47 protein-coding genes are annotated in these 57,671 nt (G+C 57.7%); 33 read left to right on the forward strand and 14 right to left on the reverse strand.

Annotated elements, in window-relative coordinates:
• Positions 1-97: 97 nt before the first annotated feature.
• Positions 98-1,165, reverse strand: a complete 1,068-nt coding sequence (gene rlmM / locus H8S59_RS02890) for a 23S rRNA (cytidine(2498)-2'-O)-methyltransferase RlmM (RefSeq protein WP_187520454.1) — start codon at positions 1,163-1,165, stop codon at positions 98-100.
• Between the two features lie 211 nt (positions 1,166-1,376).
• Here rlmM and acnA point away from each other — a divergent pair, with 211 nt between their 5' ends.
• Together acnA and H8S59_RS02900 are read left to right on the forward strand one after the other, a co-directional pair.
• The gene (gene acnA, locus H8S59_RS02895) at positions 1,377-4,121 is read left to right on the forward strand and encodes an aconitate hydratase AcnA (protein ID WP_187520455.1); all 2,745 of its coding nucleotides are present in this window, start codon (positions 1,377-1,379) and stop codon (positions 4,119-4,121) included.
• A gap of 290 nt (positions 4,122-4,411) precedes the next feature.
• Entirely contained in the window at positions 4,412-5,272 is an 861-nt protein-coding gene (locus H8S59_RS02900; protein WP_187520456.1) for a shikimate dehydrogenase, read from the forward strand.
• Positions 5,273-5,510: 238 nt separating this feature from the next.
• Here the strand turns inward: H8S59_RS02900 and H8S59_RS02905 are convergent, their stop codons facing one another.
• A complete protein-coding gene (locus H8S59_RS02905) occupies positions 5,511-6,182 on the reverse strand; it encodes a TetR/AcrR family transcriptional regulator (RefSeq protein ID WP_095100664.1) in 672 nt (223 codons plus the stop codon).
• 93 nt (positions 6,183-6,275) lie between these two features.
• Positions 6,276-8,183, reverse strand: a complete 1,908-nt coding sequence (quiC, locus tag H8S59_RS02910; RefSeq protein WP_187520457.1) for a 3-dehydroshikimate dehydratase QuiC — start codon at positions 8,181-8,183, stop codon at positions 6,276-6,278.
• 593 nt (positions 8,184-8,776) lie between these two features.
• Between quiC and H8S59_RS02915 the strand changes: the two genes are divergently transcribed.
• From H8S59_RS02915 to H8S59_RS02935, 5 genes are all read left to right on the forward strand, one after another.
• The gene (locus tag H8S59_RS02915; RefSeq protein WP_095100668.1) at positions 8,777-10,114 is read left to right on the forward strand and encodes an MFS transporter; all 1,338 of its coding nucleotides are present in this window, start codon (positions 8,777-8,779) and stop codon (positions 10,112-10,114) included.
• Between the two features lie 207 nt (positions 10,115-10,321).
• Positions 10,322-11,113, forward strand: coding sequence for a CPBP family intramembrane glutamic endopeptidase (locus H8S59_RS02920; protein WP_187520458.1), 792 nt, complete (start codon positions 10,322-10,324; stop codon positions 11,111-11,113).
• Positions 11,114-11,217: 104 nt separating this feature from the next.
• Positions 11,218-12,783: a methyl-accepting chemotaxis protein gene (locus H8S59_RS02925; protein ID WP_187520459.1), complete on the forward strand. Its 1,566-nt coding sequence runs from the start codon at positions 11,218-11,220 to the stop codon at positions 12,781-12,783.
• A gap of 318 nt (positions 12,784-13,101) precedes the next feature.
• Positions 13,102-13,758: a hypothetical protein gene (locus H8S59_RS02930; protein ID WP_187520460.1), complete on the forward strand. Its 657-nt coding sequence runs from the start codon at positions 13,102-13,104 to the stop codon at positions 13,756-13,758.
• Positions 13,759-14,035: 277 nt separating this feature from the next.
• Positions 14,036-14,611: a hypothetical protein gene (locus tag H8S59_RS02935; protein ID WP_246475033.1), complete on the forward strand. Its 576-nt coding sequence runs from the start codon at positions 14,036-14,038 to the stop codon at positions 14,609-14,611.
• Between the two features lie 106 nt (positions 14,612-14,717).
• Here H8S59_RS02935 and H8S59_RS02940 read toward each other — a convergent pair whose 3' ends face one another.
• On the reverse strand, positions 14,718-16,529 hold the full coding sequence (locus H8S59_RS02940; protein ID WP_246475035.1) for an autotransporter outer membrane beta-barrel domain-containing protein: 1,812 nt from the start codon (positions 16,527-16,529) through the stop codon (positions 14,718-14,720).
• An 810-nt stretch (positions 16,530-17,339) separates the two neighbouring features.
• Here H8S59_RS02940 and H8S59_RS02945 point away from each other — a divergent pair.
• The 3 genes from H8S59_RS02945 (at position 17,340) to H8S59_RS02955 (ending at position 21,754) form a co-directional block, all read left to right on the forward strand.
• On the forward strand, positions 17,340-19,211 hold the full coding sequence (locus H8S59_RS02945; protein WP_214658176.1) for a hypothetical protein: 1,872 nt from the start codon (positions 17,340-17,342) through the stop codon (positions 19,209-19,211).
• 58 nt (positions 19,212-19,269) lie between these two features.
• Complete coding sequence (locus tag H8S59_RS02950) at positions 19,270-21,171, forward strand: hypothetical protein (protein WP_187520461.1); 1,902 nt, start codon at positions 19,270-19,272, stop codon at positions 21,169-21,171.
• Between the two features lie 118 nt (positions 21,172-21,289).
• Positions 21,290-21,754, forward strand: a complete 465-nt coding sequence (locus tag H8S59_RS02955) for a hypothetical protein (RefSeq protein WP_187520462.1) — start codon at positions 21,290-21,292, stop codon at positions 21,752-21,754.
• Here H8S59_RS02955 and H8S59_RS02960 read toward each other — a convergent pair.
• On the reverse strand, positions 21,751-22,440 hold the full coding sequence (locus H8S59_RS02960) for an alpha/beta family hydrolase (protein ID WP_187520463.1): 690 nt from the start codon (positions 22,438-22,440) through the stop codon (positions 21,751-21,753). The two genes, H8S59_RS02955 and H8S59_RS02960, sit on opposite strands and share 4 nt — an antisense overlap.
• Before the next feature lie 90 nt (positions 22,441-22,530).
• On the opposite strand from H8S59_RS02960, the gene ccoN (H8S59_RS02965) reads away from it, so the two are divergent.
• From ccoN (H8S59_RS02965) to hemN, 14 genes are all read left to right on the forward strand, one after another.
• On the forward strand, positions 22,531-23,955 hold the full coding sequence (ccoN, locus tag H8S59_RS02965) for a cytochrome-c oxidase, cbb3-type subunit I (RefSeq protein WP_187520464.1): 1,425 nt from the start codon (positions 22,531-22,533) through the stop codon (positions 23,953-23,955).
• Positions 23,956-23,965: 10 nt separating this feature from the next.
• Positions 23,966-24,574, forward strand: coding sequence for a cytochrome-c oxidase, cbb3-type subunit II (gene ccoO, locus H8S59_RS02970; protein WP_187520465.1), 609 nt, complete (start codon positions 23,966-23,968; stop codon positions 24,572-24,574).
• A gap of 3 nt (positions 24,575-24,577) precedes the next feature.
• The gene (locus H8S59_RS02975; protein WP_095100682.1) at positions 24,578-24,781 is read left to right on the forward strand and encodes a cbb3-type cytochrome oxidase subunit 3; all 204 of its coding nucleotides are present in this window, start codon (positions 24,578-24,580) and stop codon (positions 24,779-24,781) included.
• Positions 24,778-25,728, forward strand: a complete 951-nt coding sequence (gene ccoP, locus H8S59_RS02980) for a cytochrome-c oxidase, cbb3-type subunit III (protein ID WP_187520466.1) — start codon at positions 24,778-24,780, stop codon at positions 25,726-25,728. The genes H8S59_RS02975 and ccoP (H8S59_RS02980) overlap by 4 nt, the downstream gene beginning before the upstream one ends.
• A 413-nt stretch (positions 25,729-26,141) precedes the next feature.
• Positions 26,142-27,587, forward strand: a complete 1,446-nt coding sequence (ccoN, locus tag H8S59_RS02985; protein ID WP_187520467.1) for a cytochrome-c oxidase, cbb3-type subunit I — start codon at positions 26,142-26,144, stop codon at positions 27,585-27,587.
• Positions 27,584-28,192 (forward strand): cytochrome-c oxidase, cbb3-type subunit II, encoded by a 609-nt coding sequence (gene ccoO, locus H8S59_RS02990; protein WP_095100688.1) that lies wholly within the window; start codon positions 27,584-27,586, stop codon positions 28,190-28,192. The genes ccoN (H8S59_RS02985) and ccoO (H8S59_RS02990) overlap by 4 nt, the downstream gene beginning before the upstream one ends.
• A 5-nt stretch (positions 28,193-28,197) precedes the next feature.
• Positions 28,198-28,386 (forward strand): cbb3-type cytochrome oxidase subunit 3, encoded by a 189-nt coding sequence (locus tag H8S59_RS02995; protein ID WP_095100690.1) that lies wholly within the window; start codon positions 28,198-28,200, stop codon positions 28,384-28,386.
• Complete coding sequence (gene ccoP / locus H8S59_RS03000; protein ID WP_187520468.1) at positions 28,383-29,372, forward strand: cytochrome-c oxidase, cbb3-type subunit III; 990 nt, start codon at positions 28,383-28,385, stop codon at positions 29,370-29,372. The genes H8S59_RS02995 and ccoP (H8S59_RS03000) overlap by 4 nt, the downstream gene beginning before the upstream one ends.
• Before the next feature lie 259 nt (positions 29,373-29,631).
• Positions 29,632-31,044 carry a cytochrome c oxidase accessory protein CcoG gene (ccoG, locus tag H8S59_RS03005; protein WP_187520469.1) on the forward strand — a complete coding sequence of 471 codons (1,413 nt, stop codon included), beginning with the start codon at positions 29,632-29,634 and terminating at the stop codon, positions 31,042-31,044.
• Between the two features lie 27 nt (positions 31,045-31,071).
• A complete protein-coding gene (locus H8S59_RS03010) occupies positions 31,072-31,611 on the forward strand; it encodes a FixH family protein (RefSeq protein ID WP_187520470.1) in 540 nt (179 codons plus the stop codon).
• Positions 31,612-31,897: 286 nt separating this feature from the next.
• Complete coding sequence (locus H8S59_RS03015; protein WP_187520471.1) at positions 31,898-34,360, forward strand: heavy metal translocating P-type ATPase; 2,463 nt, start codon at positions 31,898-31,900, stop codon at positions 34,358-34,360.
• The gene (gene ccoS / locus H8S59_RS03020; protein ID WP_187520472.1) at positions 34,339-34,536 is read left to right on the forward strand and encodes a cbb3-type cytochrome oxidase assembly protein CcoS; all 198 of its coding nucleotides are present in this window, start codon (positions 34,339-34,341) and stop codon (positions 34,534-34,536) included. Before H8S59_RS03015 ends, ccoS begins: the two co-directional genes overlap by 22 nt.
• 162 nt (positions 34,537-34,698) lie before the next feature.
• Entirely contained in the window at positions 34,699-35,382 is a 684-nt protein-coding gene (locus H8S59_RS03025; RefSeq protein WP_187520473.1) for a sulfite exporter TauE/SafE family protein, read from the forward strand.
• 72 nt (positions 35,383-35,454) lie between these two features.
• Positions 35,455-36,837: an oxygen-independent coproporphyrinogen III oxidase gene (gene hemN, locus H8S59_RS03030; protein ID WP_187520474.1), complete on the forward strand. Its 1,383-nt coding sequence runs from the start codon at positions 35,455-35,457 to the stop codon at positions 36,835-36,837.
• 100 nt (positions 36,838-36,937) lie between these two features.
• On the opposite strand, the gene H8S59_RS03035 is transcribed toward hemN, so the two are convergent.
• Positions 36,938-37,414 carry a chemotaxis protein gene (locus H8S59_RS03035; RefSeq protein WP_095100707.1) on the reverse strand — a complete coding sequence of 159 codons (477 nt, stop codon included), beginning with the start codon at positions 37,412-37,414 and terminating at the stop codon, positions 36,938-36,940.
• Between the two features lie 152 nt (positions 37,415-37,566).
• Between H8S59_RS03035 and fnr the strand changes: the two genes are divergently transcribed.
• Both fnr and H8S59_RS03045 read left to right on the forward strand, forming a co-directional pair.
• A complete protein-coding gene (fnr, locus tag H8S59_RS03040; RefSeq protein ID WP_095100709.1) occupies positions 37,567-38,301 on the forward strand; it encodes a fumarate/nitrate reduction transcriptional regulator Fnr in 735 nt (244 codons plus the stop codon).
• Positions 38,302-38,363: 62 nt separating this feature from the next.
• Positions 38,364-38,909, forward strand: coding sequence for an adenine phosphoribosyltransferase (locus H8S59_RS03045; protein WP_027900957.1), 546 nt, complete (start codon positions 38,364-38,366; stop codon positions 38,907-38,909).
• 285 nt (positions 38,910-39,194) lie between these two features.
• On the opposite strand, the gene recR is transcribed toward H8S59_RS03045, so the two are convergent.
• From recR to dnaX, 4 genes are all read right to left on the reverse strand, one after another.
• Positions 39,195-39,797: a recombination mediator RecR gene (gene recR, locus H8S59_RS03050; protein ID WP_027900956.1), complete on the reverse strand. Its 603-nt coding sequence runs from the start codon at positions 39,795-39,797 to the stop codon at positions 39,195-39,197.
• Positions 39,798-39,871: 74 nt separating this feature from the next.
• Positions 39,872-40,906, reverse strand: a complete 1,035-nt coding sequence (locus H8S59_RS03055; RefSeq protein WP_187520475.1) for an NADP-dependent oxidoreductase — start codon at positions 40,904-40,906, stop codon at positions 39,872-39,874.
• A gap of 551 nt (positions 40,907-41,457) precedes the next feature.
• Complete coding sequence (locus H8S59_RS03060) at positions 41,458-41,784, reverse strand: YbaB/EbfC family nucleoid-associated protein (protein ID WP_027900954.1); 327 nt, start codon at positions 41,782-41,784, stop codon at positions 41,458-41,460.
• Positions 41,785-41,848: 64 nt separating this feature from the next.
• Positions 41,849-44,005 carry a DNA polymerase III subunit gamma/tau gene (gene dnaX, locus H8S59_RS03065; protein ID WP_187520476.1) on the reverse strand — a complete coding sequence of 719 codons (2,157 nt, stop codon included), beginning with the start codon at positions 44,003-44,005 and terminating at the stop codon, positions 41,849-41,851.
• Between the two features lie 174 nt (positions 44,006-44,179).
• Between dnaX and H8S59_RS03070 the strand changes: the two genes are divergently transcribed.
• The gene (locus tag H8S59_RS03070; RefSeq protein WP_187520477.1) at positions 44,180-44,932 is read left to right on the forward strand and encodes a substrate-binding periplasmic protein; all 753 of its coding nucleotides are present in this window, start codon (positions 44,180-44,182) and stop codon (positions 44,930-44,932) included.
• Between the two features lie 109 nt (positions 44,933-45,041).
• Positions 45,042-46,724 carry an acid phosphatase gene (locus H8S59_RS03075; RefSeq protein WP_187520478.1) on the forward strand — a complete coding sequence of 561 codons (1,683 nt, stop codon included), beginning with the start codon at positions 45,042-45,044 and terminating at the stop codon, positions 46,722-46,724.
• Positions 46,725-46,867: 143 nt separating this feature from the next.
• On the opposite strand, the gene H8S59_RS03080 is transcribed toward H8S59_RS03075, so the two are convergent.
• The 3 genes from H8S59_RS03080 to H8S59_RS03090 form a co-directional block, all read right to left on the reverse strand.
• Positions 46,868-47,914 carry a diguanylate cyclase gene (locus tag H8S59_RS03080; protein WP_187520479.1) on the reverse strand — a complete coding sequence of 349 codons (1,047 nt, stop codon included), beginning with the start codon at positions 47,912-47,914 and terminating at the stop codon, positions 46,868-46,870.
• Positions 47,915-48,232: 318 nt separating this feature from the next.
• On the reverse strand, positions 48,233-48,850 hold the full coding sequence (locus H8S59_RS03085) for a hypothetical protein (RefSeq protein WP_187520480.1): 618 nt from the start codon (positions 48,848-48,850) through the stop codon (positions 48,233-48,235).
• Between the two features lie 124 nt (positions 48,851-48,974).
• On the reverse strand, positions 48,975-49,511 hold the full coding sequence (locus H8S59_RS03090) for a DinB family protein (RefSeq protein WP_187520481.1): 537 nt from the start codon (positions 49,509-49,511) through the stop codon (positions 48,975-48,977).
• Positions 49,512-49,670: 159 nt separating this feature from the next.
• Between H8S59_RS03090 and H8S59_RS03095 the strand changes: the two genes are divergently transcribed.
• Positions 49,671-50,567 carry an EthD domain-containing protein gene (locus H8S59_RS03095; RefSeq protein ID WP_187520482.1) on the forward strand — a complete coding sequence of 299 codons (897 nt, stop codon included), beginning with the start codon at positions 49,671-49,673 and terminating at the stop codon, positions 50,565-50,567.
• Between the two features lie 283 nt (positions 50,568-50,850).
• Complete coding sequence (locus tag H8S59_RS03100; protein ID WP_343073031.1) at positions 50,851-52,068, forward strand: MFS transporter; 1,218 nt, start codon at positions 50,851-50,853, stop codon at positions 52,066-52,068.
• 40 nt (positions 52,069-52,108) lie between these two features.
• On the opposite strand, the gene H8S59_RS03105 is transcribed toward H8S59_RS03100, so the two are convergent.
• Positions 52,109-52,318 carry a hypervirulence associated TUDOR domain-containing protein gene (locus H8S59_RS03105; RefSeq protein WP_187520483.1) on the reverse strand — a complete coding sequence of 70 codons (210 nt, stop codon included), beginning with the start codon at positions 52,316-52,318 and terminating at the stop codon, positions 52,109-52,111.
• Between the two features lie 220 nt (positions 52,319-52,538).
• On the opposite strand from H8S59_RS03105, the gene H8S59_RS03110 reads away from it, so the two are divergent.
• The 3 genes from H8S59_RS03110 to H8S59_RS03120 all read left to right on the forward strand — a co-directional run bounded on the left by H8S59_RS03110 (position 52,539) and on the right by H8S59_RS03120 (position 57,547).
• Positions 52,539-53,708, forward strand: coding sequence for a GGDEF domain-containing protein (locus H8S59_RS03110; RefSeq protein WP_187520484.1), 1,170 nt, complete (start codon positions 52,539-52,541; stop codon positions 53,706-53,708).
• A 164-nt stretch (positions 53,709-53,872) separates the two neighbouring features.
• The gene (locus H8S59_RS03115; protein ID WP_027899264.1) at positions 53,873-54,208 is read left to right on the forward strand and encodes a hypothetical protein; all 336 of its coding nucleotides are present in this window, start codon (positions 53,873-53,875) and stop codon (positions 54,206-54,208) included.
• Between the two features lie 342 nt (positions 54,209-54,550).
• Positions 54,551-57,547, forward strand: coding sequence for a PAS domain-containing hybrid sensor histidine kinase/response regulator (locus H8S59_RS03120; protein WP_187520485.1), 2,997 nt, complete (start codon positions 54,551-54,553; stop codon positions 57,545-57,547).
• The last annotated feature ends 124 nt before the right edge of the window (positions 57,548-57,671 follow it).

Consider the following 57,671-nt stretch of genomic DNA (forward strand, 5'->3'; position numbering starts at 1 on the left):
GGCTAAAGCCGGTCCCACTTCAGTTTGCGGGTAAATATAGAATCTCCCGCAGGATCACATTTCAATTCATGCTCAGGTGAGAGTAGTCAAACGACTCTCAGCCCTTGCGCTTCCCATCCAGCCGACGCAAATGGCAGGTCACTTCTTCGCGGTCGTGATACAGCTGCTTGCAGCCGATCTCGACCCGAATACCTCGCGCTTCGAAGCCCTCCTCAATGCGCTGCAACAGGCGACTGACTTCGGCATAACGCTGCTTCATCGGCAGCTTGAGGTTAACCACGGCTTCGCGACACAAGCCTTCGCCCAGCCAGGTTTCCAGCAAAGCAGCGTTACGCGCAGGCTTTTCCACGATGTCACAGACCATCCAGTCCACCGGCTGACGCGGTTTGTATGTAAAACCGTCAGCCATCAAATGTTGAACCAGCCCGGTGTCCATCAGGCTTTCGGCCATGGGGCCATTGTCGATAGCCGTCACCAGCATGCCTCGACGTACCAGTTGGTAAGTCCAGCCACCCGGCGCAGCGCCGAGATCGACACCGGTCATGTCACCCGAAAGACGCTCATCCCACTGATCACGCGGGATAAAGTGATGCCAGGCTTCTTCCAGCTTCAGCGTTGAACGGCTCGGCGCTTCACGGGGAAATTTCAAACGAGGGATGCCCATGGGCCACATCGCCGAATTGTCGGCATCCGCCAGACCGAGAAACACTTCGCGACCACTCTTGAACGTCAGCAACAGGCGAGGTTTACGCGGGTCGTCTACAAGTTTGCCAGCCTGAGTCAGCGCCCTGCGCAGCGGGGCTTCGAACTTGCGGCAGAACGTCGAAAGCTCCTTGCCGTCGTTGGTGTCCACTACCTCGAGCCACAGGCTGCCGCAGGTAGCGAAGTTGGCCATGTGCGCCAGGATCACACTGATGCGGTCGGTTTCCGGCAGTTCCAGAAACACACCCCGCGCCCATTGGCGAGGGAAGATCAGTTTCGAGAAGCGCTGGCCATTCATAAGCCGCTCGGCACCGTCGTCCTCAGTGCAGACAAACTCGGCGCAGGCCGTATTCGGCTTGGCTTTGGCATATCCAGAAACATTAAGGCGCGCCGCATGTTCGGCGATTTCAGAACACACTTCGCCTTCAAAGCCCGGGCGGCAGTGCATAAACAGGGTGTTCATGGGGGTGCTCCTGAACACGTCGACCTATACGAGAAAGATTAATCTCTGCGACGCAAAAGGCGAGCATGATAGCTGAATCAGGAACCACTGGAGTGACCAACGGGTCAAGTACTGCATAAGTCATAAATCACAAGCGGCGCTATCGCGTCAGCTTTCCAAGGATTTCAATCGTCCAGTCCGTGCCGTGCGGACGCATCAAAGGAGTTATTTCATGCCCTCCCTCGATAGCCTGAACAGCCTGAAAACCCTCGAAGTCGATAACAAGACCTACCACTACTTCAGCCTGCCGGAAGCCGCCAAGACATTGGGCGACCTGAGCAAGCTGCCCATGTCCCTCAAGGTCCTGCTGGAAAACCTGCTGCGCTGGGAAGACAACAAAACCGTCACCGGGACCGATCTCAAATCGCTGGCTGCCTGGCTGGGGGAGCGGCGCTCGGACCGGGAAATTCAATACCGCCCCGCCCGTGTGCTGATGCAAGACTTTACCGGCGTGCCCGCCGTGGTCGATCTGGCTGCCATGCGCGCCGCCGTTGCCAAGGCTGGCGGCGATCCGCAGCGGATCAACCCGTTGTCCCCCGTGGATCTGGTCATCGACCACTCGGTGATGGTCGACAAGTTTGGCGATGCAGACTCCTTTGCGCAAAACGTCGACATCGAAATGGAGCGTAACGGCGAGCGTTACGCCTTCCTGCGCTGGGGTCAGAGCGCTTTCGACAACTTCAGCGTGGTGCCGCCAGGGACCGGGATCTGTCACCAGGTCAATCTGGAGTACCTGGGCCGCACGGTCTGGACCAAAGACGAGGATGGCCGTACCTACGCATTCCCTGACACGCTGGTCGGCACCGATTCTCACACCACCATGATCAACGGCCTCGGTGTACTGGGTTGGGGTGTTGGCGGTATCGAAGCGGAAGCAGCGATGCTGGGTCAGCCGGTGTCGATGCTGATCCCGGAAGTGATCGGTTTCAAACTCAATGGCAAGCTCAGGGAAGGCATCACAGCTACCGACCTGGTGCTGACCGTCACGCAAATGCTGCGCAAAAAAGGCGTGGTCGGCAAATTTGTCGAATTCTACGGTGACGGTCTGGCGGAACTGCCATTGGCTGACCGTGCCACCATCGCCAACATGGCCCCTGAATATGGTGCGACGTGCGGTTTCTTCCCGGTCGACGAGGTGACCCTGGACTATCTACGCCTGTCCGGTCGTCCTGATGAAACCGTGAAACTGGTTGAGGCCTACTGCAAGGCCCAAGGCCTGTGGCGCCTGCCCGGCCAGGATCCGGTGTTTACCGACAGCCTTGAACTGGATATGAACACGGTCGTAGCCAGCCTGGCCGGTCCAAAGCGCCCTCAGGATCGTGTCGCCCTGCCTGATGTTTCCCAGGCATTTACTGACTTCCTGGGCCTGCAATTCAAACCCGCCCAGAAAGACGAAGGCCGTCTGGAAAGTGAGGGCGGCGGCGGTGTCGCGGTGGGCAATGCGGATCAAGTGACCGGCGAGGCCGAATACGAATATGAAGGTCGCACCTATCGCCTGAAAAACGGCGCGGTGGTGATCGCGGCAATTACCTCATGCACCAATACCTCCAATCCCAGCGTGATGATGGCCGCCGGCCTGGTCGCGAAAAAAGCTGTAGAAAAAGGCCTGAAAACCAAGCCTTGGGTGAAGACCTCTCTGGCTCCGGGCTCCAAGGTGGTGACTGATTATTACAAAGCCTCCGGGCTGACGCAGTACCTCGACGCGCTGGGCTTCGATCTGGTGGGCTACGGCTGCACCACGTGCATCGGCAACTCCGGGCCGCTGCCTGAGCCTATCGAGAAAGCCATTCAGCAGTCGGATCTGACGGTGGCTTCAGTGCTGTCCGGCAACCGCAATTTCGAAGGCCGCGTGCATCCGTTGGTCAAAACCAACTGGCTGGCCTCCCCGCCGCTGGTTGTCGCCTATGCGCTGGCCGGTAGCGTGCGCATCGATATCAGCAGTGAATCGCTGGGGGAAGGCGCGGATGGTAAGCCGGTTTATCTGCGCGATATCTGGCCAAGCCAGAAGGAGATCGCAGAAGCGGTTGAGCAAGTCAATACCGGTATGTTCCACAAGGAATACGCCGAAGTATTTGCCGGTGACGAACAGTGGCAAGCCATCGAAGTGCCGCAAGCCGCAACTTACGTGTGGCAGGACGATTCAACCTATATCCAGCACCCGCCCTTCTTCGACGACATCGCAGGTCCGCTGCCGGTTATCGAAGACATCCACGGCGCCCGCGTGCTGGCCTTGCTGGGCGACTCGGTAACCACCGACCACATTTCCCCGGCCGGTAACATCAAGGCAGACAGCCCGGCAGGCCGCTATCTGCGCCAACAAGGCGTCGAGCCGCGAGACTTCAACTCTTACGGTTCTCGCCGCGGTAACCACGAAGTGATGATGCGCGGGACGTTCGCCAATATCCGTATTCGCAACGAGATGCTCGGCGGCGAAGAAGGTGGCTTTACCCTGCACGCCCCCACTGACGAGAAGATGCCGATTTACGATGCGGCCATGCGTTATCAGGCCGAAAACACGCCACTGGTGATCATTGCAGGTCAGGAATACGGCACCGGTTCAAGCCGTGACTGGGCCGCAAAAGGCACGAACCTGTTGGGCGTCAAGGCGGTGATTGCCGAAAGCTTCGAACGTATTCACCGTTCTAACCTGGTGGGCATGGGCGTACTGCCGCTGCAATTCAAGAACGGCCAGAGTCGCAAGACACTGAACCTTACCGGCAAGGAGACGCTGGATATCAGCGGTCTGACCCATGCCGACCTTCGTCCCGGCATGAGCCTCAAGCTGACAATCACCCGCGAAGACGGCACGCAGGAAATCGTCGATGTGCTGTGCCGCATCGATACGCTGAATGAGGTGGAGTACTTCAAGGCGGGCGGGATTCTGCATTATGTGTTGCGACAGTTGATTGCATCTTGAGTAGCTCAGGGACCTGGTGACAGGACCCAACCTATGTGGGAGCGGTGCTTGCCCGCCATAAACGGTAACGCGGTATGTCTTCTAGCTGCGTCTCATGCATCGCGGGCAAGCACCGCTCCCACAGGATCTCATTCCAATTCCACTGCAGGCTCAGCAATAAGGGCGATAAACGAACAGATTTATCGCCTTGTCTTCATCCTGGCTCTTCCGCAGAATTAACCATCTGGTACATTTTGCTGAAACCGCATTCTTCGATCCCTGGATGCGGCATCTAATAAGAGCCGATCGCCATGACTGTCATTCGTAAACCGTCCGTTCTCGCCGGCCTTATCGGTTCGGGTATCCAGGCTTCGCGCACCCCGGCGCTGCATGAGCACGAAGGCGATGCCCAAGGCATCCGCTATTTGTACAGATTGCTCGACCTTGATGCGCTCAAACTCGACATCACCGCCCTGCCCGACTTGCTCACCAGCGCCCAGCGCATGGGCTATACCGGTCTGAACATTACCTTTCCCTGCAAGCAAGCGGTTATTCCGCTACTGGATGATTTGTCGCCTGAGGCCAGAGGAATTGGCGCGGTGAACACGGTGCTGTTCAAGGACGGGCAGCGGATCGGCCACAACACCGATTGCCTGGGTTTCGCCGAAGGGTTCCGTCGCGGCCTCAATGACGTGCCACGCCAGCGCGTTGTGCAGATGGGTGCCGGTGGCGCGGGCGCTGCGGTGGCCCATGCGTTGCTGGCCGAAGGCGTTCAGCAGCTGAGCATCTTTGAAGTGGACCCGGCCCGGGCGCAGGGTCTGGTGGACAACCTCAACACCCACTTCGGAGAAAATCGGGCGGTGGTGGGTCGTGATTTGCGTGAAGCCATGGCCGCTGCCGATGGCCTCGTAAACACCACCCCGGTCGGCATGACCAAACTGCCCGGCACACCACTGCCTCCGGAGCTTTTGCATAAAGCCCTGTGGGTCGCGGAAATCATCTATTTTCCGCTGGAAACCGAACTGCTCAAACACGCCCGCGCCCTGGGCTGCCGCACGCTGGATGGCGGCACCATGGCGGTGTTTCAGGCGGTCAAGGCCTTCGAACTGTTCAGCGGCCAGACTGCGGATGCCGGGCGCATGCAGGATCACTTTGCGAGCATGGGTGATTGACTACTGGGTTGACCCTAAGACTTTCACAGGCCCGACTCACCAAGGAGCAGAGCTTGGTTTGCTCCTTGTGTGATCTCAAGATTGGCGACGTGGGACCGGCTTTAGCCGGGAAAGCTGCAGATCTGACGACAAAGATTCAGCGGCTGTAATGGCCTCTTCCCGGCTAAAGCCGGTCCCACGTCGGCTGCCGACAGACTTAGAATCTCCTACTTTTTGAATCCCTTTTTCAATTTTGGATTCAAGGCCGCAGGTATCGACTCACCGAATCACACAGCATCGCCTTGTGCCGCTGTTTGATCTCGTCGTTGACCAATTCAATCTGGAAGATCTCGGAAAAGGTGTGGCGGTTCGAGATCCGGTAGAAGCAGAACGAGCTGATCATCAGATGCAGGTCGATGGCGTTCACGCCCTGGCGAAACACTCCCAGCGCTTCCCCGCGTCGGAGAATCTTGTCGAGGATGCTGACAATATTCTGGCTGAGCTCGCGAATGGTCGGTGACTGTTTGACGTTCTCGCCGTTGTGGATGTTCTCGATGCAGACGATCCGTACGAAGTCGACGTTGCGGTCGTGGTGGTCGAAGGTGAATTCCACCAGCCGCTCAATGGCCTGCATGGGCTCCAGCGCATCCAGATTGAGTCCGCTTTCCGTGCGGCGAATGTCGCCATAAAGCTTTTCCAGTACCTCGGCGTACAACTGCTCCTTACTGTTGAAATAGTAATAAATCATCCGCTTGGAGGTTTTTGTGCGCTCGGCGATAGCGTCCACCCGCGCACCGGACAAGCCCTGGGCGACGAATTCGGCAATGGCTGCCTGCAGGATGTCATCCCGGGTTTTTTCCGGATTATTTTTGCGCCCTGTCGCCGTTGTTCTAACCGGGGCGATCACGGCACTTTCATCAATAGTTGTCATTTCAGCGGCATACCACGGTCAGATCGGGGCGGTGCTATGTTTTTCATAGTCCTGGGGCCGCCCTCGAGGCTCAAAATGACTGCGCTACATGGATCAGAGCCGGGCCTGGCGAGCAGCTCCGCTGCGTGTCTTGGCCATGGCTGCCAGGCGCACGGCGACGTTGGCGGCGCCGTAACCCACATAGCCATTCTTGCGCTGCAGGATCTCGAAGAAAAAGCGATCGTCGAACGGCTCGGTGTACACGTGAAACAGCTCGCCGCCTTGGGCATCGCGGTCGTAAAGCACGTTGTAATAAGCCAGTTCGCTGAGGAATTCGTCATCGAAATCGAAGCGCGCGGCCAGATCGTCGTAGTAATTGAGCGGGATGTCCAGCAGCTTCAAACCAGCCTCTTTGGCACGGCTGACTTCAGCGAAGATATCTTCGCAGGCAAAAGCAATGTGGTGAACGCCTGAACCCCGGTAACTGGACAGCGCGTGAGAAATCGCCGTGTTGCGGTTTTCCGAGATATTCAGCGGCAAACGCACGGTGCTGCAACGGCTGCGCAACGCCCGGCTTTTCACCAGACCATAAGGGTCGGGCAGGACCACTTCGTCGTCGGCTTCGAAATCCAGCAGGCTTTTATAGAACAACACCCAACTGTCCAGACTGTCCGCAGGCAGCGCCATGGCCATGTGGTCGATACGCTGCAGTCCGCCACCCGCTTGGGCGTTCGGGTTCACCACGAAGTCGATGTCGTAAATCGATTCGCCCGGTACCGCAGGCTCCACCAGATAGATCAGGCTGCCATCCGGTGCACGTACCGACGGGACTTCCCGTTCGTTAGGCCCAACCAATCCACGGTACGGCTGGCCTTTAAAGGCCTGGGCACGTTCCAGCGCTACCGAGCCGCTCTCGACTCGTAACGCTGTGGCACAGAGTGATGGACCGTGTGCCTCAAAAAAACTGTGAGCGAACGAATAAGGTTCGGCGTTCAACACGATCTTGATATCACCCTGCCCCATCAGGCTGACGGCCTTGGAGCGGTGCTGACCTAGCTTGGCGAAACCGAGATTACCCAGCCAGCCAGCGAGGCGCGCGCCCTGAGCGTCGTCCACGGCAAACTCGAGAAACTCGACGCCGTTGTAAGTGCTGGCGGGCGGCGGGCTGAACAACAGATCCTTGGCGACGGGCTCATTCTGCTGCTCCAGCAACAGGCGGGTTTTCTCTTCCAGATAAAGCAACGAGCGCAAGCCATCGGCAGCATTGGATCGTGGGGGTGCCGCGCGGAAGCCGTCATTGAAGATTTCCAGTGACAGCGGCCCGGTGTAGCCCGTTTTCAGAATTGGCGCGAGGAAGCCCGGCAGATCGAATTCGCCCTGACCGGGGAAGCAACGGAAGTGGCGGCTCCACTCCATGACATCCATGGCCAGAATCGGCGCGTCGGCCATTTGCACAAAGAAGATTTTGTCGCCGGGGATTTGCGCAATCGCGCTCGGATCGCCCTTCAGGGACAAGGTGTGAAAACTGTCGAGCAACACGCCCAGGGCGGGATGATCGACCTGTTTCACCAGATTCCAGACTTGTTGCCAGGTGTTGACGTGACGGCCCCACGCCAGCGCTTCGTAGCCCACCCGCAACTGACGGGCACCGGCGCGCTCGGCCAGCATCGCCAGGTCATCGCGAAGGATATTTTCGTCACCCAGAGAGTCGGCGGCGCTGTTGCTGCAGACCAGTACCAGATCGGTGCCCAGTTCCTGCATCAGGTCGAACTTGCGCTCGGCGCGGTCAAGGTTGCGTGGCAAGCGGTCGCGGCGGCAGCCTTCGAAGTCTCGGAAAGGCTGAAACAAGGTAATGGCAATGCCCAGATCAGCGCAGATCTGCCGCACATGGCGGGGACTGCCATCGTAGTAAAGGAGGTCATTTTCGAAAATCTCGACACCGTCAAAGCCGGCAGCGGCGATGGCTTCGAGTTTTTCCGGCAGGGTTCCGCTCAAGGAAACGGTGGCAATCGAACGTTGCATGTTTGACTCCTGTGAGATCGCGACTTCTGCAGATCGCATGTCTAGTGCCCATCAAATGACCGTACGGCAAAAGCACGGATTGGGGGTAACTGAATTATTCTCCCGGCCAACGGCCATCGCAATTCATAATGTACCAGACAGTTAGTTTAATGTTCGATAATCGCCCAAAAGCAGATTTGTCTGATTGACGCTTTTGTCGGGCGTGCTCAACATCAGCAGCACATTGTCGAACAAGGCCAACCGCCCGAAGTTGATAACGCCTTTGCAAGCACACCATAACAATTTCAAAAACAGGGTCACGCACATGCCTTCATACACTGATTCTCCCCGCTTCCGTCCCGGTCCTGTTGGCTACTCAGCCCTGGCTCGTACGTCGATGAACACCGCTCTATCAACACTATTGGTAGAAACGCGTATCGGATCGGCTTCAGCCTGATTAAAATCCAGCGCCCACGAAATCAGCTCCTGCGGCGTAACCGTCGTTGTAGAGCACTGCGGCCTTCATCGGCCACGATTCGAGACGCTTTCACAGTTTGGCTTTTATAGCCTGATTCAGGGCCACTTGCCTGAATCCTGGAACGGACGGCTTAACCATGATTCACACACACTCTGCCGCCAAGACGGCTAACGTCGCTCATCCGCACGCCAGCATGGGCGAGAAAATCCGCGGAGCCTTGGCCGTCGGCAAGGTTCGCTGGGGCATGCTCGCGCTGGTATTTTTTGCGACCACCCTGAACTACATCGACCGTGCCGCCCTGGGTGTCATGCAGCCCATCCTGGCCAAGGAAATGGGCTGGACGGCGATGGATTACGCCAACATCAACTTCTGGTTCCAGGTGGGTTACGCCGCAGGCTTCCTGCTGCAAGGCCGCTTCATCGATCGGGTCGGCGTGAAACGCGCCTTCTTCCTGGCCGTACTGTTGTGGAGTGTCGCCACCGGTGCCCATGGTCTGGCAACCTCGGCCACTGGCTTCATGATCTGCCGATTCATACTGGGCCTGACCGAAGCCGCCAACTACCCGGCGTGCGTCAAGACTACGCGGTTGTGGTTCCCCGCAGGCGAACGCGCCATTGCCACCGGCATCTTCAACGCCGGGACCAACGTCGGTGCGATGCTTACCCCTGCGTTGCTGCCGTTCATTCTGACTATCTGGGGCTGGCAAGCCGCGTTCGTCAGCATGGGTTTGCTCGGCCTGTTCTGGGTCGTGACCTGGCGCCTCAAGTACTACAACCCCGAAGACCACCCGAGCGTCAGCCAGACCGAACTGGATTACATCAATCAGAACCCTGAGCCTGAGCCGGTCAAAGTACCTTTCTCGCATATCCTCAAGATGCGCGGCACATGGGCGTTCGCCATTGCTTACTCGCTGACGGCCCCTGTGTTCTGGTTCTACCTGTACTGGCTGCCGCCGTTTCTCAATCAGCAATACAACCTGGGTATCAGCGTGACCCAGATGGGCATTCCGTTGATCCTGATCTGGCTGACCGCTGACTTCGGCAGCATCGGTGGCGGCATCTTATCGTCCTGGCTGATTGGCCGAGGCATGCGCGCCACCACGGCCCGATTGCTGTCAATGCTGATATTTGCGATCACTATCTGCAGCGTGATATTTGCCGCCAATGCCAGCGGACTCTGGGTCGCGGTACTGGCGATCTCCCTCGCTGTGGGTGCGCATCAGGCCTGGACTGCGAATATCTGGAGTCTGGTGATGGACTACACGCCTAAACATCTGATGAGCACAGTGTTCGGCTTCGGCGGCATGTGCGCGGCCATCGGCGGGATGTTCATGACCCAGATCGTCGGTGCCGTTCTGACGGCGACCAACAACAATTACAGCGTGTTGTTTACCATGATCCCGGCGATGTACTTCATTGCGCTGACCTGGATGTACTTCATGGCACCGCGCAAGGTCGAAACGCTCAAGGACTGAATCTCGCTACGCATCGACCCGGCCGCTTCCTCGCAAGCGGCCTTTTTTTGCCTTGCAGAAACATCCCACAAAACTTTCCCTCAGATAAAACTGACAAAAGAACTGGAAATTACCCTGCCGGATCAGTGAAGCTTGGCGCCCGCTTAAACACCAGCACTTCACGACGGCCTGAAGCAACACGCGCGAACGGATTCCAGGGAGCAACCCATGCCGGCGATACGCTGGACCAGCCTGACGCTACTCATCCTCGGCTACTGTATTGCCCTGAGCTTTGGCGACCTCAGCCTGCCAGCGGCAGTGACATTTGGTCTGCTGGTGATGGCAGGCATCTGCGTAACGCAATTCAGCCAGCGAGCGGTGGTGTGCTTCGGTCACGGGTTATTCATCACCCTGGCTTTCGCTTTGGCGATTCACTGGCTGCCCGGCTTCTTCAGCGAGCGTGTCATCGCGGCTCAACGCTTCTCCCCCGAAGCCGCGCCATTCTCGATGTACTTCTATCTGGACAAACCACTGATCGGCATCTGGATTGTGCTGGCCTGTCCGTGGCTGTTACCGGCAATACCTGCAAGGCAGGCATTGAAAACCGCTGTATTGACCTTGCTCGGGACAAGTGCAGTCTGCATGACCCTGGCGGTCATGCTGGGCGTCACCGGCTGGTCGCCCAAATGGCCAGCGCAAGGCACGCTGTGGCTGTTGAACAACTTGTTGCTGGTCACCCTCACCGAAGAGCTGTTCTTTCGCGCCTATCTGCAGGGGGGCTTGCAGCGTCTGCTGCAACGCGTGCCTTATGGGCCAGCACTGGCGCTTTGTGCGGCCTCCTTGCTGTTCGGCCTGGCTCATTTGGGCAGCGGATGGCAATGGGCACTCCTGGCCGGAATCGCCGGAACAGGCTATGGCCTTGCCTACCGCTTCGGCGGATTACAGGCAGCGGTGGTCACACATTTCGGGCTCAATCTGTTGCATTTCAGCCTGTTCACGTATCCGGTTTTTGACCGCTGAGCCAGTCATCATCGTCGGTGACTTGTGGGTCATTTGGCAAAAATGCTCAATAAATGAGTATTTTTGTCGATAACGTCACAAAGCCCCAGCGGATCGGACAGCTCATGCGTAATAACCAGCCCATCACTCAGCGCGAACGGACATTCCCTGCACAACAGCGTTTGATTTCAACCACAGATGCCCGTGGCGTGATCACCTATTGCAACGACGCCTTCGTCGAAATCAGTGGTTTCTCTCGGGAAGAACTGCTCAACGCGCCCCACAATACCGTTCGACACCCCGACGTGCCGCCAGCAGTTTTCGAACATATGTGGAGCACGCTCAAGCAGGGCCTGCCGTGGATGGGCATCGTCAAAAACCGCAGCAAGAATGGCGATCATTACTGGGTCAACGCTTACGTCACGCCGATGTTCGAAAACCAGAAGGTCGTGGGCTTCGAATCAGTGCGGGTTAAACCGACTGCCGAACAGATCAAGCGTGCCGAGGCGCTTTACAGCCGCCTGAACAAGGGTAAATCAGCCGTTCCAGGCCGTGATAAATGGCTGCCGGTATTACAGGACTGGCTGCCATTCATTATGGTCAGCCAGCTCAGTTTCCTGATCGGCGTGTGGCTCAACACCAGTTGGGGCTTCGCTTTGGCTGCCGGTTTGTCCGTGCCATTGGGCCTGCTGGGCCTGTCCTGGCAGCAACGTGGCATCAAGCGCCTGCTGCGTCTGGCCGAGCAGACCACTTCTGATCCGCTGATTGCGCAGATGTATACCGACAGCCGTGGCCCGCAGGCCCGTCTGGAAATGTCGATCCTCAGTCAGGAAGCACGCTTGAAGACCTGTCTGACGCGTCTGCAGGACACGGCCGAGCAACTGACCGGTCAGGCACGCCTATCCAACAGCCTGGCCAATTCCAGCTCCAGTGGTCTGGAACGCCAGCGCGTCGAAACCGAACAAGTCGCCACCGCCATCAACCAGATGGCCGCCACGACCCAGGAAGTAGCCAGCCACGTGCAGCGCACCGCTGACGCCACTCAACAAGCCAACCAATTGACCCGTCGTGGCCGCGACATTGCCGGGGAAACCCGCGAAGCCATTCAACGCCTGTCCCGGGCGGTTGGCGAAACCGGCCTGACGGTGACCCAACTGGCTCAGGACAGCAACGAAATCGGCGGCGTGGTCGACGTGATCAAAGGCATCGCCGACCAGACCAACCTGCTAGCACTGAACGCGGCCATCGAAGCGGCCCGCGCCGGAGAAATGGGTCGCGGCTTCGCCGTCGTCGCTGACGAGGTACGCCAACTGGCGCAGCGCACCGCCGAGTCCACCGGGCAGATCCACGGCCTGATCGCCAAGCTGCAAAGCACTGCCAACGCCGCCGTGCAGACCATGAACACCGGCCATCGTCAGGCGGAAGAAGGCGTCGCTAAAGTGCTGGAAGCCGACGAAGCGTTGGTCGGCATCAGCGAAGCCGTCGCCAACATCACCGACATGACCACTCAGATCGCCGCTGCCACCGAAGAGCAAAGCTCGGTCGCCGAAGAGATCAGCCGCAACATCGCCACCATCGCAGACCTCGCCGACCAGACCTCCGGCGAAGCGCAACGCTCGGCCGTCCTCAGCGGTGAACTGACCGACACCGCCAACTCCCAGTACTCACTGGTGGAACGCTTTAATCGCTGATTATCCGGCGTTATCGAAAACCCCGGCAGACGTGTTCTGCCGGGGTTTTTTATTGGCTGTTGCCGTGTAAAGCGATGACGCAGGACTACAAAGTTAATGAAGTAGATTGTAGGCAACTTCTGAAAGTAAATAGATAGCGTTTATCTAATAGGTTTTTGGTATGCGGAGCGTTGACAGGCTGAACGGGTTCCGATTAGTTGATTTTCAGAGCTCACCCCATATAGATAATTACTGCCTAGGTAGACATTTTTGAGGGATGAGTTCTAAAAATTTAATTAATTGATGGTCGCGCTGAGAGGCGTGATCTGGAGAACCCATATGAACACTCAACACCTCTCCCTCGTTGCGCCAACCATACCAATTGCGCAGCCTGATGGACTGATCAAAACCAATGATCTAACCAGTGATGTAGTTATTTACTTTCCAATCTGGAAAGAAGCGCATCTTGGAGATAGCTGCCAATTGTTGCTGACTGGACGCCCAATAGGAGATATGAAAAAAATATCTGAATCAATGCTTGATCCAACCGTTGAGCTTAGTTTAACGATCCCTGTAGGACATTTGAATGAAAATGGCGTGTATTCCGTCGCATATCAAGTTACTGCGTACCCAGGGGGAGGTACAGCTGAGTCAGACGTAAAGCACATCCAGATTGATCGAACTCCTGCAGGCGGCCCTCTCCTCGGTCCTGTGCTGCTACCAGACCATGGATTTGGGATCCTCAGGGGGAAAATTCCCAGCTACGCAGGCATGGAACCCGGTGACGTGATCCAGACGGTCTGCAACGGAATTCAAGGCCCAACCTACCGCGTTCAACCGGAAAATCTCACAACCAGCCCCATCGAAGTTTCCTTCACTCAGGAGTTTCTTGAGGGCCTGTTCAGTGACCGGGTAACTATTACTTATCACGTAACCGACCGGGCGGGTAATCGCTCTATTCTTGCGCAGTCAGTTGAGCTGACCATACAGCGCTGATACTACAGCCACTCATTTGAATAGCAAAACAAAAAATCCTGTACGCGTTTGCGTGCGGGATTTTTATTATAGGCATGCGGGAAAAATCCGCGTGCGTGTTTGTACTTCACAGAACAAAACTATTTTCCGCCACACTGAATCGTATGAGTCATTTATCGGAAGCGTCTGACTTGACCTCGCATACGCGACATCCTCTAATACGCCCAACACATGCCATGGACGCAACGCGACAAGTTAAACAACACATTAAAATCTATCTGTCATTCAGGACGAAAAGATGAACGAAGAGTTCACACCCGGCGCACCACCCAATAAAAATTCCACCGTCGAGAAAGCCAGCGAACAGCCCGCACCGCTCAAGCAGGAAAATGCCCCTGAATTAACGCTTGTCTCTACCAACTCACATCCAGAAGGCGCGGACTCCACTGTGTCAATACAGCACCCTGACTTGAATATCTCCCGTTATTTGAAGGCACCCAGGCTGGCGAACGTCAAACCTAATACCGTCAGCTACGAACAGGCCAACGCCGGTGTCCACATCAATATTCCCGGCTCTGAGAAAATGCGCCTCGGCGATACGCTGGTGTTTTATTGGGGCCAGAACAAATCCTCGACCCTGATTCGTTTACGCTCTATCAGCAAGGACAGCACGGTACGAGTCCTGTGCGTCAGCTACGATCTCATCGCCCAGGTGCAGTATGGTCTGGTGGACGTTTATTACGAGGTGCATCGCGACCAGTATCTGATCGGCACTTCTCCTGCAGTACGTGTCACGGTCAATCGCGATCCAGCGCCTGCGAGGCAAAGACCAAAACGGAGTAATGGCCCCGGTAGCTCGACAGCGAATGCCTGACGGTCCATGAAAAGCGATAACCCCCGACGATTGCTCGACGGGGGTTATTCACTGTTGTGATGCCCTTTGCAGACTCAGGTCATCTGAAGATAGGGGCGCAATCCGACTAAAACGCGAATTTCAATCCCACGTTTGCGCCCCAAGGCTGCTCGACCTGCTTGCCTTTCATGTAATCGAAATCGGCATGCAGTTGTAGACGCTCGGACAAGGACACCGAAACCCCGGCCCCCACTTCGGCTCGAGAGCCGAACAAATCATTGTCAAACCGTGTGGAGTTGACCTTGACTTCGTTATCTCGGGAGAACTCCTGAGCCGCCGCCAAGCGCAGATAGGGTCGCACCACGCCGCCATCCTTGAGGGTGATGCTGCGCCCTGCCGATGCCCCGACCTTGGCCAATAGCGATTGGGTCTGTTTGTTGCGAGCCTGCATACCGTTATCCAACGCATAGCTGTCACCTTTAACCCAAACGCTGGAAAATTGCGCATAGGGTTCGAGGAAATAGCCATCGTCAAAACGGATGTTTCTGCCAAACTCCAGCGATCCACCAAGACCGATGCTCTCATAATTCCCTTTGGCTTTCGCACCGTCGCTCATGGCGACTTTGGATTCATTGCGAAACCGGTTGAGCTTGAGAATAGCGTCCAGGTAATAACCGTCGTCCAGCAACCAGGTACCGTACCCTCCCACGTAATAACTGCCGATCTTGCCGCTGGTACCTTGCCCAATCGCCAGATCGTTTTTGCTGTAACCGGCCATCAAGCCCAATGACAACTGCCCGACACTTACCGGCAGTGGTGCATCCGCGCCCAACGAAAGGCCGCTCTGATTGTTTCGATAATCAACCCCATCACCTGTGCTGGCATTGAATCGGCTGCCATAAGCACGCATCCAGCCGCCACCCTGTTCATGGCCACGTACCTCGCCTATGCGGCTACGCAACGTGCTCAGTTCGCTGTTCCAGATGTTCGGAGCCGCGTTGAACAGCGCCAGCACACTTTGAGTAGACGGGGTGATGCCCCTGCCGGAACCGACGATGAACCAGTCATCGCCCTGCTGCTCCAGCTCGTAGGAATAGACGCCCAGATCCGCACGCCCGCCCAAAAGACTGAACTGCGCATCGCCCCCGTCGGTGTCCACGAGCAGCAACCGCTGCATGTCGGGGTCGACCGCTTGAGCGCCAGTGTTTTTCACATACAAGCCATGATTACCAGTGGCCTGGCCCTCGACCCGCAATAAATCGCCTTGGCGTTCGTCCAGATTGACCCGCATATCAAAAGTCCCGCGACCGGAAAGTTCGCCCAGGGTAAGCGTCTTGTGCGCTCCCTCGCCGAAACTCACCCGCCCGCCCCGCATCGCCAGCGAGTTCACCTGACTACTATCCGCCAGTGTCCAGCTTGCACCGGAGTTGATCGCCAACTTATCACTATTGATGATATTGCCGGTGAGTTGGGCGTTGCGTTGCAGGGTAACGTTCAGGGTGCTGGTGGTGTCGGCGACGAGGTTGCCGTTGAGGGTGCTGTTGTCGACGATTAAATTTACAGTGCTCAGATTATCGGCTTCCAGCAAGTTGCCATTACCTGACAGCAACGTGGATCTATTTTGAATGGTGATATCGGCAATCGCACCATCGCTGCCTGCCTCCTTCGGAGCAAAACTGATGGCCGCGCCTTCGACGCCCTCCACAACGGAGCTGTCGATGAGTATCGTACTCAGAGGTTGAACTGGAATGCCTGAGGAATCCAAGGCAAGCGCCACATTTATTCCGTTGTACTGACCGCGTACATGACTATTTTCGGACACCGACAAGGTTGCCCCCACAACATCGATACCAATGCCTTTGTTCTCTGCCGACTCTGCACCGTAGACACGGCTGTCAGCAATCGTTAAAGAACGGTTTGCGCCTAAATTTATCGCCATGCCTAACCCTGATAAATCACTGGAGCGCACGACTCCCTCGGAGCCACTACCACCAAAGCGCAATGCATATCCTGTCTCATTACGAATGACCGACCGTTCAATAGTCGCCTCACCGATATCAACCCTGATCCCTCCATTCACTACGCCATCACTTACATTGATAGCCGACTCCATAACCAATACCGAATTGACTACGCCGCCATTAATTATATTGAGAACCCCCCCCTTAGTAACATGATACGAATCGACCGGGGTAGAAGCGTCAACCGTCTTTACAACACCCTCTACCGGAACCACCTGTGTCAATTGACCCCCGATAAAAACCCCCCCTTTATTAACCGTTATATGTTGCTCTTGAGGCAAATTCGAGTGACTCGCCCAAGCATCCATACCAGGAGCCGCCCCAATAAAAAAAGCGACTGCGATACGCCCCACACCAGATTGCAAATAACGTATTTCGTACGACACAAATTCGTCTCCCTATTTAACAGAAGACGCATTCTTCTCGACTTAATCACGGGACTACTACCTAACGCCAGCAGAGAATAGTAGGAAAACTCCTAGAACAATGAGCTTATTTCCTACATACACAGGAATTTTGTAGGAAACTTCTGAAAATTTCAGAAAGGTAAGATTTATCTACCACCTTCGGTTGACGTCCTGAGAAAAAAACGATTACTTCCGCCCTAACTTGAAATCAAGCAATGACACAAACGTCGCTGTGAATTTTCCAGGTTATTACTTCAGAGGTTCACGCTATAAGCGGACCTCTATACGAATCGTAAATAATATCAAAAAAGGAATTAAACAATGGAAGCTACACAGAGAAAACCTCTCATTGTCCCGCAGTATCGAAAAGCAAAACAGGAAACAGTTGTTCACGAGAAGCCAGATGTACCGGTCGCCTTCCATGACGACGACACACCAGGCCTGCTACCGATCTCTGCACTGGAACGTCCCGTAACCGTCACACTAAAAGTCTGGCCGGGTGCACGCCCCGGATATACCTATCAACTAGTCTGGGACAACGTGCCTTACGGCGACGCAGAGTTCATTAGCGAAGATGAGCAACCGGGCGACCCTCTCACGCTACAAATCCCGGTCAGCCTGTTGGATGAAGGTGTCCACATGCTGCAATACCGAACTTACAACCCGTTGAGTCAGATAGCAAATCGCTCGTTCCCTTACATGGTGGTTATTGATAAAACACCACCAGGCTCCCCGGAGTTGAGCCAGATTCAATTTCCTCCTGAAGTGCAGAACGGCCTCACGGCTGCCGAACTCGCACAACTGGGGGGCAGACTGGAAGCGCATATTGCCGGCTATACCGGCATGGCTAAACACGACCTTATTCAGACAATGTGGGGTAACACCCCAGGACCGAGCACAGACGTCGATGAAGATGACATGGGGCTTAATCAGGTTTCGGTGACATTCACCAAGAGCTTTCTGGAGAGTCTGGGTGAACAGGAGCAACCGGTCACGTACCGGGTGACTGACCGGGCTGGGAACCTTTCAATTGAGTCGAATCCGGTACCCGTAATCTTGAGGCTCCAGGAAATCCCATCGGACTATCCTGCCCCAATCATTGACCCGGATCTGGGTAATCTGATTGACCATGCCGAGGCTCTGGTTGGTGTAACGGTCGATATTCCTCACTACGACAATGCCAGCGCACTGGATCAGATTCGACTTTTCTGGGGAGAGAGCAACCCTATGCTCCCCGTGTCCTTACCGCCGGGCAATGAAGACGAAGATATTGTTCTTTCTCTGCGCGTGCCATTTGAAACCATCAATGCGCTACCTCCCGGAGGGGTCAAGGTCTCTTATGAGGTATCCCGACAAAATGAAGTCGTCGGCACCTCGCTCATCAGCACTGTCGATGTGTTCCTGACGCTTCCTGTGACGAGTCCTCTGACAGCCCTGACGGTACAAGGAACCAGTATTGAGAACCCAAATACCACCGACAACTTTATTGACGAGGATGATTACGAGCTTAACGGTCGTGGCATCGTGGCCTGGAACCGGGACTTCCAGGTTAGCGATGATCTGAATCTTTATTGGGGTGATCAACAAAAACTTCAGTGGTATCAGATTAAAGCTACCGATGTCAGTGCGGAGAAGGATCTGATGATCCCGATTGACAACGGAATTCTGAAACTTCAAGGCACGGGCGCTGAAATTCCGGTGTATTTCACTCTGGTGCGAAACGGTAACCCCAACCCTGCGAAAGCTCCGATACAGTCAGTAGTTGTTCGATCCAGAGAAGAGTTGCCTGGTGGTCCAGACGGATTGGAGGGGCCGCAATTCAAACTGAACTCCGGAGGCTACATCGCTCCTGTACTGAACCCAAATGGCGCCGACTTGCTGATAGTACCTTATATCAACATTGCCAAAGATCAGAAAGTAACATTGAGCTTCAAAGGCTTTGATGATGACAACACCCCCATTGAAGCGTCGAATTATACGGCTGCACGGGAGCTGGATGAGTTTGACATCATTGATGGCTACACATTCACCGTGCCATATCGAAACTTAAGAATGATCTGTACCGGATTCGCAGAGGTGAGTATCAAAGTTGAGCCACCACCAGGCAGTAACCAAAGTGCCGTAAACTCTACTGTGACGCGCGCACCTGTTCATATGCTGGACTCAGCCGAGTTGACTTGTACATTTCGATAAACATAGACACAGCGGGCCAAGGGCCCGCTGCATCCTGCAGATATAACTAGGAAAAATCATGCTTAATCAAAAAGATATTCCCTCGCCAGAACTTGACGCACCCTCCGTGCCAAGCGCACTTGATAATGGAATTATCCCTATCGAGTATTTAAATAAACCGCTAATGGTAGAGTTCGATGTGTGGAGCGCGGCGCGCCCTCAATTTACTTATCAACTTCTGTTTGATGACATGCTCATAGGCCCGGAAAAAACAATCGATGATGAGCAGCCAGGAGAGCGCCTGACGCTTGAAATCCCTGTTGCACTCATGAATGAAGGCCTGCATTACGTCGGCTATAGAACCAAAAATCCGTTTAGCGAACTCACTGACGATTCATTCACCACTCGAATCGAAATCGACCGCACCGCCCCCGGCAATCCACTCCTCGCCCCAATCATCTTCCCGGTCGCCATCCAGAACGGCCTGACTTCAGCCGAGCTGGACGCTCTGGGAAACAAATTGCCCGGCAAGATCGCAAGCTACAGCGATATGAAAGAAGGCGATGTGATCCGCACTTACTGGGGCACTGTGGAAGGACCTGTGGCAATCGTTGGCAGTGATGACATGGGCCTGCAGCGAGTCATGGTGGATATTTCCCGGGAGTTTCTGGAGCACATTGGTGATATCGAGGCATCGGTCTTCTACACCGTGACTGATCTGGCGGGCAATCTTTCGGCGAATGCCCAGGCAGTACAGGTCAAATTGCAGCTTCGGGTATTGCCTGAGCTACCGTTGCCGGTGGTGAAGGAAGCCAATGGCGATACGCTCGATCCGGTCAACGCGACACAGGGTGCAACGGTGGTGGTGGGTGCCTTCGCGCAGCTGGCCCGCGGGGATCGCGTAGAGGTGCAGTGGCGCGGACCTGATGCAAGTGACAGCAAGGAAAAGACGATTACCGATGCCGATGCAGGCAGGGATCTTGAGATGCTGTTCTCGGCAACCCTGGTGGAGGCGAATAAGGGTCAGACGGTCTCGATCACTTATGACGTCCTGCGCGCCAATGGTAGTGTGCAAACGTCCGGAACGTTGCTGCTGAAAATTCAGGCTGGCGTGACCCGCCTCCCCGCCCCAACCATGGACACCGTCGGCGCCGCCGGCCTGCTCACCCCTTCACATATCCCCGATTCCGGTGCAACGGTGCGGGTGGGGTATTCGGATATGAGCAGTGGCGACAGTGTGGTCGTTACCTGGGAAGGTACAACCCGCTACAGCACGCCGGCACAGGTGATCGGCGGCGATGCGCAGTTGCAGTTCAATATCCCCAAAGCCCTCATTAACCAGAACATCGGTAGCTCTGCGAGTGTGACGTATACCGTGACGCGGGCGGGTACGGCGGTGGTTTCTGCGCCGCTGTGGTTGCGGGTTCAACAGGGCATGAACTTCGACACGTCGCCTGTGAGCCTGGGCGGGAAGGTTTATCTGATTCCCGGTCGGCCGGATGTCCTGCCAGACTTTCCGGCAGGTACAACGGTGCGGCGCATTGCCAGTGGCGGGCAAGCGCCTTATGCCTATGTATCCAGTGACGCTCGCATCGCCCATGTGGATGAGAGTGGCCTGACTTCGGTTCGGGGCAACGGGACGGCGAGGATTTCGGTGACGGATGCACTCGGTGAAACGAAGAGCTATACGGTCACGGTCAGTGGCGTTATTCAATGCATCGGGCTGGGCTCTGGCAAATATGCGCAGATGACTGCTGCCGCTGCAGGTCAGGATGCGCGTATCCCCTCGATTGATGAGCTGAATCAGATCTTCAATGCTTACGGCAATCGCTGGCCAATGGGTGATGGGCTGTACTGGTCGTCCACGGTGGCAGCGCAGAACCTGGTGGGGATGAAGTGGTACCTCATCAAAAACCTGGTGACCGGCGCGAACTTCAAAGTGCTGGAGCACAGCATCAGCCTTGGCGTAGGTATTCGCTGACCGGTGATGCTGCGGGTTCAGACTGAAACCGGATGTCCGGGCGGCGCACTGCCTATCCAGTGCGCCGCCCTTCTCTCCACCCTCCAAACCACATACCTGCTCAGCAAGGAGCACGTTCATGAGCGCGTCCGCAATGCCTCGTAAATCGCGGCTTAGCCCCCCGCCCTGCAAGGGCAGCTTCCAGGCTGTGGTCAATCAACACCCTTTGATCGTATCTTCGCTTTCGGCAAGTCTGACGTTACGACCGGAGCTGTCACCGACGACTCGGCAGTGGATCTGGAAGGTCATCGCCGAGGGCAGGATCGGCCGTAAACGCGCCAGTATCGGCCTGTTCTTCGATCGGGATCTGCCCTTGGGCACTCACGACCTGGTGGCCAGTGAGTACATCAGAGTCGTCTATCACCAGACACCCAACAGCCAGAACATCATCTATCACTCGGGGCATATTCAGGCCGGGCAACTGACGCTGCTTGAGGCCGACCTGTCCGCGCAACATCTGAGGGGTGAGTTCGGCTTCAGCATTTCCGCCGTGGACTTCGCAGTGACCGGGGGTGAGTTCGATCTGCACTGCCTGCCGACTTAACCGAGCAGGTCGGCGATACGTTTCGCGGTGTTGGCCAGGCAGTCTTCGTAGCTGATGCCTGCCGACTTCAAGGGCTTGAGGTCATGATTGGCGGCGGGAATCCACAACACGTCAATCGCAGGGGACAGCGTGTAGCCAGCGACGCTTTCCTTGTTACCCAGCGCATCCCGCTCACCCTGCACGATCAAGGTCGGCGCTTGCAGATCTGCGAGGTGCGCGACCCGAGGTTTTTCCGGTTTGCCTGCCGCATAGAACGGATAACCCAGACACACCAGCGCATCCACTTGCAGCTCATCCGCGATCAGGCTGGCCATACGCCCGCCCATGGACTTGCCGCCAATGGCCAGGCACCCAGTGACATGGGGTCGCACACTGGCATACACCTCACGCCAGCAGTCCAGTAATTGCGCCTGGGGATTCGGCGGCCGACGGCGTCCGTCGACCCGGCGTTGCGCCATGTAGGGAAACTCGAAACGCAACACGTTGACGCCTTGCGCGGCAAGGCGCGCAGCCATGTCGTTCATGAAGTCGCTGTCCATCGGCGCACCCGCGCCATGGGCCAGAACAAGCGTCGCCACGGGCTTGCTTCGTGGGTCTGTGAACGCCTGATTCCATAACCAGCCCCGGTCTTTTGCCAGGTGCGCACATTGATCTTCGTCAATACCGGCACTTTGCCCAATGCTCATGCTTGCCTCGCTTTTGATGAGTCTGCCAATAACCCGGAGCTAAACCTGTGCGTAGCGCCCCGATCTGGCCTGGATGGGAAATATAACTAAATGAACACAACTAACAGTACCGCCTACAACTATCAGGTGGTCCGCCAGTTCGTCATTATGACGGTGATCTGGGGGATTGTCGGGATGGGTCTAGGCGTGTTTCTCGCGGCCCAACTGGTCTGGCCCGAACTCAACTTCGATCTTCCCTGGACAAGCTTCGGTCGTTTGCGTCCGTTGCACACCAACGCGGTGATTTTTGCCTTCGGCGGCTGCGCACTGTTTGCCAGCTCTTATTACTCGGTGCAGCGCACCTGCCAGACAACACTGTTCCAGCCGAAACTGGCAGCGTTCACGTTCTGGGGCTGGCAACTGGTGATCCTGCTGGCAGCCATCAGCCTGCCGCTGGGCTACACCAGTTCCAAGGAATATGCCGAGCTGGAATGGCCCATCGATATCCTGATCACTGTTGTATGGGTGGCGTATGCCATCGTGTTTTTTGGCACCCTGGCCACGCGCAGGACCAAACATATTTATGTCGGCAACTGGTTCTTCGGTGCGTTCATCCTCACGGTTGCCGTGCTGCACATCGTCAATAACCTGGAACTGCCGGTCAGCCTGACCAAATCCTACTCGCTGTACTCCGGTGCCACCGATGCCATGGTCCAGTGGTGGTACGGGCATAACGCGGTGGGCTTTTTCCTGACCGCAGGCTTTCTGGGGATGATGTACTACTTCGTGCCCAAGCAGGCCGAACGTCCGGTGTATTCCTACCGGCTGTCCATCGTGCATTTCTGGGCGTTGATTACCCTGTACATCTGGGCCGGGCCGCACCACTTGCATTACACCGCCCTGCCCGACTGGGCGCAGTCGCTGGGTATGGTGATGTCGCTGGTCCTGCTGGCGCCGAGCTGGGGCGGGATGATCAACGGCATGATGACCCTCTCCGGCGCTTGGCATAAGTTGCGTAGCGACCCGATATTGCGGTTCCTCGTGGTGTCCCTGGCGTTCTACGGCATGTCGACCTTTGAAGGTCCGATGATGGCGATCAAGACCGTCAACGCTCTCTCCCACTACACCGACTGGACCATCGGCCACGTTCACGCCGGTGCGCTGGGTTGGGTCGCGATGATCTCCATCGGTGCGCTGTACCACATGATCCCGAAAGTCTTCGGCCGCCCGCAGATGCACAGCATCGGCCTGATCAACGCCCACTTCTGGCTCGCCACGATTGGCACCGTGCTCTACATCGCGTCGATGTGGGTCAACGGCATCACTCAAGGCCTGATGTGGCGTGCAATCAATGAAGACGGCACCTTGACCTACTCCTTCGTCGAAACACTGGTGGCCAGCCATCCCGGCTTCATCGTGCGTCTGGCTGGGGGCGCGATCTTCCTGCTGGGCATGTTGCTGATGGCCTACAACACCTGGCGCACCGTCCGGTCGTCCAGTCACGTTGAAGCCGCCGCCGCTGCGCAGATGGCCTGAGGAGCTCGCTATGAGACATGAAACGATCGAGAAAAACGTCGGCCTGCTGATGATCCTGATGGTACTGGCCGTCAGCATCGGCGGGCTGACGCAAATCGTCCCGCTGTTCTTTCAGGACGTGACCAACAAACCGGTTGAGGGCATGAAGCCTTACACCGCGCTGCAACTGGAAGGCCGCGATATCTATATTCGCGAAGGCTGTGTGGGCTGCCACTCGCAGATGATCCGCCCGTTCCGCGCCGAGACAGAACGCTATGGCCACTATTCGGTAGCGGGTGAAAGCGTCTGGGATCACCCATTTCTGTGGGGCTCCAAACGTACCGGCCCAGACCTGGCCCGTGTTGGCGCCCGTTACTCGGATGACTGGCACCGGGCGCATTTGTACAACCCGCGCAACGTCGTGCCCGAGTCGAAAATGCCTGCCTATCCCTGGCTGGTGACCCAGCCGGTGGACAGCCGCTACACCGAAGCCAAGGTCAAGGCTATGCGCACTCTGGGCGTGCCCTACACCGATGACGATATCAGTGGTGCGGTTGCCTCCCTCAAAGGCAAGACCGAGATGGACGCGCTGATTGCCTACCTGCAAGTGCTCGGCACTGCCATCAAGAGCAAGAGGTGAGCCATGGATATTCAGGATCTACGCGGCGTTGGCACGCTGATCGTGGCCATCGCATTCATCGGTATGTCGCTCTGGGTGTTCAGCAGCCGACGCAACGCTGAGTTCGCCGAAGCTCGCCTGGCACCGTTTGCCGACGAGCCGTTGCCATCCCCGGTAATCGAGCAACTTTCAAAAGAGCAGTCTGCTGTGCGGAGTAACCAGCCATGACCACCTTCTGGAGCACCTACATTTGCGTGCTGACCCTTGGCAGCCTGATCGGCCTGACCTGGCTGTTGATCGGTACCCGCAAGGGCGAAACCAAAGGCAGCACAGACCAGACCATGGGGCACAGCTTCGATGGCATCGAGGAGTTTGACAATCCACTGCCCAAGTGGTGGTTCATGTTGTTTGCCGGGACGCTGGTCTTCGCGATTGGCTACCTGATCGTGTATCCGGGGCTGGGCAACTGGAAAGGCATCGCCCCCGGCTACGAAAACGGCTGGACCGGGGTCAACGAATGGCAGAAGGAAATGGACAAGGCAGACGCCCGCTTCGGACCGATCTTTGCCAGATTTGCGGCCATGCCGGTGGAAGAAGTTGCTCAGGATCCGCAAGCGCTGAAAATGGGCAGCCGCCTGTTTGCCTCGAATTGCTCGGTCTGCCACGGCTCGGACGCCAGAGGGGCTTACGGCTTCCCGAACCTGACCGATAACGACTGGCGCTGGGGCGGCTCCGCTGACACGATCAAAACCACCATCATGGCAGGCCGTGTGGCGGCCATGCCGGCCTGGGGCACGATCATCGGCGAAGACGGTGTAAAAAACGTGGCGGCCTACGTGCGCCACTCCCTGGCGGGACTGCCACTGCCCGCTGATGACAAAGCGGATCTGGCCGCCGGACAGCAAGTGTTCAGCTCCACGTGTGTAGCCTGTCATAGCGCAACGGGTAAAGGCATCGAAGTCATGGGCGCCCCAAACCTCACACAGCCGGGCGGTTTCATCTACGGCACCAGCCTGGCGCAGTTGCAGCAGACCATTCGTCTTGGTCGCCAAGGTCATATGCCTGCTCAGGCCGATTTATTGGGCAATGACAAAGTACAGCTGCTGGCCGCTTATGTTTACAGCCTGTCGAAGGGTCCTGATCAACTCGTCGACAAGGGTAAAGCGGCGCGGTAGCAAAAAGAGCAACACTGTGGACCCCTTCAACGCCGCACCCTGCAACAGGGTGCGGTGGTCCCTTTCCCCCGCCATTTCCTTCATCCCGCAGTTCCGTAGGACCGGCTTCAGCCGGGAGGCCGTCGGCACATTCACCAAACCTTCTTCGCCAGAAATACCGTCCTCCCGGCTAAAGCCGGTCCTACAGGATTGCGCCTATCCTCTCCCGCCTTTCGGAATTAAGATTGTCCGTTAATCACGCATCAAGTCACCCGCCTTGCACCCTCCAGAAAATTTCTGTCCACCGGGACAGGTTTTTCCTTTACGCTCCGCGTCGGAATATGCCTGAAACGGCCGCTGAGCATGCCTGCGCCGGGTTTCATGGGTTAATAACGCTCACACTCTGATAAATAGTCGAACCGTGGAACCTGATAATGAGCACAGCAAACAGTCCGACTGCTTATAACTATAAGGTGGTCCGCCAGTTCGCCATCATGACGGTGGTCTGGGGCATCCTGGGCATGGGGCTTGGCGTTTTCATCGCCGCACAGCTGGTCTGGCCGGAACTGAACCTGGGCCTGGAGTGGACCAGTTTCGGACGCCTTCGCCCTTTGCACACCAATCTTGTGATCTTTGCGTTCGGCGGCTGCGCGCTCTTCGGTACGTCTTATTACGTGGTGCAACGCACTTGCCAGACCCGGCTGATTTCCGATGGCATGGCGGCGTTCTCATTCTGGGGCTGGCAAGCGGTCATCGTCAGCGCCATCATCACCTTGCCGATGGGTTACACCACCTCCAAGGAATACGCCGAACTGGAATGGCCCATAGCAATTCTGCTGACCATCGTCTGGGTGGCGTATGGCGCGGTGTTCTTCGGCACTATCGTCAGGCGAAAGACCCGACACATCTATGTGGCCAACTGGTTCTACGGCGCATTTATAGTCGTCACCGCCATGCTGCACATCGTTAACCACATCTCGTTGCCCGTCAGCCTGTTCAAATCCTACTCAGCCTACGCGGGTGCCACCGATGCGATGATTCAATGGTGGTACGGCCATAACGCAGTGGGTTTTTTCCTGACGACCGGCTTCCTCGGCATGATGTATTACTTCGTGCCCAAGCAGGCTGAGCGGCCGATCTATTCATATCGTTTGTCCATCGTGCACTTCTGGGCACTGATCACCCTGTACATCTGGGCCGGTCCGCACCATTTGCACTACACCGCCCTGCCCGACTGGGCGCAATCGCTGGGCATGGTGATGTCGATCATTCTCCTCGCGCCGAGCTGGGGCGGAATGATCAACGGCATGATGACCCTCTCCGGCGCCTGGCATAAATTGCGTACCGACCCGATCCTGCGGTTTCTGGTGGTGTCCCTGGCGTTCTATGGCATGTCAACCTTTGAAGGCCCGATGATGGCCATCAAGACGGTCAACGCCCTTTCCCACTACACCGACTGGACCATCGGCCACGTGCATGCAGGCGCACTCGGCTGGGTGGCGATGATCACCATCGGCGCGACGTATCACATGATCCCCAAGGTGTTTGGTCGGCCACAGATGCACAGCATCGGCCTGATCAACGCGCACTTCTGGCTGGCAACCATTGGCACCGTGCTGTACATCGCGTCCATGTGGGTCAACGGTATTACCCAGGGCCTGATGTGGCGGGCGATCAACGACGACGGCACGCTGACTTATTCCTTCGTTGAGGCCCTGCAGGCAAGCCATCCGGGTTATATCGTGCGAATGGTCGGCGGTGCGACTTTCGCCAGTGGCATGCTGTTCATGGCGTACAACGTCTGGCGCACTGTGCGTGCTTCGACCCCGGATGAAGCTGAAGCCGCGGCCCAAATCGCTGTCGTGGGAGCTCACCGATGAAGCACGAACTCCTCGAAAAAAACATTGGCCTCCTGGCCCTCTGCATGGTCATCGCCGTCAGCATCGGTGGCCTGACGCAAATCGTCCCGCTGTTTTTTCAGGACGTGACCAACAAACCGGTGGAGGGCATGAAGCCGCGCACCGCGTTGGAAGTCGAAGGCCGTGACGTGTACATCGCCAACGGCTGTGTCGGTTGTCATTCGCAGATGATTCGCCCGTTCCGCGCCGAAACCGAACGCTATGGTCACTACTCGGTAGCGGGCGAAAGCGTCTGGGATCACCCGTTCCTGTGGGGTTCCAAACGCACCGGGCCGGACCTGGCGCGAGTCGGCGGTCGCTACTCGGACGACTGGCATCGGGCGCACCTCTACAACCCGCGCAACGTCGTGCCCGAGTCGAAAATGCCTGCCTATCCGTGGCTGGTCGAGAAGCATCTGGATGGCAAGGACACCGCGAAGAAAATGGAAGTCCTGCGCACCCTGGGGACACCTTATACCGACGAAGACATCGCCGGCGCTCAGGCCGCAGTGAAAGGCAAAACCGAAATGGATGCACTGGTGGCCTATCTGCAAGGCCTCGGCACCGTCATTAAAAGCAAGCGGTGATCTGGATGGATATCGGGATGATTCGGGGTCTTGGCACCCTGGTGGTGATGGTGGCCTTCATCGGTCTGGCGCTCTGGGTGTTCAGCCCCCGGCGCAAGTCAGAGTTTGACGATGCAACCCTGTTGCCCTTCGCGGACGATCCCGAAGCGATCAAAAAGGTCGAGCAGGAAAAAGCGTCCAGGAGCAAGTCATGAGCACATTCTGGAGTCTGTACGTCACCGTCCTGACGTTGGGCACGATATTCGCCCTCACCTGGCTACTGCTCTCGACTCGCAAGGGCCAGCGCGATGACACCACCGAAGAAACCGTCGGCCACGCCTTCGACGGCATTGAGGAGTACGACAATCCGCTGCCCAAGTGGTGGTTCATGCTGTTTATCGGCACGATTATTTTTGCTCTGGGTTACCTGGTGCTGTATCCCGGCCTGGGTAACTGGAAAGGTCTCTGGCCGGGCTACGGTTACATGAACACCGAGAAGCAAATCGAGTTCTCCGACGGCCAGACAGGCTGGACGGCCGTGCATGAATGGGAGAAGGAAATGGCGCGCTCCGAGGCGCGTTTCGGGCCGGTCTACGCCAAGTTTGCGTCGATGCCCATCGAAGAAGTCGCCAAGGATCCCCAGGCCCTGAAGATGGGTGGCCGCCTGTTTGCGTCCAACTGTTCGGTGTGTCACGGCTCCGACGCCAAAGGCGCTTATGGCTTTCCGAACCTGACCGATGCCGACTGGCGTTGGGGCGGCGAGCCGGAAACCATCAAGGCCACGATCATGGGCGGCCGCCACGCTGTGATGCCCGCGTGGGGGGACGCCCTCCAGGATCAAGGCGTGCGCGACGTCTCGGCGTACGTGCTGACCGCGCTCAGCGGTCGCAAATTACCGGAAGACGCCAAGGCTGATCCGGTGGCCGGGCAGAAGATATTCGCCACCACCTGCGTCGCCTGCCACGGCCCGGAAGGCAAAGGCATGCAAGTATTGGGAGCACCAGACTTGACTCATCCTGGGGGGTACATCTACGGATCCAGCTACGCGCAACTGCAACAAACCATCCGCTACGGTCGTCAGGGTCAGATGCCTGCACAGCAAGCGATTCAGGGCAATGACCGGGTGCATATGCTGGCGGCGTATGTGTATAGCTTGTCGCGGGGGGACAAACCTCAAGAACCTGGGCAGGCTTCAAAATGAACAGGTAGGAGCGAACTTGTTCGCGAGGCGATATATCTGACACGCCGCCTCGCCAACAAGTTGGCTCCTACCATGACCGCGTTGCGAACAAAAACCTGCACATCATCTGCACGTCAATTGATCCGAATCAGCACTCTTTACACCTGTTTGCACCAAGATTCGCCGCGACCCACTCACGAAGACTGCAGGCGTATCATTGCCTTCATACCGCCACGCTCCTGACCACAGAGGCATTTTTCCACTGCCGTGGGACACACCGATGAGCAATAACATTCCGGTCGTCAACGTCACGCCACCGCCTGAAAGCGGTAACCAGACGGTCGACCTCTACGCCTCGCGGGAAAAGATCTACACCCGCGCGTTCACCGGCCTGTTCCGCAATCTGCGCATGCTCGGCGGCGCCCTGCTGTTCCTGATTTACTTCGGTACGGTCTGGCTGAACCGGGGTGGACATCAGGCGGTGTGGTGGAACCTGCCGGAGCGCAAGTTCTACATCTTCGGCGCGACCTTCTGGCCGCAGGATTTCATCCTGCTCTCGGGCATCCTCATCGTCAGCGCGTTCGGCCTGTTTTTCATCACGGTCTACGCCGGTCGGGTGTGGTGCGGCTACACCTGCCCGCAAAGTGTCTGGACATGGATTTTCATGTGGTGCGAAAAGGTCACCGAAGGCGACCGCAACCAGCGCATCAAGCTCGATAAAGCGCCCATGAGCGCGAACAAATTCGGGCGTAAATTCGCCAAACACAGCCTGTGGCTGTTAATTGGCTTCCTCACCGGGCTGACGTTTGTCGGCTACTTCTCGCCCATTCGCGACCTGATTACAGAATTGTTCACCGGTCAGGCCGACAGCTGGGCATATTTCTGGGTTGGCTTCTTTACCCTCGCGACTTACGGCAATGCGGGCTGGCTCCGTGAGCAGGTGTGCATTTACATGTGCCCCTACGCGCGGTTTCAGAGTGTGATGTTCGACAAGGACACCCTGATCGTTTCCTACGACCCACGCCGTGGCGAGAAGCGTGGCCCGCGTAAAAAAGATCAGGACTACACGGCGCAAGGTCTGGGCGATTGCATCGATTGCACGATGTGCGTGCAGGTCTGCCCCACCGGCATCGACATCCGTGACGGTCTGCAAGTGGAGTGCATTGGGTGCGCCGCCTGCGTCGACGCCTGTGACAGCATCATGGACAAGATGAACTACCCGCGCGGGTTGATCAGCTACACCACCGAACACAATTTATCAGGCCAGGTTACCCACACGTTGCGACCTCGATTGATTGGCTACGCGGCAGTGCTGCTGGTGATGATCGGCCTGCTGGTCTCGGCGTTCTTCATGCGCTCGCTGGTCGGTTTCGACGTCAGCAAGGACCGCGTGCTGTACCGGGAAAACGCCGAAGGCCGGATCGAAAACGTCTACAGCCTTAAGGTCATGAACAAGGACCAGGTGGATCACACCTATGTGCTGGACGCTACGGGCTTGCCGGACCTGAAGTTACAGGGAAGGCGTGAATTCAAAGTGGCGGCCGGGGATATTTTCAGTATGCCGGTGGAGCTGTCCATCGCGCCCGAAAAACTGCCATCAAGCACCAACGAGGTGATTTTCATCCTCAAGGACGCCGACGGCGATGCCCATGCCGAGACCAAAAGCCGGTTCATCGGCCCGCAAGTCCGTTAGCCACACACTTCGTAAAGAGAAATGCCGATGCCCGTCGCAACCGCCCAAAGCCCATGGTACAAGCACCTCTGGCCATGGATCCTCATTGGCGTTCTCACCTGTTCGGTGACGCTCTCGCTGACCATGGTGACCATCGCGGTGAATAACCCTGACAATCTGGTCAACGACAATTATTACGAAGCGGGCAAAGGCATTAACCGCTCACTGGACCGCGAACTGCTGGCACAGACCCTGAGGTTGCGTGCCAGCCTGCATCTGGATGAACTGACGGGTGAAGCCGCGCTGCGCCTGACGGGCAACAGCAGGCCGCGGACCCTGGAACTGAACCTGATCTCCCCGACCCAACCGCAGAAGGATCGCAAGATCATTCTGATCCAGAGCAACCCGGAGCCTGATCGCTACATCGGGCAACTGACTGATAAAGTCGAAGGGCGTAGGTTTGTCGAGTTGCTGGGCGTTGAAAACGGCCAGACCTGGCGGCTGTTCGAGGAAGAACAGATCAGCCACGACAAAGACCTTGCACTGGGAGATGAAGCGATTCAGGGTGCGGAAGATTTGAGGAAGTGAGCGCACCGCATAATCGCGGCGGGAACTGCCCTGGCGTCCATGGCACCGCGCTGTCGCGCAGCAAACACAGGACCCGTAGGAGCTGCCGAAGGCTGCGATCGCGGTGTATCAGGAGAAATGCATCGCAGCCTTCGGCAGCTCCTACAGAAAATGCATTTCAATCCAGTATTTTGCTGTTGTTTGATGAGGGCGAACTTGTTCGCGAGGCGGTGTGCCTGAATAACCGCGTCAGGCCCTCTCGCCAACAAGTTGGCTCCTACCGTTGTTTTGCTGCGACCCAAAGACCATGACCACACCCACCCCCTGCTACCACTGCGCCCTGCCCGTCCCGTCGGGCAGTCGCTTTACCGCCGTCGTGCTCGGGGAAACCCGGGCGATGTGCTGTCCGGGGTGTCAGGCCGTGGCTGAGTCTATCGTCGCTGGCGGGCTGGAAAGTTATTACAGCCATCGCGGCCAGGCGTCGGCCAACCCTGAAACCCTGCCCATGCAACTGCCGGATGAACTGGCGCTGTACGACCGTGCCGATGTGCAACATCCGTTTGTTCGCCATCAGGGCGAGCTGGCAGACACGATATTGTTAATGGAAGGCATCAGTTGCGCGGCATGTGGCTGGCTCATCGAGCGTCACTTGCGGGCGTTGCCTGCGGTGGCTGAAGCACGCTTGAACCTGTCCAACCATCGATTGCATGTCAATTGGTCCGACAGCCAGATGCCCTTGAGTGAGCTGCTCGGCCAATTGCGCCGCATCGGCTACGTTGCCCATCCTTATCAGGCTGACCGGGCTGCGGCACAACTGGCCGATGAAAATCGTCTGGCGCTGCGCCAGCTTGGCGTGGCGGGTTTGCTTTGGTTTCAGGCGATGATGGCGACCATGGCCACCTGGCCGGAATTCAACATTGATCTCAGCCCGGACATGCATACCATCCTGCGCTGGGTCGCGATGTTTCTGACGACCCCCATCGTCTTTTACAGTTGCGCGCCATTCTTTCGTGGGGCTCTACGCGACCTGCGCACCCGCCACCTGACCATGGACGTTTCCGTGTCACTGGCCATCGGCGGTGCTTATGTCGCAGGCATCTGGACAGCAGTCACCGGTAACGGCGAACTGTATTTCGACGCCGTGGGCATGTTCGCCCTGTTCCTGCTGGCTGGTCGCTATCTGGAACGCCGTGCCCGGGAACGCACTGCTGCGGCCACTGCACAACTGGTCAATCTGCTGCCTGCGTCCTGCCTGCGTCTCGATGAACAGGGTCAGACTGAACGGATTCTGCTCAGCGAACTGCGACTGGGCGATCAGGTTCTGGTGCAGCCCGGCACCGTGCTGCCCGCCGACGGCAAAGTCATCGAAGGCCGGTCAAGCATCGATGAGTCGCTACTGACCGGTGAATACCTGCCCCAGCCGCGAAACTCCGGCGATTCAGTCACAGCGGGCACTTTGAACGTTGAAAGTGTGCTCACGGTGGAAGTCCTGGCGCTGGGCCATGAAACCCGCCTGTCAGCCATTGTTCGTCTGCTCGACAGGGCACAGACAGAAAAACCCCGACTGGCGGAAATCGCTGATCGGGCAGCGCAGTGGTTCCTGTTGCTTTCACTGCTGGCGGCGGTGGTTATCGGCGTTGTCTGGTGGCAGATCGATTCGTCTCGAGCCTTCTGGATCGTCCTTGCGATGCTGGTCGCTACCTGCCCGTGCGCCCTCTCCCTCGCGACCCCGACAGCGCTTACCGCCGCCACCGGCACGCTGCACACACTCGGTTTGTTATTGACCCGCGGCCATGTGCTGGAGGGGCTCAACCAGATCGACACGGTGATTTTCGACAAGACCGGCACCCTGACCGAAGGACGACTCGCCCTGCGCAGCATCAAACCGCTGGGCGAACTGGACGCCGACGCTTGCCTGAGCCTCGCCGCCGCGCTGGAAAACCGCTCGGAGCATCCGATCGCAAAAGCGTTCGGCCGTGCGCCAATCGCTGCCGAGGACGTCTTCAACCAAACCGGGCTGGGCCTTGAGGGAATCGTCAACGGTCATGCGTTACGGATCGGACAACCGGCCTTTGTCTGCGCCTTGAGTGGCTGTGACCTTCCCCCCGTGCCGGAACACACCGGGCAGCATCTGTTACTGGGCGACCGCCACGGGCCGCTGGCCTGGTTCATCCTTGATGATCGCCTGCGTGAAGACGCCCACGAGCTGCTGCAAGCCTGCAAAGCGCGTGGCTGGAAAACCCTGCTGCTGTCCGGTGACAGCTCGCCGATGGTTGCTCAGGTTGCCGCCGAACTGGGCATCGACGATGCCCGTGGCGGTCTGCGCCCTGACGACAAGCTCGCGGTGCTGCAAGCATTACATCGCCAGGGTCGCAAGGTGCTGATGCTTGGCGACGGCGTGAATGACGTGCCGGTACTGGCGGCTGCCGATATCAGTGTCGCCATGGGCTCGGCCACTGATCTGGCGAAGACCAGTGCGGACGCGGTGTTGCTGTCCAATAACTTGCGGGCGCTGGTTCAGGCCTTTGCCCTGGCGCGTCGGACTCGCCGGGTAATCATCGAAAACCTGCTCTGGGCCGGGCTGTACAATGGCCTCATGCTGCCGTTCGCGGCGCTGGGCTGGATCACTCCAATCTGGGCTGCCGTGGGCATGTCCGTCAGTTCGTTGACCGTGGTCCTCAACGCCCTGCGCCTGACCCGCACGCCGTCTACCAATGCCCCTCATCGGCAGCCAGCTCCGGAGGCTTCATGCCAGCGCTCTACATCATGATGCCGGCGGCGTTGCTGCTGGTTGGCGTGGCGATCTACATTTTCTTCTGGGCCGTGGACAGCGGCCAGTACGACGACATGGAAGGCCCCGCTCACAGCATTCTTTTTGATGAGCAGGACCCGAAGCATCAGGCGGCGGTGGATGAGGTTGCGGGCAGGAAAAAAGATGACGTTTGAGCGAGTTTATAGGGCGGTGCTTTTGTGGGAGGCGGTGCTTGGTCTGGGCGGCATTCCGACGATAGGAGCGACGCGATCCAAAGTGAACCGCGTCCAGCCTTATCGCGGGCAAGCACCGCTCCCACATGGGCTGGCGGTATGTCTGTTAGAGCGAGGCTGCTCATGACTGACCTCGCCCCCCTCCTGATCTCAGCCCTGATCCTCGGCCTGCTCGGCGGCGGCCACTGCCTGGGCATGTGCGGCGGGTTGATGGGGGCGCTGACGCTGGCGATTCCCAAGGAGCAACGCAGCCGACGTTTCCGGCTGCTGCTGGCCTACAACATCGGACGGATCTTGAGTTACACCTGCGCCGGTCTGCTGATCGGCCTCGCAGGCTGGGCCGTAGCCAATAGCCCTGGGGCAATGGCCCTGCGAGTCATCGCGGCACTGCTACTGATCACCATGGGCCTGTATCTGGCCGGATGGTGGAGCGGTCTGACTCGTATCGAAAGCCTGGGCCGCGGGTTGTGGCGCTACATCCAGCCACTGGCAAGTCGTTTGCTGCCAGTGTCGAGTCTGCCACGGGCCTTATTGCTGGGCGCGCTGTGGGGCTGGCTGCCGTGTGGACTGGTTTACAGCACGCTGCTCTGGTCGGCGAGCCAGGGTAATGCCGTCGACAGCGCCCTGCTGATGCTGGCTTTCGGCATTGGCACCTGCCCGGTGCTGTTGGCCACAGGACTTGCGGCGGAGCGCATCACCGCGTTGCTGCGTCAGCGTGGCGTACGCATGGCGGGTGGCCTGCTGGTAATTGTCTTCGGACTCTGGACCCTGCCTGGCCCGCATCAGCACTGGTTGATGGGCCATTGACCCATATCAAAGGATCGAGAGCGCGTTTCTCTAGACTGACCGACACTGCCAGCCTACCCAGGGAACGCCCACATGCTCGACGCTATCCGTTGGGATTCTGATCTGATTCGCCGCTACGATCTGGCGGGACCACGCTACACCTCCTACCCCACAGCGGTGCAATTTCACACACAGGTCGGCGCTTTCGACTTCCTGCATGCACTTCGCGACAGCCGCAAGGCAATCCGCCCGCTGTCGCTCTATGTGCATATCCCGTTCTGCGCCAACATTTGTTACTACTGTGCCTGCAACAAAGTCATCACCAAGGATCGCGGTCGCGCTCAGGTTTATCTGCAAAGGCTTGAGCATGAAATCCAGATGATCGCCAGCCACCTTGATCCTGGTCAGGTGGTCGAACAACTGCATTTTGGCGGTGGTACACCAACCTTTCTCAGCCATGACGAACTGCGCCAATTGATGGGCCATCTGCGCCAGCACTTCAATATGCTGGATGACGACTCCGGCGACTACGGGATTGAAATTGACCCGCGCGAGGCTGACTGGTCGACCATGGGGTTGCTGCGCGAACTGGGCTTCAACCGGGTCAGCCTCGGGGTGCAGGATCTGGACCCGCAGGTACAGCGGGCGGTCAATCGCCTGCAAAGTCTGGAAGAAACCCAGGCGATTATTGATGCCGCACGGACCTTGCAGTTTCGGTCGATCAACATCGACCTGATCTACGGCCTGCCCAAACAGACGCCGCAGGGCTTTGCCGACACCGTGGACGAAATCATTACCCTGCAACCCGACCGGTTGTCAGTGTTCAATTACGCGCACCTGCCCGAGCGCTTCATGCCGCAACGGCGAATCGACAGCAGCGATCTGCCAACGCCGGAAGCCAAGCTGCAGATGCTGGAACACACCATCGAGCAACTGACCAAAGCCGGATACCGCTATATCGGCATGGATCACTTCGCCCTGCCCGATGATGAACTGGCCATTGCGCAGGAGGAATTGACCCTGCAACGCAACTTCCAGGGCTACACCACCCACGGCCACTGCGACCTGATTGGCATGGGGGTTTCAGCGATCAGTCAGATTGGTGATCTGTACAGCCAGAACAGCAACGACCTGGCCGACTATCAAAACCAGCTGGCGAGCGACCAACTGGCGACCAAGCGCGGCCTCGTCTGCAATCAGGACGATCGCCTGCGCAGAGCGGTGATTCAGCAATTGATCTGCCATTTCAGCCTGGATTTCGCCGATATCGAAACCCGGTTCGATATCGACTTTCGAACTTGTTTCAGCGCGTTGTGGCCGCAACTCGCCAGCATGGCTAACGACGGGCTGATCAGCCTGAAATCCACAGGCATCGAGGTGCTGCCCGCGGGCCGATTGCTGGTGCGATCAGTGTGTATGGTGTTCGATGCTTACCTGACCCAGCAGAATCGCCAGCGTTTTTCACGGGTGATATGAGCGGCGCTGACCTGTAGGAGCTGCCGAAGGCTGCGATGGCGGTGTGTCAGAAGGATCGCTTTCGCAGCCTTCGGCAGCTCATACAGGATGGGCCGCTCGCTTACATTTTGGCCAGCATCAGCATGCTGGCTTTGGCCTTGTCGGCTGACTTCAGCTGCAACGCGTTCATGACATTGGATAGATCGCTGGCGGAGGTACTGATCTGGCGCTGATAAATCGCCGAAACGGTCTGCAGGGCAGCCGCCTTGGCTTGGCGCATGTCAGGGCTGAGGGACTTGTCGTTTATCGTCTTTTGCAACTCGGTATTCGATTGCTCCAGCCTTTTCTGGGTGTCACGCAACGAGATGAGGACCTTCTGCACCGAGTCCGGCAAACCACTTTGCTTGATATCAGCATTGGTCGAGCCCGTTAACGCCGCACGCGCCAGACCAGCCGGGGAAAGGTTGACCTCCACGCTCTGCGAGGCCTGCGCGGTGGACGTGCTCTGTGGCGCGGCCTTTTCGGCAGCGCTTTTCTGCGCAGCGGCATTGGATGCCAGAAAAGCCCGACTGATGGCGGTAAGCGCGGATGACCACATGAGCGGCGACCTGTTTGATAAGGCGGATTAGCCAGAACTATCGACCAAAGCACGCAAAGCTTGATAGCCACTCGACGGCTCGTCGCTGGCCTGAACAGTCCCCGGTGAGTTACCCTTATGACTTATGTGTGATTACCACAAGGAATAAAGTGATGCCCGAGCCAGTCAAAGTACGCGCTCATACCCAGGCCCATTGCAAGGATTGCAGTCTGGCTTCGCTGTGCTTGCCACTTTCCTTGAACCTCGAGGACATGGACGCCCTGGACCAGATCGTCAAACGCGGCCGACCGCTGAAAAAAGGCGAGTTCCTGTTCCGTCAGGGTGACACGTTCGGCTCGGTGTACGCAGTACGTTCCGGCGCGCTGAAGACCTTCAATATCAGTGACGGTGGCGAAGAACAACTGACCGGTTTCCATCTGCCAAGCGAACTGGTGGGCATGTCGGGCATGGACGCGGATGCTTATCCAGTGTCCGCTCAAGCGCTGGAAACCACCTCGGTCTGCGAAATTCCGTTCGAGCGCCTGGACGAATTGTCGGTGCAACTGCCGCAACTGCGTCGTCAGTTGATGCGGGTCATGAGTCGGGAAATCCGCGACGATCAACAAATGATGTTGCTGCTGTCGAAAAAGACCGCCGACGAGCGCATCGCGACTTTTCTGGTCAATCTGTCCGCACGCTTCCGTGCCCGGGGTTTCTCGGCCAACCAGTTCCGCCTGAGCATGTCGCGCAACGAAATTGGCAACCACTTGGGGCTGGCGGTGGAAACCGTTTCACGCGTCTTCACCCGTTTTCAGCAAAACGAACTGATTGCCGCCGAGGGCAAAGAGATCAGAATCCTTGATCCGATCCAGCTCTGCGCACTGGCAGGCGGGGCTATCGAAAGCTGAGGGTGCGATTCAGGGCGAGCGGCTTTAGACTAGCGTTTAGACGACCTGCCCTGGATTACCTGATGATTTTCGACGAAGCCAGCTTCAAATCCCTCATTCGCCCGGTAGTGGACTTCCCCAAACCGGGCGTCATCTTTCGCGACATCACCCCGCTGTTCCAGTCTCCCAAAGCCACACGGCTGGTGATGGACAGTTTCGTGCAGCGTTACATCGAGGCTGACTTCAGCCACATCGGCGTGATGGACGCCCGGGGTTTTCTGATCGGTTCGATTGTGGCTTATGAGCTGAACAAGCCGCTGATCCTGTTTCGCAAGCAGGGCAAATTGCCTGCTGACGTGCTGTCAGAGGGGTATCAGACTGAATACGGCGAAGCGTTTCTGGAAGTACACGCCGACAGTTTGTGCGATGGCGACTCGGTGGTGATGTTCGACGACCTGATCGCCACTGGCGGAACGCTCATCGCGGCTGCCAACCTGATCCGCAGAATGGGCGCGAAGATCCACGAAGCTGCTGCGATCATTGATCTGCCGGAGCTGGGCGGCTCGAAACGCCTGCAAGACCTGCAGATTCCGACGTTCTGCCTGACGAGCTTTGGGTTGACGGAGTAGATATCTGTCGGGCTGACACCGTGTCTTCCCTGAACAAACATGCCCTGTAGGAGCCAACTTGTTGGCGAGACGCAGGGCCTACATAGCTCGATATTCCGCTTCGCCAACACGTTGGCTACAGAAAACACTCTGATCAGATTGTTGTGGTTTGCTTGATAGTGGCTGCGCCGTTGTCCGTGGGGGAGGCAACAGTGGACCTGTAGGAGCTGCCGAAGGCTGCGATGGCGGCGTGTCAGAATTAATGCTTCGCAGCCTTCGGCAGCTCCTACAGATTAGTGTCGATGTTTACAACGCAATTGGCTTACGCCCTGCAAAGGAGTGCGCCAATGTCCCGCCGTCCACCAGTTCCAGCTCGCCACCCAGCGGTACGCCGTGAGCGATACGTGAAGTGATCAGGCCTTTGTTGGTCAACAACTGCGCGATGTAGTGTGCGGTGGCTTCGCCTTCGACCGTAGGATTGGTCGCCAGGATGACTTCACTGAAGGTCCCCTGCTCGTTGATCCGTGCCAGCAGCTGTGGAATGCCAATGGCCTCAGGACCCAGCCCGTCCAGCGGCGACAGATGGCCTTTGAGCACAAAGTAGCGACCGCGATAGCCGGTCTGCTCCACTGCGTAGACATCCATCGGCCCTTCCACCACGCACAGCAGCGTGTCATCCCGACGGTTGTCCGAGCATTGCGGGCACAGATCGTCTTCGGTCAGAGTGCGACACTGTCGACAATGCCCAACGCCTTCCATCGCCTGGCTCAACGCCAGCGCGAGTCGTGAACCGCCACTGCGATCACGTTCGAGCAGTTGCAGCGCCATGCGTTGCGCAGTTTTTTGACCGACACCCGGCAGAGTACGCAGGGCATCGATCAGTTGGCGAATCAGTGGGCTGAAGCTCATGGAGAAAGGTCCGACAAAAACACAAGACGCGGTTTATACCCGCGCCCTGCCTACAGCGTCAATCAAGGGTTACGTCATGCGTCAGAGACGTGAACCACCAACTTGCCAAAGTTGCGCCCTTCCAGCAGACCAATAAAGGCTTCTGGCGCGTGCTCAAGGCCCTGCACCACGTCTTCACGGAATTTGATATTGCCTTGAGTGACCAGTGGCGTCATTTCGCGGAAGAACTCTTCGTGGCGATCACCGTACTCTTCGAACACGATGAAGCCTTGCATACGGGCACGCTTGGTCAACATCGTACGCAGCAGCAGTGGCAGATCGTTCGGCCCTTCCGGTACGCCCTGGGCGTTGTACTGCGCAATCACGCCGCACACGGGAATCCTTGCGCGAGGGTTGAGCAGCGGCAATACCGCATCGAAGACTTTGCCGCCCACCAGTTCGAAATAGATGTCGACGCCTTGACCGCAAGCCTGCTTCAGTTCTTCTGCGAAGTTATCGCTCTTGTGGTCGATACAGGCGTCGAAGCCCAGCTCATCAACCACATAACGGCACTTGTCCGCGCCACCAGCAACGCCGACTACGCGCAGGCCCTGCAACTTGGCCACCTGCCCCACTACGGAGCCCACAGCGCCAGATGCTGCAGCAACGACGAGTGTCTCGCCTGCCTGTGGCTTGCCGATGTCCATCAGCCCCATGTAAGCGGTCATGCCAGGCATGCCCAATACGCCTACAGCCATGGAATCGCTGGGCAGGTCTTTAGGGATCACTTTCAACTCAGCACCATCATTGATGCTGTGAGTCTGCCAGCCGGTCTGGCCAACCACGCGGTCACCCACCTTGAATGCAGGATTACGCGACTGCTCGACGATGCTGACGGCGCCGCCTTCCATCACCGCATCGATTTCAACCGGATCAGCGTAAGAAGGTGCATCGCTCATGCGTCCGCGCATGTAAGGGTCCAGCGACAGATAAAGAGTGCGCAACTGCACTTGCCCTTCCTGCAGATCCGGCAGCGCTTCGCGCTCCAGCCGGAAGTTTTCCGGGGTCGGTGCGCCCACCGGACGAGAGGCCAGGACAATTCGCTGGTTAAGAATCAATTCTTGGGTCATCAAAGCGGCTCCTTGGGAATGAATTCTATGGGGTATGAAGAACAGACCGTCTGAAGCCGATGGCGTTCGGTTGGATACCAATGGGGGGATTTGTGGGAGATTCCGTGTTTGCCCGCAAGCCAATGTGACGACGTGGGACCGGCTTTAGCCGGGAAGACGGTATTTCTGCCGATGAAGATTCAGTGTCTGTCCCGGCGTATTCCCGGCTGAAGCCGGTCCCACGTCATCAGTGATTCGTGTGGGAGATTCCATGTTTGCTCGCAAGCTAATTCGATGACGTGGGACCGGCTTTAGCAGGGAAGGCGGTATTTCTGCCGATGAAGATTCATCGTCTGTCCCGGCGTATTCCCGGCTGAAGCCGGTCCCACGTCATCAGTGATTCGTGTGGGAGCTGAGCTTGCTCGCGATGAAAGCAACCGGGTTCATCTGCACCACCGCAGCGCCTGTATCGCGGGCAAGCACCGCTCCCACAGGGTCTTCGCTATACGGATCTTTTTGCACAAACAAAAATGCCAGGCACTTGGCCTGGCATTTTTGGCAACAACCAGCAATCAGAATGGCAGCTTCATGCCCGGTGGCAACTGCATGCCAGCGGTCATGCTGGAAGTCTTTTCCTGGCTGGCCTGTTCGATCTTGCGTACCGCGTCGTTGACGGCGGCAGCGATCAGGTCTTCCAGAACTTCCTTGTCTTCCTGCATCAGGCTGTCATCCAGGTTGATGCGCTTGACGTCATGGCGACCGGTCATCACGACGCTGACCAGGCCTGCACCCGATTGGCCGGTCACTTCGGCATTGGCCAGTTCTTCCTGCATCTTGGCCATTTTTTCCTGCATTTGCTGTGCCTGCTTCATCAGGCCAGCCATGCCACCTTTCATCATGGGATATCTCCTCGAAAGTTGATTATTGTATCCGGTGGGTTGCCATAGGGCATCACACCTTCAGTTAATGAGTCTGGATCGGGGCGTCCACAGGCTTGATCGTATCCTCCCGGATCACGGCGCCAAACTGTTCAAGCATCTGCTGGATGAACGGATCAGCATGAATCGACGCTTCCGCCTGCCGCTGACGCTCCACACGCAACCGCGAAGCCGCCTGGGCCGGGGTTTCCTGCTCGGGCTTGATCAACTCGATCTTGAGGTTGATCGTACGCCCGGTGAATTGATTCAGGCCATCGTTGATACGGCGCAACTGAGTCGCGTTGAACAAGGCGCTGTGGCCAGGATCCAGGTGCAACAACCAGTCATCACCGTCCATCGCGACCAGCGTGCAGTTGGAGGCAATGCTGCTGGTCATCCCGGAAATCGGCAACTTGTTAAACATGTCCAGCCATTCAGCAGCCAGACCCGTCGCCGGTTTTGCCGCCGGAGCCGGTTCAGCTTCGACCGCTTCAGTGACCGTTTCGTGCGCCAGTTCATCGAGGAAACTATAGGACGCCGGGTCGATGTCCACATCAGGTTCGACGTAATCATCATCCGGTGGTGGCTCATCGTCGCGATCCATCGGCGCAGGAACATAGGCATCGGGGATGGCTTCAAGCATTGCGGGAGTAACGGCCTGCCCGGCAGAGACCTCAGGCTGTGACGCTTCAACCTCCGGCGCATCCGGCACCGGACTGGCTGGCGCGGGACTTGGCATCGGTGTCAATTCAGGCTGCTCGCCCACTGTGTCGAGCACTGGCTCGGCAACCAGCTCCTGTGCAGGCGTAGCAACCGGCTCAGGCTCGGACTCCTCCTCGGCTACTGGCGGCAACGCTTGCGGCTCGTTCCAGGGCAGGTCAACTTCCTCGACCGGCTCAGGTTCACGAGTGGCTGCCACAGGAGTCGGCGCAGGTGCTTGCAACTCGGCCTCGCCGATGGGCTCCACCACCGGCGCTGCAACAACCGGAGCGGCTGCCTGTACGGGAGCAATTGCTACCGGCGCGACCGCTGCCGCACCGGCCACTTGTTGTGGGGAATCAACTGTGGCCGGGTTGATTCCCACTGTCTTTAGCGGCTGCCTCGGGGCATCACTGCTGTCTGCGGGACGAAATGCCAACATGCGCAGCAGGACCATTTCGAAGCCGCCGCGAGGATCAGGCGCCAAAGGCAAGTCACGACGGCCAATCAAACCCATCTGGTAATAGAACTGTACGTCTTCGGCCGGCAATGCCTGAGCCAGGGCAAGTACCCGGTCGCGATCGCCATGGCCGTTATCGACACCCTCGGGCAGCGCCTGGGCAATCGCCACGCGGTGCAGCACGTTGAGAATCTCCGACAACACGCCATTCCAGTCCGGGCCCTGTTCGGCCAGATGCCGGACAGCTTCCAGCAAACTGCGGGCATCGCCGTCAATCAAGGCGGTCAGCACATCGAACACCTGACCGTGATCCAGCGTACCGAGCATGGCCCGTACATCAGCAGCCATGACCTTGCCTTCACCGAAAGCAATCGCTTGATCGGTGAGACTCATGGCATCGCGCATGGAGCCGTCGGCAGCACGCCCCAACAGCCACAGTGCGTCGTCTTCGAACGGCACATTTTCGACGCCCAGCACATGGGTCAAATGCTCGACCACACGCTCCGGCGTCATGTTCTTCAAAGAGAACTGCAGGCAGCGGGACAAAATCGTCGCCGGCAGTTTTTGCGGATCAGTGGTCGCCAGGATGAATTTGACGTACGGCGGCGGCTCTTCAAGGGTCTTTAGCAGCGCGTTGAACGAGTGGCTGGAAAGCATGTGCACTTCGTCGATCAGGTAGACCTTGAAGCGCCCGCGGCTCGGGGCGTATTGCACGTTATCCAGCAGTTCTCGGGTGTCCTCGACCTTGGTGCGGCTTGCGGCGTCGATCTCGATCAGGTCGACAAAGCGTCCTTCGTCGATCTCGCGACACACCGAACAGGTGCCACATGGTGTCGACGTGATGCCCGTTTCGCAGTTCAGGCACTTGGCGATAATCCGCGCAATAGTGGTCTTGCCCACCCCCCGGGTGCCGGTGAACAGATAGGCATGGTGCAGGCGCTGACTGTCCAGGGCATTGATCAGAGCCTTCAGCACATGGGTCTGGCCGACCATTTCGCGGAACGAGCGCGGACGCCATTTACGTGCAAGAACCTGATAACTCATCGAAAACCGTCGCAACTGGGAAGCGGAAGACCGCTAATGCTAGCGGAGCAGGGGCAAAATTGCATCTGGTGTCCTCCTCTATTCTGACTAAGCTGTGCAAATGGATGTGAAGACACGCGGTAATCGGGTCTTTAGAGAGCGTTTTATACATGGCTCGTAGTTGAGGGACCTTCTATGCGACGAACCCGTATCATTCTAATAACGCTATTGCTGCTGATTGCCCTGCCTGTTGATGCGACGGAACCGCCACTGCGGTTTTCGGTAGCGGAAAGCTGGTCGATGCCGCTGGTTCAACTGGACAACTATCAACCGACATCCGGAATCCTGTTCGACATCATGCAAAGCCTCGCGCGCCAGGTAGGCCGTGAAGCCGAATACCATGTGATGCCGCGACTGCGGGTTCAGGCGGCGCTGGAGCGCGGTGAGATCGACATTCGTTGCTACGCAGCCCAGGCCTGGGTGCCGAACCTCTCGGGTGATTACTTCTGGAGTCTACCGATCATCTATCAGCGCGACTTGCTGATCGCCTCCGCCGCAACCGCCGCAGGCCCCTACCCCGAGCAGTTTGATAATGAAACCATCGGTACGGTGCTGGGCTACAACTACCCCGACCTGCAATACCTGTTCGATAACCATCAACTGGTTCGCGAGGACGCCCGCAATCAGGAGCAGACACTTCGAAAACTGGTCGCGGGCCGCTATCACTACGCAGTGGCCAGCCAACTGGTGCTGGACTGGCTCAACCGTGACTTACCCCCTGATGAACAACTGAAGTCCGTCGCCCTGATCGCTGATCAGCCGGCCGGTTGCATTATCCGTAACGACCCCAGCCTGCCGACGCAGAAAATCCTGCGCACCCTGGTGCGCATGAGGGTTTCGGGTGAAATCCAGCAGATCGTTGATCGTTACACGGCACCACGCACCTGAAGATGTCCCTTGACACAGCGTGCAGCAGGGATTGTCGCAATACCGTCATATAGCGTGGATACCCTCGCCTGAAATATCTGGCAACACTATACTGGGCAGGTAATCCACGATGAGCGACAAACCAGACGATAACTCGCAGACCGACCCAAGCCGTCGCCGCTTTCTGGGCGGCATGGCTGCATTAGGGGCAGGTGTGACCTTGGGCGGCTACGCGACAGCCCAGGAAAAACCGCCTGCATCAGCGCCCAACGCCGCACCTCTGACCGGTATGGCGCTGGATAAGGCGCTGCGCGACAACGTCAAAACCATCGTGGTGATCTACGCCGAAAACCGCAGCTTCAATAATCTGTTCGGCAACTTTCCCGGCGTGGAAAAGCCCCTGTCATCATTGAAGCCCGCCGACTATGAGCAACGCGACCGGGATGGCTCACTGCTGAAGACCCTGCCACCGGCCTGGGGCGGCGTATTGCAGTTGGGACCTCAAACTGTTGACGGCGTGAGTTACCCCGCTGGCGGCCAGTTTCAGGAGAACCTGCCCAATGCACCCTTCCCGCTCAAAGGCATGAATGGCGAAGACTTGCCGCTTAGCCTTGTTACTCGGGACCTGTGGCATGTGTTCTATCAGAATCAGATGCAGATCAACGGTGGCAAGAATGACCGTTTCGTCGCCTGGGCCGATTCGGGCGGTTTGCCCATGGGTTACTACGCGCAAAGTCAGTATTCGTTACGCCTGTGGGACGTCGCCAGGGAGTTCGTGCTCTGTGACAACTTCTTCCAGGGTGCCTTTGGCGGCTCTTTCCTCAACCACCAGTACCTGATCGCCGCCACCGCGCCGGTTTACCCGGATGCTGCCAACTCGGCAGCCAAATCACAGATCGCCCAATTGCAGAGCGATAACCCGAAAGATCCGCGCCTCAAGCCACTGGACCAATCCCCGGCCAGCGCCATGACCGGCGCACCGCAGTTCGGCCCCAGCGCACTGACGCCCGATGGCTTTGCGGTTAACACTCTGGCACCGCCGTTCTGGCCAACCTGGCTGCGTGACCCGGAAAAACCGGACTACTCCAAACCGGACCTGCCTAACGTGCTGGTGCCACAGACTCACGAACACATTGGCGACAAACTGTCGAAAAAGGACATCGACTGGGCCTGGTACGCAGGTGCCTGGCAGGTCACGCTGGATGAATTCAAGGATTCTGCCGGTATCCCGAAGATCCCCAACTTTCAGTACCACCATCAGCCGTTCAACTACTTCGTTCAGCAAGGGCCGCAAAACCCGGCCGAGCGCAAGAAACGCCTGCGCGATGGCGGACTGGGCGATGAGGTCAGCAGCAATAAATTCCTCGCCGATGCCGAAGCAGGCAAGCTGCCTGCGGTCACGTTCTACAAGCCTCAAGGCAACCTGAACATGCACGCCGGTTACGCAGATGTCGCCGCAGGTGATCGGCACATCGACCGCGTGATCAAGGTGCTGCGCAACAGTCCGCAGTGGGAAAACATGGTCATTGTCATCACCGTCGACGAAAACGGCGGCTGGTGGGACCACGTGGCGCCCCCGCAAGGCGATCGCTGGGGTCCGGGCACGCGCATTCCGGCATTGGTGGTCTCGCCCTTCGCGCGCAAAGGCACGGTTGATCACACCGTCTACGACACCGCCTCAATCCTGCGCCTGATCACCCGGGTTCATGGCCTGGAAAAGCTCGATGGCCTCAAGGAGCGGGATCAAGCGATGATCGCTCGCGGACAAACGCCCATGGGCGACCTGACCAACGCGCTGCAATTTCCCGCGTGATGAGCTGAACCTGAATTGAAATGAGATTCGCTGTTTGCCCGCAAAACTGACGTGGGACCGGCTTTAGCCGGGAAGAGGCCGGAACAGCTGCTGCCCGTGTAGCGTCTGCCAGGCAGCTTTCCCGGCTGAAGCCCGTCCCACGCTTACCCCGCCAACATCACCTTGTTACGCCCCTGCTGCTTACCTTGATACAACGCCTGATCCGCTCGATTAAGCGCGCTTTCAAAGCTTTCTCCCGAACGGATTTCGCTCACAGCCAGGGTTGCCGTGACGGTGAGTGGTCCCTGATCCACTTGCCCGACCCATTCGCGTATACGCAACAGGATTCGATCAGCCACCACCTGCGCGGCCTGTTCAGAGGCATCGGGCATCAGCACCAGAAATTCCTCGCCGCCCCAACGAGAAGCCACATCTGTCCCACGCACATTGCTGTTGATGGCTTCGGCCACACGCTGGAGGATCAGGTCACCCTGTTCGTGGCCCAGGCGGTCGTTGATCTGCTTGAAATGGTCGATGTCCAGCAGAATGATCGCTGAAGGCACCGACCTGGCCAACTGCCGCACACCGAGCATCACCCTGCGCCGATTATAGAGGTTGGTCAGGCTGTCACGATTGGCGGTATGAAACAGGTTCAGTTGCATGGACCGCGTGAAGCGTACCGACAAGGCCGTGCCATGTAACAAAACGCCAACGGCGGTCAATACATTAATGATGCCGAGTACATCAAGTATCTGCGGGGCCACGCCAGAATTTATTCCCATATGCCCACGCAGCGCGAAGCCACCCACTGATACCACAAGAATTGCCAGGTTGAGCAACAGCCGTAGTCGGCGCGCACTATGGAAACTGAATGCGACGATCGGGATCACGCAATAAAGGTAGAAGTAGAAATTACTGTTCCAGCCCAGTATCCAGGTCGCCAATAAGGCATGGAGGATGATTTCTCCACTCATCAGCGTGCCAGCCAGGCTGTAACGCCCGGCGCGGATGGCTCTTAGACAGGCCACATAGGCCAGAATGCTGAACCCGTTGCCCACTGCCAGCAACGGCACTTTCAACGCACTGAACAAGACAAACAGAACGAGATGAATACAAAAAGCGATCTGCACGATGGGCACGATGTGCTGCCAGAACTGTGCGGTGGTTTCACGCAACAGCTGCGCACGGTCACTCGCCGATAGGGTGTTCATCAAGCAGCCTCAGTGGGGTGATGCATCGCAGCCGCGGCAGTCTGGCGTGGAGCGGATCAGCATTGTATTTATGTCAGGTTATCGGCGGACATCGAGTGGCCTTGATGTCGGTCACAGAGAGGGTCTGTGTTGCTTCGGGTACTACGAGCACATGATGGCACATTGAGTTCCCTGCCCTGAACGATACATGCTGAACGAGCGGGTTCCGGGGCCGTGAATTCTATACCGGTTCGGCCTTGAGTGGACGGCAGTACGAGGAGGCGCGGCTTTAACGCAGCGCCCCTTAGCCAGACAGGCGTGGATCTGGCATTTATCGGGTTAGCGCAGATCCGGGCGGGTCGACTTCAGTGCCGCGTCGCTGATCTTGCCCTGAACGGAACACGTCACCATGGCCTTGCTACCTGCAGACAGATCAGCAGGGGCCGGTTCAACCATGAAAACACGCTCTGACGTATCGGTTACCAGCTTGCCTGCGGTGTCGCCGGAGGTTTCAGACAGCCACTTCGATTGTTTTTCAGACCAGACTTCCGGCCTCGCCAACACACCGTTGGCAGACAGCAACTCCACCGAGTGCGATTTTTTCAACGAAGCGGCAACTTGTTCCGGGGTTTGCTGAACGTAGAAGCCCCAGTTGATAACACGGGAGCCCATCAGATCCATGTCATCGGCAAAAAAACCGGTCAGTGAAAGTCCGCTAACAACGACTGGCTTGTCGAATACCCAACGCTGCCCCGTTTCGCTTTTGGTCCCCCCTTGCAAGGTGATACGCCCATTTTCCTGTTTGGAAGGAACCAACGACTTGAAAGGTTCTTGCGCAATGACCGGAAACGACTGAGGGCCGCAGCTCAGGTAATCCTTCAGCGGGTCACTGGCGGCTAAAGCATTGCCAGAGGCAAACAAGGTGACGATGGGAAGCAGCAAAGTGGAGAGTTTCATTGGCAGGTTTCATTCCTTTAAAGGTGTTTCTCACACGTTAATGCACATCAGCTGCAGCCGATCCGCAGCCGCGCAAAGTTAGCCCAAGGTCTTCATAGCGTCCAGCCATTGCCCGTTATGGCCGTCAGTCCAGACTTGGGATCAGCCCAAGCAAATCCGTAGAGCCAACATCAGCTCCGGCCTGCGTCAGCAATGTTGTCGCCTGCCCCCGATGATGGGTCTGATGATTGAAGAAGTGGATTAGCAAGCCATAGAAGTTTCGCGCAGCCGGCACACCGGCGGTATTGGTGTAATGCAGCACGACGTCCAGATCGTCCTCTTCAAGCTCTGCGGCCCAATCGATGATGGCCTGATCCATCCGTCTGCGCTGGGCGGTCAGTTCCGCCAGGTTGTTGAACATCTGCTCGTTCAAGGCCTGAGGGTCACGTAAACCACACACCCCATCCAGCGCTGGAAACCCTGCCGGGTGCCGTGCGAAGCGCTTGAGCCAGATGGTGTCTGCCACCAGCAGATGGTTCAGCGTTCCCAGAATCGAACCGAAGAAAGCATTACGGTCTGCGCTCAACGCTTCCGTCGGCAAGCTCGCAGCAGCGAAATACAGCTTGTCGTTCATCCAGAGATTGTATCTGGCCATCAACTGGAGATGATCGAGGCGGGTCAAGGCATGAGCTCCGGGCTAGCTGGGGATGCCTGCAAGTGTGCCAGTTCTGAAGGGTGTGCGGGTCATCCTGCTGGATCCACCGATAGAAAAACCGAACGACTCACCACCTTCCCACTCTCAACTTCATGCCGATAATTTCCCCAACTTGAAGGTAACGTCATGATTGAGATCAACAGCTACACCACGGTCAAACGACGCGAGCGCGTGCCACACGACGTCTTCGCCACTTATTGGCGTGACGTGCATGGCCCGCTCTGTTCCCGTCTGCCGGGGCTTGGCTTGTATATTCAGCACCATTTTTCCCGCAATCAGGATGCCCATCTGTGGCCGTTGGCCGATGGCATTAAAGAGATAACTGATTACGAACTGGATGGCGGCGTCGAAATTGGATTCGCCTCTGCTCAGGATCAAAAACAATTTCAGGCCGTCTGCCCGATACTGTTCTCGGACGAGCAAAACATGTTCGAGGAAACCCTGGCCTACGACCTGCCAGACGGTTCGTCAACCTTGGTCAATCGCCTGAACGACGAAACCTTTAACGGCACGGACAGATTTGACCGCATTCACGTGCATTTCAGCCCGCGCGCCAGTCTTGCGCAGTTGAAGGATTATCTGGCAACTGAATTGGCTGATGTGCTGGCCGGTGCGGACGAAGTCCTGAAGCTGCGCCTGCATCTGACCCAACCGTTCAACAACGACGGCATGCATCCCCCTGCCCCCAACGTCGCGCACTACGCCAACCCCGCGCGAGCAGAACTTGTGATCATGGAAATAGCCTTCGAGAGCCCACTGGCCCGGCGCCGCTTCTTCGAGAGCCCGCTGTTTCAGGCAACACTGGCGGGACAGTCCGAACACATCGCCCAGCTCAAAGCCTTTGCGGTATCCGGGCTCTACACCTACGTGCGCGACGGTGAGATCACCACGGCAGGCCTGCGTGGCAGCCGTGCTGCTGAACTGATCGAGTATCTGGGTGCAGCGAATCAGCGCACGCCGGAGGTTGAGCACCTTCTGTTGAAAGGCGTGTTGGGTGCTGCTGAAAGCAAAAACGCTAGTTGATCAACTCATATCAGGGCATGCCCTCTGATTTGGCTGTCGCACTTTAAATACAGGATCTGTAGGAGCTGCCGAAGGCTGCGATCGCGGTGTATCAGGAGAAACGCATCGCAGCTTTCGGCAGCTCCTACAGAAAATGCATTTCAGTCCAGTTGCTTGCATGTTGTTTGATGAGCCACAGCGCGGCTTCATGGACACCGGGGCCGCTTTTGGCCATCTTTAAGGCAAGGCCCTATACCCAACAGTTATTTGACCATTTGATCAACTCTCCCTAGGGTAGCGGGCCTTGTTCAAGACCGAGACGCCTGCAACCAACATGACCAGCATGACCCGCCCCTCCAAACTGCCCTCTACTGTCTACCTGTTGGGATTGACGATCTTCTCTCTGGTAACCGCCGAATTCATGGTTGCCGGGATGATGCCCGCGCTGGCCGATGCGTTTTCGGTCAGCCTCGCGCAAGTGGGTAACCTCATTGCCTTCTATGCCTTGGGCATGGCGTTGGGCGGGCCTCCTGTCACGGTATTACTGCTCAGCCGGGGCATCAGCAACAAGCGTGCGCTGGTTGGCCTGTTGGCGGTCTATGTAGCTGCCGGGATTCTGGCCGCAATTGCGCCCAGCTATCCGGTGCTGGCTTTCGCGAGGATCATGATGGGCGTGGCAAGCGCCGCGTGTATCGGGCTGTGCCTGACGGTATGCGCCGGGCTGGTCGCACGCGAAGTTCGAGGTCGTGCCGTGTCGGTGGTGCTTGCGGGCCTGATGCTCTCCCCGGTAGCGGGAGTGCCGTTGACGGCCTGGGTCGAGCACCATTATGGCTGGCGTGCCAGCTCGTGGCTGGTCGTAGGCCTGGCGCTGATCTGTAGCGCCCTGGCTGCGGCGCGTCTGCCCTCCAGCGAAGCAGGCAGCGAACCGGCGCTAAGCCGACAGTGGGCCACCTTGAAAAGCCGCAGCCTGTGGGGCGCTTACCTCACCAGCGGGCTGATCATCGGTGCCACTTTTGCAGCATTCAGTTATTGCACGCCGATCCTGATTCAAGAGGTGGGCCTGGCGCCGGGCCACGTCGCCCCGATGCTGGCTTTATATGGCGTGGCTAATCTGCTGGGCAATATGATCGTCGGCCGCATCGCGGATCAATACACCTTCCAGGCACTCGGCTGGGGTCTGCTTTTGCTGGTACTCGCGTTGACGGGTTTCGCGCTGGCAGGTAATCACCTCTGGCTGAACCTGACCTGTTTCATCCTGCTGGGCCTGACCGGCGTGGCACTGAACCCGGCAATGGTCGCACGGGTAATGAAGGCCGCCGAGCCCGGCGCACTGGTGAATACCCTGCATACCTCGGTGATAACCGCAGGGCTCGCCTTGGGCAGCTGGGCCGGTGGCGCCGCCATCGATGCAGGCTATGGCCTGCGCGCTCCGCTGTGGGTCGGCGCAGGACTGGCGTTGCTGGGGCTGCTCAGTCTCGCCCGGCCGTTGGCAGCGCGCAGTTCAGTCAGGTCCTGCGCTTGAATGGGGTGCCGCCCGGTCTAAAGACGACATCGCTGATTCATCACACTCGATGCAAAGCACCGGCGTAATGCATCGCCAGATGCCCGGTCTTGTCACTCTTGACCTCGTATTGAGGATCATCTTTCGAGGCTGGTCGGTGTTTGCCCATGAACTCTACGTCTTTCGTGTGGACTTTGGTCACTTTGCCATGGATCTCACCCGCTTCGGAGTTCCAGCGCACGGCGTCGCCTGTCTTGAAAGAAGTGGTCATTGAATACTCCCGGCCGTAAAGGATTACGAGCCATAAAAAATAGGGATGATCGGATTATTTCGGCAGCGCCGCTCCTTATCGAGCCAGCGCCGACAGAGAAATTCACTTTTATCGCTCCGATGGTCTTGCCTCAGAGAAATGTTGTACCAGACGCTCTGAAATATCTGCGCAAACGCATACAATTCCGCCTTTATCACCCATCAGAAAGGCCCGTCAGTTCATGGCGCTCGATCCACCCACGCTGCTGGTCCTATCCATCGCACTCGCTGCCGCGGCGTCACTCTATCTGGCAGTCGAGTGGCGTACGGTGCGTGAATCTTCACTCCTGTTCTGGAGCGCCGGTTTTGCGACGATCAGCGTGGGGTCAACCCTTGCCCTGTTACGCGCGAGCGGCTTTTTGCTGGTAGGCATATGGGTGGCAAACGGCCTGTTGGTCGCGGCCCACGGGTTGTTTTTATTAGGAGTGGCACGCTTCACGGAAACGCGTTTATCACGAGCCTGGTACCTGATCCCCGGGGTGTGGCTGGTGCTGCTTTTACTGCCGAGCGATCCGTCATGGTCCAAAGTCATGCTGGTAGTCAACTCTCTGCTCGTCGCCCTGTTGACGTTGCGAGCCAGTGCCCTCCTGCGTCCCCATGGCAAGTCACTGAGTATCGGGGCCGTTCAGCTACGTTATGTGCTGCTGGTACATGGCCTTTTCTATATTGCCAAGGCGATACCGGCAGTTGTCCCGGGCACGCTGATCGATCTCGCTGCTTTTCGTGGCGAGATCATTCAGATTTCACTGGTCGAGGGGGCGATGGCAATCATGCTTATCGCCCTTTCAATGACGGGAACCGAACGCTACCGGCGAGAAAAGCGAATCGCCCGACTGGCCGCCCGGGATCCATTGACGGCGCTGTATAACCGCAGAGCGCTTGAAGTCCGGGCTCCGCGCCTGCTCGATCAGGTGACAAGCGCTCGACCCTGCGCTCTGCTGCTGATTGACATCGACAACTTCAAACTGGTCAACGACCTGTTCGGGCACACCGCGGGCGACCGCCTGCTTGTCACCTTGAGCGAGATGATCCGCTCGGTTCTGCCAGAAGGCGCACTGGCGGCACGACTGGGCGGTGACGAATTCGTCATCCTGTTGAGTAACACCTCTCGCGAGAAGGTGCTGGCGCTCGGCAATGAGCTGCGCAGCCAGTTCCACACAACCACCTCACAGACGTTTATCACGCCTCAGGCCGTTACACTGAGTATCGGCGCCAACCTGTTCGAGCATCCTCCTGCCAGCCTGGCGGCATTGATCGAACAAAGTGACGCTGCGCTTTACACCTCCAAACGTGAGGGGCGCGACAGCATTCGTGTGGTCGACACGAGTAACGACTCAATCCCGGCGCATTAACCATCCGGCTTCGCAACTTTGCATTACGTTCCATCTTCACGCAGCGATGCATGACATAGCGCTAGCCCTTGTAGGAAGCATCGTTCCAATCTGTAGGAAGTGCGGTTAAAGTGTCGCCCCCGAGAAATTGGATCCCGGGGTTTTCCGCTATGGAGTTTTCCCCAGTGAAGTACATCAGCAAAGTTGCCGCATCTGCAGTTCTCGGTCTTGCCCTGGCAGGCTGCACCGGCACCGCGATCAAATCCCCGCACTACGACAGCAATCAATACACCGTTCTGGGCCACAGTGAAGCAAGCGCCACTGGCCTGATGTTGTTCGGCATTATCCCGATCCGTCAGAACAGCCGCTTCGTCCGTGCTCAGAAATCCGCCATCGACGCTAAAGGCGGTGACGCGATGATCAACACTCAAGTTCAGGAAAACTGGTTCTGGGCCTGGGTTCTGAGTGGTTACACCACTACCATCTCCGGTGATGTAATCAAGCTGAAAACCGCGCAGTAAACAGCGCGCTGTGATGTTCAGCTGACTAGACGAGCGATAAAGCAAGACTGCTCGCCTAAAGAAAACGCCGCTTGTCTCGATAACGAGAAAGCGGCGTTTTTATTTCTGTGCCCTGAACTCAGTCCGCCCGGCGCACACGCCCCGCTGGCCCGATTCTGCCCGCGATTCAAATAACCGTTGGAACCGACTTCAGTGTGGACAAGTCATAAACGGGTTAACGACCTGATCAGCTCCTTCATCTTTTCGAAAAAAGCGGATTAGCCAGCTGCGCTATAAAGAGTTAGTGCGTGCGAAACCCGACGGTTCTGCCTGACGCGGTCATCAAGGAGCAACAATGCCAACGTGGGAAATGCTTTGAAAGACCTGACTCGCGAAGAGCTTGAGGCTGAAGTCGTACGCCTGCGCAAAGCCCTTGAGGACGCTGGAGTCAATCCAGAGCATCCCGCTGTAGTGCCAACCGAAGCCAGCGATGCCGATCCTTTCAGTCGCACCTCCGCAGTTTGCACGTCTTCAGTGCAGGACACCCCGACGGCGCTTGCCACCAGCGAAACGCGCCAGCAGGCTATCTTCGAAAGCGCCATCGACATTGCGATGATCGTGACCAGTCCAGACGGGATCATCACCGACTGGAACCCTGGTGCAGAGCTGGTATTAGGCTGGACTGCCGAGGAAATGCTGGGCCAGACGGCTGAACGTTTCTTCACCCCGGCCGACCGCAAAAATGGCCAGATAGAACGCGAGATGCGCTACGCCCTGCAGGACGGGCGCGCCCTGGATGAACGGTGGCATCTGCGCAAGGGCCATAAAAAGTTCTGGGCATCCGGCGAGATGATGCCGCTTTATGACGATGACAACCTCCACCTTGGCTTCGTCAAGATTTTGCGCGACCGCACTAACGAGCACCTCGCAGGCCTGGCAATAGAAGAAACCCAGGAGCGCTACCGGCTGGCGGCGAAAGCGACCAACGATGCCATCTGGGACTGGGATCTGCTCGCCAACGAAGTGCTGTGGAACGAAGCACTGGAAGAAGCTTATGGTCACCCTCTGGCGACCATCGAGACCACCGGTGAGTGGTGGATTGCCCAGATTCATCACGATGACAGGGCACGCATTCACGACTCTATCCATACGCTGATCGATGGCACCGGCAGCGCCTGGACTGAGGGTTACCGCTTCCGTCGCCAGGATGGTTCCTACGCCGATGTTCTGGATCGCGGACATGTGATACGCAACGCCGAAGGCCAGGCCGTGCGCATGATCGGCGCAATGCTCGACCTGTCCCGGATGCGCACGGCAGAAAACGCCTTGCGTCGAAGTGAAGATCGGTTCAGAACCATTCTTGAAACCATTGAGTCAGCGTTCGCGATTGTCCAGGTCAAGTTTGATGCCGACGACCAGCCGATCGATTACCGATTCGTCGAGGCCAACCCCGCTTTCGAACGTCAGGCCGGGGTCAACCTGCGCGGCAAATGGGTGACTGAATTTGCTCCGGACCTGGAGCGCTTCTGGTTCGAGACCTACGGCCATGTGGCCAAGACCGGAGAACCGGCCACGTTCGAAAACTATGCCGAAGCCTTCAAGCGCTGGTTTGACGTGCGGGCCGTCAGCGTGGGTGACCTGGCCGACAGACAGATCGCGATTATCTTCAGCGACGTCACGGAGAGGCGCAACGCACAAGAACGTTTGCGGGTCAGCGAAGCGATTGCCCGGCAAAACGTGGAGCGTGTGCAACTGGCACTGGCAGCCGGCGCTATTATCGGCACTTGGCACTGGGACGTACCCAACGACCGCATCACCATCGACGAAGGCTTCTCACATGCCTTTGGACTTGACCCAGCGCTGGGGCTTGAAGGACTGAGCATCGCGCAAGTGACTGACTCGGTTCATCCGGAAGACTTGAGCAGTCATGAGGAAGCAATCAGCACGGCGTTGGCCAAGGGTGGTGCCTACGTTCATCAGTGCCGCGTGCGGCGCGCCGATGGCAAATACTATTGGATCGAAGCCAACGGACGGGTCGATCTGGCACCGGACGGCAGCCCGTCAAGCTTGCCGGGCGTGGTCATCGACGTAGAAAACCGGCGCTCCATCGAAGCCGAACGTGACCGGGCAACTGCCGCGTTGCGCGCACTCAATGAAACACTAGAGCTACGTGTCGCTGAGCGAACCGTCGAGCTGATGCAGGCGGAAGAGAAACTGCGTCAGTCGCAGAAAATGGAGGCCGTAGGCCAACTGACGGGCGGGCTGGCGCATGATTTCAACAACCTGTTGGCCGGTATCTCCGGCGCCCTTGAGCTGATGAGCACGAGAATCGCTCAGGGCCGCTGGACCGAGACCGAGAAGTACATCAGCACCGCACAAGGTGCTGCAAAACGTGCAGCCGCGTTGACACACCGCCTTCTCGCCTTCTCCCGTCGGCAAACCCTCGATCCGCGACCGACCAATGTGAACACCTTGACGGTGGGCATGGGCGAACTCATCCAGCGGACAGTGGGCCCCAGCATTGCGGTGCATATCTCAGGGACGGAGGACGTATGGCCAACGCTGGTTGACAGCAGCCAACTGGAAAATGCCCTGCTGAATCTGTGCATCAATGCCCGTGATGCCATGCCGGATGGTGGCCGTATCACGATTGAGACCGCTAACCTGTGGATGGGTCGTGACGCGGCCAGCGCCCATGAAATGCCCGAAGGGGAATACCTGGCGCTGAGTGTCACGGACACTGGCACTGGCATGACGCCCGAGATCATTGCAAAAGCCTTCGACCCGTTCTTTACCACCAAGCCGATTGGCCAGGGCACGGGCCTTGGCTTGTCCATGATCTATGGGTTTGCCAAACAGTCGGGTGGACAGGTACGCATCCATTCGCAGGTTGGCGTAGGTACAAAAATCAGCATCTATCTGCCCCGTTACGACGGTGAAGCCACTGAAGATCCACGTGAGTCGGACAAGAAATCGATTGCGCCAGTGGACTCGGGCGAGACCATCCTGATCGTGGATGACGAACCGACGGTGCGCATGCTGTTGATGGACGTTCTCAGCGACCTCAACTACCGAGTGATCGAGGCCGGTGACAGCGTCGCCGGGCTCAAAGTGTTGCGTTCCGACGTACACATCGACCTGCTGATCACCGACGTCGGTTTGCCCGGCGGCATGAACGGTCGGCAGATGGCTGACGCAGGCAGGGAAGTCAGGCCCACGCTGAAAACCCTGTTCATCACTGGCTACGCCGAAAATGCCGCCATCGGCGATGAGCAACTTGGACCAGGCATGCAGGTCCTGACAAAACCCTTTGCCATCGACACCCTCACCTCCCGAGTGCTTGAGCTGATCCGGTCGTAGCAGGTTAGAGATGTGGGACCCGCTTCAGCCGGGAAAGCTGCGCCACCACCAAGGCATCTCGGGCGGATGTACAGACCTCTTCCCGGCTAAAGCCGGTCCCACGACACTGCGCCCACTAGCGCAA

The sequence above is a fragment of the Pseudomonas folii genome (assembly GCF_014357575.1).
Lineage (GTDB): Bacteria > Pseudomonadota > Gammaproteobacteria > Pseudomonadales > Pseudomonadaceae > Aquipseudomonas > Aquipseudomonas folii.

Bases quoted from the DNA above. Each gene is read 5' to 3' on its own strand.
- H8S59_RS03025 (WP_187520473.1), top strand. From the start codon at position 34,699: ATGACTGACCTCGCCCCCCTCCTGATCTCAGCCCTGATCCTCGGCCTG.
- quiC (WP_187520457.1), bottom strand. From the start codon at position 8,183: ATGCAACGTTCGATTGCCACCGTTTCCTTGAGCGGAACCCTGCCGGAA.
- H8S59_RS03055 (WP_187520475.1), bottom strand. From the start codon at position 40,906: ATGACCCAAGAATTGATTCTTAACCAGCGAATTGTCCTGGCCTCTCGT.
- H8S59_RS02905 (WP_095100664.1), bottom strand. From the start codon at position 6,182: ATGACAACTATTGATGAAAGTGCCGTGATCGCCCCGGTTAGAACAACG.
- H8S59_RS03110 (WP_187520484.1), top strand. From the start codon at position 52,539: ATGGCGCTCGATCCACCCACGCTGCTGGTCCTATCCATCGCACTCGCT.
- H8S59_RS02975 (WP_095100682.1), top strand. From the start codon at position 24,578: ATGGATATTCAGGATCTACGCGGCGTTGGCACGCTGATCGTGGCCATC.
- H8S59_RS02935 (WP_246475033.1), top strand. From the start codon at position 14,036: ATGAACGAAGAGTTCACACCCGGCGCACCACCCAATAAAAATTCCACC.
- rlmM (WP_187520454.1), bottom strand. From the start codon at position 1,165: ATGAACACCCTGTTTATGCACTGCCGCCCGGGCTTTGAAGGCGAAGTG.
- H8S59_RS03010 (WP_187520470.1), top strand. From the start codon at position 31,072: ATGCCCGTCGCAACCGCCCAAAGCCCATGGTACAAGCACCTCTGGCCA.
- H8S59_RS02920 (WP_187520458.1), top strand. From the start codon at position 10,322: ATGCCGGCGATACGCTGGACCAGCCTGACGCTACTCATCCTCGGCTAC.
- ccoP (WP_187520468.1), top strand. From the start codon at position 28,383: ATGAGCACATTCTGGAGTCTGTACGTCACCGTCCTGACGTTGGGCACG.
- recR (WP_027900956.1), bottom strand. From the start codon at position 39,797: ATGAGCTTCAGCCCACTGATTCGCCAACTGATCGATGCCCTGCGTACT.
- H8S59_RS03075 (WP_187520478.1), top strand. From the start codon at position 45,042: ATGAGCGACAAACCAGACGATAACTCGCAGACCGACCCAAGCCGTCGC.
- dnaX (WP_187520476.1), bottom strand. From the start codon at position 44,005: ATGAGTTATCAGGTTCTTGCACGTAAATGGCGTCCGCGCTCGTTCCGC.
- H8S59_RS02940 (WP_246475035.1), bottom strand. From the start codon at position 16,529: ATGGCGATAAATTTAGGCGCAAACCGTTCTTTAACGATTGCTGACAGC.
- H8S59_RS03105 (WP_187520483.1), bottom strand. From the start codon at position 52,318: ATGACCACTTCTTTCAAGACAGGCGACGCCGTGCGCTGGAACTCCGAA.
- fnr (WP_095100709.1), top strand. From the start codon at position 37,567: ATGCCCGAGCCAGTCAAAGTACGCGCTCATACCCAGGCCCATTGCAAG.
- H8S59_RS02960 (WP_187520463.1), bottom strand. From the start codon at position 22,440: ATGAGCATTGGGCAAAGTGCCGGTATTGACGAAGATCAATGTGCGCAC.
- ccoS (WP_187520472.1), top strand. From the start codon at position 34,339: ATGCCAGCGCTCTACATCATGATGCCGGCGGCGTTGCTGCTGGTTGGC.
- H8S59_RS03095 (WP_187520482.1), top strand. From the start codon at position 49,671: ATGATTGAGATCAACAGCTACACCACGGTCAAACGACGCGAGCGCGTG.
- H8S59_RS02915 (WP_095100668.1), top strand. From the start codon at position 8,777: ATGATTCACACACACTCTGCCGCCAAGACGGCTAACGTCGCTCATCCG.
- ccoN (WP_187520467.1), top strand. From the start codon at position 26,142: ATGAGCACAGCAAACAGTCCGACTGCTTATAACTATAAGGTGGTCCGC.
- ccoO (WP_187520465.1), top strand. From the start codon at position 23,966: ATGAGACATGAAACGATCGAGAAAAACGTCGGCCTGCTGATGATCCTG.
- H8S59_RS03035 (WP_095100707.1), bottom strand. From the start codon at position 37,414: ATGTGGTCATCCGCGCTTACCGCCATCAGTCGGGCTTTTCTGGCATCC.
- H8S59_RS02925 (WP_187520459.1), top strand. From the start codon at position 11,218: ATGCGTAATAACCAGCCCATCACTCAGCGCGAACGGACATTCCCTGCA.
- H8S59_RS02900 (WP_187520456.1), top strand. From the start codon at position 4,412: ATGACTGTCATTCGTAAACCGTCCGTTCTCGCCGGCCTTATCGGTTCG.
- hemN (WP_187520474.1), top strand. From the start codon at position 35,455: ATGCTCGACGCTATCCGTTGGGATTCTGATCTGATTCGCCGCTACGAT.
- ccoP (WP_187520466.1), top strand. From the start codon at position 24,778: ATGACCACCTTCTGGAGCACCTACATTTGCGTGCTGACCCTTGGCAGC.
- H8S59_RS02955 (WP_187520462.1), top strand. From the start codon at position 21,290: ATGAGCGCGTCCGCAATGCCTCGTAAATCGCGGCTTAGCCCCCCGCCC.
- H8S59_RS03070 (WP_187520477.1), top strand. From the start codon at position 44,180: ATGCGACGAACCCGTATCATTCTAATAACGCTATTGCTGCTGATTGCC.
- ccoG (WP_187520469.1), top strand. From the start codon at position 29,632: ATGAGCAATAACATTCCGGTCGTCAACGTCACGCCACCGCCTGAAAGC.
- H8S59_RS03045 (WP_027900957.1), top strand. From the start codon at position 38,364: ATGATTTTCGACGAAGCCAGCTTCAAATCCCTCATTCGCCCGGTAGTG.
- ccoN (WP_187520464.1), top strand. From the start codon at position 22,531: ATGAACACAACTAACAGTACCGCCTACAACTATCAGGTGGTCCGCCAG.
- H8S59_RS02995 (WP_095100690.1), top strand. From the start codon at position 28,198: ATGGATATCGGGATGATTCGGGGTCTTGGCACCCTGGTGGTGATGGTG.
- H8S59_RS03060 (WP_027900954.1), bottom strand. From the start codon at position 41,784: ATGATGAAAGGTGGCATGGCTGGCCTGATGAAGCAGGCACAGCAAATG.
- ccoO (WP_095100688.1), top strand. From the start codon at position 27,584: ATGAAGCACGAACTCCTCGAAAAAAACATTGGCCTCCTGGCCCTCTGC.
- H8S59_RS03085 (WP_187520480.1), bottom strand. From the start codon at position 48,850: ATGAAACTCTCCACTTTGCTGCTTCCCATCGTCACCTTGTTTGCCTCT.
- H8S59_RS02950 (WP_187520461.1), top strand. From the start codon at position 19,270: ATGCTTAATCAAAAAGATATTCCCTCGCCAGAACTTGACGCACCCTCC.
- H8S59_RS03080 (WP_187520479.1), bottom strand. From the start codon at position 47,914: ATGAACACCCTATCGGCGAGTGACCGTGCGCAGCTGTTGCGTGAAACC.
- H8S59_RS03015 (WP_187520471.1), top strand. From the start codon at position 31,898: ATGACCACACCCACCCCCTGCTACCACTGCGCCCTGCCCGTCCCGTCG.
- H8S59_RS02945 (WP_214658176.1), top strand. From the start codon at position 17,340: ATGGAAGCTACACAGAGAAAACCTCTCATTGTCCCGCAGTATCGAAAA.
- acnA (WP_187520455.1), top strand. From the start codon at position 1,377: ATGCCCTCCCTCGATAGCCTGAACAGCCTGAAAACCCTCGAAGTCGAT.
- H8S59_RS02930 (WP_187520460.1), top strand. From the start codon at position 13,102: ATGAACACTCAACACCTCTCCCTCGTTGCGCCAACCATACCAATTGCG.